At 67.0% G+C, this 57,215-nt stretch carries 48 protein-coding genes and 1 pseudogene (1 of these 49 running past the window's edge); 23 read left to right on the top strand and 26 right to left on the bottom strand.

What is annotated here, in order from left to right; all coding sequences use genetic code 11:
- Both Q0105_RS07590 and Q0105_RS07585 read right to left on the bottom strand, forming a co-directional pair.
- Nucleotides 1-383 carry the 5' portion of a TetR/AcrR family transcriptional regulator gene (locus Q0105_RS07590; RefSeq protein WP_298210384.1) on the bottom strand. 232 nt of this gene lie to the left of the window's left edge, so the window shows 383 of its 615 coding nt (coding positions 1-383); the start codon lies at nt 381-383; its stop codon lies off the left edge, out of view.
- 69 nt (nt 384-452) lie between these two features.
- A complete protein-coding gene (locus Q0105_RS07585) occupies nt 453-1,364 on the bottom strand; it encodes a LysR family transcriptional regulator ArgP (RefSeq protein ID WP_298210382.1) in 912 nt (303 codons plus the stop codon).
- Nucleotides 1,365-1,486: 122 nt separating this feature from the next.
- Here Q0105_RS07585 and Q0105_RS07580 point away from each other — a divergent pair, with 122 nt between their 5' ends.
- Complete coding sequence (locus Q0105_RS07580) at nt 1,487-2,827, top strand: D-amino acid dehydrogenase (RefSeq protein ID WP_298210380.1); 1,341 nt, start codon at nt 1,487-1,489, stop codon at nt 2,825-2,827.
- A gap of 24 nt (nt 2,828-2,851) precedes the next feature.
- Here Q0105_RS07580 and Q0105_RS07575 read toward each other — a convergent pair whose 3' ends face one another.
- Complete coding sequence (locus Q0105_RS07575; RefSeq protein WP_298210378.1) at nt 2,852-3,514, bottom strand: hypothetical protein; 663 nt, start codon at nt 3,512-3,514, stop codon at nt 2,852-2,854.
- Nucleotides 3,515-3,607: 93 nt separating this feature from the next.
- Here Q0105_RS07575 and Q0105_RS07570 point away from each other — a divergent pair, with 93 nt between their 5' ends.
- Both Q0105_RS07570 and Q0105_RS07565 read left to right on the top strand, forming a co-directional pair.
- Nucleotides 3,608-4,261 (top strand): TetR/AcrR family transcriptional regulator, encoded by a 654-nt coding sequence (locus tag Q0105_RS07570; protein ID WP_298210376.1) that lies wholly within the window; start codon nt 3,608-3,610, stop codon nt 4,259-4,261.
- Nucleotides 4,258-4,833 (top strand): NAD(P)H-dependent oxidoreductase, encoded by a 576-nt coding sequence (locus tag Q0105_RS07565; RefSeq protein WP_298210374.1) that lies wholly within the window; start codon nt 4,258-4,260, stop codon nt 4,831-4,833. The genes Q0105_RS07570 and Q0105_RS07565 overlap by 4 nt, the downstream gene beginning before the upstream one ends.
- A gap of 5 nt (nt 4,834-4,838) precedes the next feature.
- On the opposite strand, the gene Q0105_RS07560 is transcribed toward Q0105_RS07565, so the two are convergent.
- Nucleotides 4,839-5,597 (bottom strand): YdcF family protein, encoded by a 759-nt coding sequence (locus Q0105_RS07560; protein ID WP_298210373.1) that lies wholly within the window; start codon nt 5,595-5,597, stop codon nt 4,839-4,841.
- 36 nt (nt 5,598-5,633) lie between these two features.
- Nucleotides 5,634-6,422, bottom strand: a complete 789-nt coding sequence (locus tag Q0105_RS07555; protein WP_298210372.1) for an alpha/beta hydrolase — start codon at nt 6,420-6,422, stop codon at nt 5,634-5,636.
- Nucleotides 6,423-6,522: 100 nt separating this feature from the next.
- On the opposite strand from Q0105_RS07555, the gene Q0105_RS07550 reads away from it, so the two are divergent.
- Complete coding sequence (locus Q0105_RS07550; protein ID WP_298210371.1) at nt 6,523-7,044, top strand: flavin reductase family protein; 522 nt, start codon at nt 6,523-6,525, stop codon at nt 7,042-7,044.
- A 40-nt stretch (nt 7,045-7,084) separates the two neighbouring features.
- Here the strand turns inward: Q0105_RS07550 and Q0105_RS07545 are convergent, their stop codons facing one another.
- From Q0105_RS07545 to Q0105_RS07535, 3 genes are all read right to left on the bottom strand, one after another.
- Nucleotides 7,085-7,429 carry a hypothetical protein gene (locus Q0105_RS07545; protein WP_298210370.1) on the bottom strand — a complete coding sequence of 115 codons (345 nt, stop codon included), beginning with the start codon at nt 7,427-7,429 and terminating at the stop codon, nt 7,085-7,087.
- A gap of 70 nt (nt 7,430-7,499) precedes the next feature.
- Nucleotides 7,500-7,709 carry a helix-hairpin-helix domain-containing protein gene (locus tag Q0105_RS07540; RefSeq protein ID WP_298210368.1) on the bottom strand — a complete coding sequence of 70 codons (210 nt, stop codon included), beginning with the start codon at nt 7,707-7,709 and terminating at the stop codon, nt 7,500-7,502.
- A gap of 255 nt (nt 7,710-7,964) precedes the next feature.
- Nucleotides 7,965-9,374, bottom strand: coding sequence for a DUF4832 domain-containing protein (locus Q0105_RS07535; protein WP_298210366.1), 1,410 nt, complete (start codon nt 9,372-9,374; stop codon nt 7,965-7,967).
- 293 nt (nt 9,375-9,667) lie between these two features.
- Between Q0105_RS07535 and Q0105_RS07530 the strand changes: the two genes are divergently transcribed.
- Nucleotides 9,668-10,120, top strand: a complete 453-nt coding sequence (locus tag Q0105_RS07530) for an SH3 domain-containing protein (protein WP_298210364.1) — start codon at nt 9,668-9,670, stop codon at nt 10,118-10,120.
- A gap of 42 nt (nt 10,121-10,162) precedes the next feature.
- Here Q0105_RS07530 and minE read toward each other — a convergent pair whose 3' ends face one another.
- The 4 genes from minE to Q0105_RS07510 form a co-directional block, all read right to left on the bottom strand.
- Nucleotides 10,163-10,429, bottom strand: coding sequence for a cell division topological specificity factor MinE (gene minE / locus Q0105_RS07525; RefSeq protein WP_298210362.1), 267 nt, complete (start codon nt 10,427-10,429; stop codon nt 10,163-10,165).
- Between the two features lie 3 nt (nt 10,430-10,432).
- Nucleotides 10,433-11,251 (bottom strand): septum site-determining protein MinD, encoded by an 819-nt coding sequence (gene minD / locus Q0105_RS07520; protein WP_298210360.1) that lies wholly within the window; start codon nt 11,249-11,251, stop codon nt 10,433-10,435.
- Between the two features lie 44 nt (nt 11,252-11,295).
- A complete protein-coding gene (minC, locus tag Q0105_RS07515) occupies nt 11,296-12,051 on the bottom strand; it encodes a septum site-determining protein MinC (RefSeq protein ID WP_298210358.1) in 756 nt (251 codons plus the stop codon).
- A 96-nt stretch (nt 12,052-12,147) separates the two neighbouring features.
- Nucleotides 12,148-12,903 carry a Crp/Fnr family transcriptional regulator gene (locus Q0105_RS07510; protein WP_298210356.1) on the bottom strand — a complete coding sequence of 252 codons (756 nt, stop codon included), beginning with the start codon at nt 12,901-12,903 and terminating at the stop codon, nt 12,148-12,150.
- 72 nt (nt 12,904-12,975) lie between these two features.
- Here Q0105_RS07510 and Q0105_RS07505 point away from each other — a divergent pair, with 72 nt between their 5' ends.
- The 10 genes from Q0105_RS07505 (at nt 12,976) to Q0105_RS07460 (ending at nt 26,720) form a co-directional block, all read left to right on the top strand.
- Entirely contained in the window at nt 12,976-15,111 is a 2,136-nt protein-coding gene (locus Q0105_RS07505; RefSeq protein WP_298210354.1) for a TonB-dependent receptor, read from the top strand.
- A 13-nt stretch (nt 15,112-15,124) separates the two neighbouring features.
- On the top strand, nt 15,125-16,261 hold the full coding sequence (locus Q0105_RS07500; RefSeq protein ID WP_298210351.1) for an ABC transporter substrate-binding protein: 1,137 nt from the start codon (nt 15,125-15,127) through the stop codon (nt 16,259-16,261).
- Nucleotides 16,240-16,689 (top strand): cupin domain-containing protein, encoded by a 450-nt coding sequence (locus Q0105_RS07495; RefSeq protein ID WP_298210350.1) that lies wholly within the window; start codon nt 16,240-16,242, stop codon nt 16,687-16,689. Before Q0105_RS07500 ends, Q0105_RS07495 begins: the two co-directional genes overlap by 22 nt.
- Complete coding sequence (locus Q0105_RS07490; protein WP_298210347.1) at nt 16,686-18,650, top strand: TonB-dependent receptor; 1,965 nt, start codon at nt 16,686-16,688, stop codon at nt 18,648-18,650. The genes Q0105_RS07495 and Q0105_RS07490 overlap by 4 nt, the downstream gene beginning before the upstream one ends.
- Nucleotides 18,651-18,794: 144 nt before the next feature.
- Nucleotides 18,795-22,874, top strand: coding sequence for a cobaltochelatase subunit CobN (gene cobN / locus Q0105_RS07485; RefSeq protein WP_366145916.1), 4,080 nt, complete (start codon nt 18,795-18,797; stop codon nt 22,872-22,874).
- Nucleotides 22,875-22,945: 71 nt separating this feature from the next.
- Nucleotides 22,946-23,482: a MotA/TolQ/ExbB proton channel family protein gene (locus Q0105_RS07480; protein WP_298210345.1), complete on the top strand. Its 537-nt coding sequence runs from the start codon at nt 22,946-22,948 to the stop codon at nt 23,480-23,482.
- Nucleotides 23,479-23,832, top strand: a complete 354-nt coding sequence (locus Q0105_RS07475) for a DUF2149 domain-containing protein (protein WP_298210344.1) — start codon at nt 23,479-23,481, stop codon at nt 23,830-23,832. The genes Q0105_RS07480 and Q0105_RS07475 overlap by 4 nt, the downstream gene beginning before the upstream one ends.
- Nucleotides 23,832-24,617, top strand: coding sequence for an ABC transporter permease subunit (locus Q0105_RS07470; protein ID WP_298210342.1), 786 nt, complete (start codon nt 23,832-23,834; stop codon nt 24,615-24,617). The genes Q0105_RS07475 and Q0105_RS07470 overlap by 1 nt, the downstream gene beginning before the upstream one ends.
- A gap of 31 nt (nt 24,618-24,648) precedes the next feature.
- On the top strand, nt 24,649-25,494 hold the full coding sequence (locus Q0105_RS07465; protein WP_298210341.1) for an ATP-binding cassette domain-containing protein: 846 nt from the start codon (nt 24,649-24,651) through the stop codon (nt 25,492-25,494).
- Nucleotides 25,488-26,720: an NnrS family protein gene (locus Q0105_RS07460; RefSeq protein WP_298210339.1), complete on the top strand. Its 1,233-nt coding sequence runs from the start codon at nt 25,488-25,490 to the stop codon at nt 26,718-26,720. The genes Q0105_RS07465 and Q0105_RS07460 overlap by 7 nt, the downstream gene beginning before the upstream one ends.
- Before the next feature lie 184 nt (nt 26,721-26,904).
- Here the strand turns inward: Q0105_RS07460 and Q0105_RS07455 are convergent, their stop codons facing one another.
- From Q0105_RS07455 to Q0105_RS07405, 11 genes are all read right to left on the bottom strand, one after another.
- Nucleotides 26,905-28,182, bottom strand: coding sequence for a serine hydrolase (locus tag Q0105_RS07455; RefSeq protein ID WP_298210443.1), 1,278 nt, complete (start codon nt 28,180-28,182; stop codon nt 26,905-26,907).
- A 92-nt stretch (nt 28,183-28,274) separates the two neighbouring features.
- On the bottom strand, nt 28,275-29,702 hold the full coding sequence (locus tag Q0105_RS07450) for an FAD-binding oxidoreductase (protein ID WP_298210337.1): 1,428 nt from the start codon (nt 29,700-29,702) through the stop codon (nt 28,275-28,277).
- A 27-nt stretch (nt 29,703-29,729) separates the two neighbouring features.
- On the bottom strand, nt 29,730-30,704 hold the full coding sequence (locus Q0105_RS07445; protein WP_298210335.1) for a D-glycerate dehydrogenase: 975 nt from the start codon (nt 30,702-30,704) through the stop codon (nt 29,730-29,732).
- Between the two features lie 19 nt (nt 30,705-30,723).
- The gene (locus Q0105_RS07440; RefSeq protein ID WP_298210333.1) at nt 30,724-31,884 is read right to left on the bottom strand and encodes an L-lactate dehydrogenase; all 1,161 of its coding nucleotides are present in this window, start codon (nt 31,882-31,884) and stop codon (nt 30,724-30,726) included.
- Between the two features lie 17 nt (nt 31,885-31,901).
- Nucleotides 31,902-33,791, bottom strand: a complete 1,890-nt coding sequence (gene ilvD, locus Q0105_RS07435; protein WP_298210331.1) for a dihydroxy-acid dehydratase — start codon at nt 33,789-33,791, stop codon at nt 31,902-31,904.
- A gap of 4 nt (nt 33,792-33,795) precedes the next feature.
- Nucleotides 33,796-34,770 (bottom strand): tripartite tricarboxylate transporter substrate binding protein, encoded by a 975-nt coding sequence (locus Q0105_RS07430; RefSeq protein WP_298210328.1) that lies wholly within the window; start codon nt 34,768-34,770, stop codon nt 33,796-33,798.
- 40 nt (nt 34,771-34,810) lie between these two features.
- Nucleotides 34,811-35,065, bottom strand: coding sequence for a hypothetical protein (locus Q0105_RS07425; protein ID WP_298210326.1), 255 nt, complete (start codon nt 35,063-35,065; stop codon nt 34,811-34,813).
- Between the two features lie 9 nt (nt 35,066-35,074).
- Nucleotides 35,075-36,679 carry a GMC family oxidoreductase N-terminal domain-containing protein gene (locus tag Q0105_RS07420; RefSeq protein WP_298210324.1) on the bottom strand — a complete coding sequence of 535 codons (1,605 nt, stop codon included), beginning with the start codon at nt 36,677-36,679 and terminating at the stop codon, nt 35,075-35,077.
- 60 nt (nt 36,680-36,739) lie between these two features.
- On the bottom strand, nt 36,740-37,231 hold the full coding sequence (locus Q0105_RS07415; protein ID WP_298210322.1) for an alpha-hydroxy-acid oxidizing protein: 492 nt from the start codon (nt 37,229-37,231) through the stop codon (nt 36,740-36,742).
- Between the two features lie 12 nt (nt 37,232-37,243).
- Complete coding sequence (locus Q0105_RS07410; RefSeq protein WP_298210320.1) at nt 37,244-38,710, bottom strand: coniferyl aldehyde dehydrogenase; 1,467 nt, start codon at nt 38,708-38,710, stop codon at nt 37,244-37,246.
- Nucleotides 38,711-38,758: 48 nt separating this feature from the next.
- Entirely contained in the window at nt 38,759-42,268 is a 3,510-nt protein-coding gene (locus Q0105_RS07405; protein ID WP_298210318.1) for an indolepyruvate ferredoxin oxidoreductase family protein, read from the bottom strand.
- 168 nt (nt 42,269-42,436) lie between these two features.
- Here Q0105_RS07405 and Q0105_RS07400 point away from each other — a divergent pair, with 168 nt between their 5' ends.
- Entirely contained in the window at nt 42,437-43,390 is a 954-nt protein-coding gene (locus tag Q0105_RS07400; protein WP_298210316.1) for a LysR family transcriptional regulator, read from the top strand.
- Nucleotides 43,391-43,442: 52 nt separating this feature from the next.
- Nucleotides 43,443-44,369 (top strand): DMT family transporter, encoded by a 927-nt coding sequence (locus tag Q0105_RS07395; RefSeq protein ID WP_298210313.1) that lies wholly within the window; start codon nt 43,443-43,445, stop codon nt 44,367-44,369.
- Between the two features lie 222 nt (nt 44,370-44,591).
- On the opposite strand, the gene pssA is transcribed toward Q0105_RS07395, so the two are convergent.
- Together pssA and Q0105_RS07385 are read right to left on the bottom strand one after the other, a co-directional pair.
- Nucleotides 44,592-45,218, bottom strand: coding sequence for a CDP-diacylglycerol--serine O-phosphatidyltransferase (gene pssA / locus Q0105_RS07390; RefSeq protein ID WP_298210311.1), 627 nt, complete (start codon nt 45,216-45,218; stop codon nt 44,592-44,594).
- Nucleotides 45,219-45,280: 62 nt separating this feature from the next.
- The gene (locus Q0105_RS07385; protein ID WP_298210440.1) at nt 45,281-46,198 is read right to left on the bottom strand and encodes a LysR family transcriptional regulator; all 918 of its coding nucleotides are present in this window, start codon (nt 46,196-46,198) and stop codon (nt 45,281-45,283) included.
- 116 nt (nt 46,199-46,314) lie between these two features.
- Between Q0105_RS07385 and Q0105_RS07380 the strand changes: the two genes are divergently transcribed.
- Nucleotides 46,315-48,306 (top strand): AMP-binding protein, encoded by a 1,992-nt coding sequence (locus tag Q0105_RS07380; protein ID WP_298210309.1) that lies wholly within the window; start codon nt 46,315-46,317, stop codon nt 48,304-48,306.
- A gap of 9 nt (nt 48,307-48,315) precedes the next feature.
- Here the strand turns inward: Q0105_RS07380 and Q0105_RS07375 are convergent, their stop codons facing one another.
- Nucleotides 48,316-50,406, bottom strand: a complete 2,091-nt coding sequence (locus tag Q0105_RS07375; protein WP_298210306.1) for an acetoacetate--CoA ligase — start codon at nt 50,404-50,406, stop codon at nt 48,316-48,318.
- A gap of 499 nt (nt 50,407-50,905) precedes the next feature.
- On the opposite strand from Q0105_RS07375, the gene Q0105_RS07370 reads away from it, so the two are divergent.
- The 5 genes and pseudogenes from Q0105_RS07370 to Q0105_RS07350 form a co-directional block, all read left to right on the top strand.
- The gene (locus Q0105_RS07370) at nt 50,906-52,453 is read left to right on the top strand and encodes a BCCT family transporter (RefSeq protein ID WP_298210303.1); all 1,548 of its coding nucleotides are present in this window, start codon (nt 50,906-50,908) and stop codon (nt 52,451-52,453) included.
- An 81-nt stretch (nt 52,454-52,534) separates the two neighbouring features.
- Entirely contained in the window at nt 52,535-52,978 is a 444-nt protein-coding gene (locus Q0105_RS07365; protein WP_298210301.1) for a hypothetical protein, read from the top strand.
- 617 nt (nt 52,979-53,595) lie between these two features.
- A complete protein-coding gene (locus tag Q0105_RS07360; protein WP_298210299.1) occupies nt 53,596-55,305 on the top strand; it encodes a hypothetical protein in 1,710 nt (569 codons plus the stop codon).
- A gap of 207 nt (nt 55,306-55,512) precedes the next feature.
- Nucleotides 55,513-56,799: a 5-demethoxyubiquinol-8 5-hydroxylase UbiM gene (gene ubiM, locus Q0105_RS07355; RefSeq protein WP_298210297.1), complete on the top strand. Its 1,287-nt coding sequence runs from the start codon at nt 55,513-55,515 to the stop codon at nt 56,797-56,799.
- 199 nt (nt 56,800-56,998) lie between these two features.
- A pseudogene (locus tag Q0105_RS07350) lies at nt 56,999-57,215 on the top strand (hypothetical protein); the annotation flags it as partial.

Genomic DNA, 57,215 nt, shown 5'->3' with positions numbered 1-57,215 from the left:
TCCTGGTTCGTCATCAGCACCCCGCGCAACGTGGAGTTGCGGCTTGGGAGCAGCGGCATTTCGTTGGCCAGCAGGCGCTCCAGCGACCAATGCAACAGTGCGCGGAGTTTGTCCAGCGGCGGCATCTCGGCAGGCAGGCCCGCCAGATAGGCCTGCACCCGCCCCAGCACCTGCACCATGGCCGCACTGCACAGCTCTTCCTTGCTGCAAAAGTGCTTGTACAGGCTGGCCTTCGCGATGCCTACGTCGTTGGCGACATCGTCCATGGTCATGGTGTCAAAGGGCTTTTCGCCCAGCAGAACACAGGCAGAGCGGAGGATGGCTTCCTCGCGCGCCTGGTGCATCTGCTCCTTGAACGAAACTTTGGTTGGCTGCGTTTGCATGGGGTCTATTTTATACATTGCAGTAAAAAAATAAATACCCTGGTTGCAATAAAACCAAAGGGTTTACACTCAGGGCACCAGTGCCTGGGCGGCGGCGCCGGTCAAGGCGGCCGACAAGGCATCGAGCAGTTCGGACTCCAGGTTCCAGCAATGCCAATACAGCTGGATCGGCAGAGAGCGGCCCGGCGCAAGGTCCACCATGCTGCCATCGGCGATGGGGCCGCGCGCGAGCGACTCGGGCACCACGCCCACCGCCCAGCCTGCGGCCACGGCACGCATCTGCGCCTCGGAGCCCGGCACAAACAAGTGATTGAGCGCCACGCGCTTGAGCCCGAACGCCCGCGCCACGAACTCGGCCGCCATATCGTCCTTGCGGTTGAACGACAGAAACGACACATCACGGAAATTGTGGGGCGTGAGCCCCTGCGGCAGGTGCTTGTTTGCATAGCCCGTCGACGCCACGGCCACGTAATGCATGGCACCAAGCGGCACCATCTTGCAGCCGCGCAGCGCCTGCTTGAGCGTGGTCACGCAGCCCAGCACCTGGCCCGAGCGCAGCCACTCCTGCGTGAAATCCTGGTCGTCCACGATGATTTCGAGCGGCACGCGCTCACGCACCAGGTCGTGCAGCGCGCCCATGGCCCAGGTGGCAATGCTGTCGGCGTTGATGGCGATCGAAATGCGCTCGTCCTCGCGCGTGCCGCCGGGTGCGCTGGGCGCAAGCTCTTGCAGGTCACGCTCCAGGTCGGCGCGCAGCAAACGCATCTGCTTGGTGTGCTTGAGCAGCAATTGCCCGGCCGACGTGGGCCGCAGGGGCCGGCTGCGCACGATGAGCACGGAGCCCACCTGCGCTTCCAGCGCGCGCAGGCGCTGCGATACGGCTGACTGCGTCACGCTCAGGCGCTGCGCGGCGCGCTCAAAGCCCCCTTCCTCAACGATGGCGGCAAGGCATTCCAGGGCGGCGGGGTCATAGGCACTCATGGGCGGAAGTCTCCAACAAAAACGAGAGGCTGGGTAGCAGCATTTATTAGGTATTCTGATGTTTTTGGAGTAAGTTTAATTTTGCTTTTAGTGGAACGCAATGTCGCGCACACTGCGCCCTCATGAAAACCATCATTTTGGGCGCCGGCATTATCGGCATCAGCACGGCGTGGCACCTGCTGGAGCGCGGTCACGAGGTCATCGTGGTCGACCGTCAGCCCGATGCGGCGCTCGAAACCAGCTTTGCCAATGCGGCGCAGATCTCGGTGAGCTACTGCGAGCCCTGGGCCAACCGCGAGGCGCCGTGGAAGGCGCTCAAGTGGATGTTCGACAAAGAGGCCCCGCTGCTGTTTCGCCCACAGATGGACTGGCAGCAATGGCGCTGGGGCCTGCAGTTTCTGGCGCAATGCAACGACGCGGCTTTCGAGCGCAATGTGCAGCAGATCGTGGCGTTGGGTGCCTACAGCCATGCCGCGCACAAGGACCTGGTCCGCGCCACGGGCATCGAATACAACCGGCTCGAACGCGGCATCGCCCACTTCTACACCGACCAAAAATCGTTTGACGCCGCAGGCCATGCGGTCGAACTCATGCGCAAACACGGCGTGCAGCGCCGCCTGGTCAGCCGCGAGGAGCTGCTCCAGATCGAACCGGCCTTCAAGGCCTACGGCGACCACATCACCGGCGGCACCTACACCAGCACCGACGAGAGCGGCGATGCACGCGTGTTCACCCAAGAGCTGGCCCGCCGCTGCGCAGAGCACGGCGCGCAGTTCCTCTACGGCCACGACGTGCTGCGCCTCAATCAGATCGGGAATGCTATCGATTCAGTAGCTGTTTGCGCACGCCAATCAAGCGCTAGCGGCAAAAAAGACTTCATTTTGAAAGGTGACGCCATCGTTGTGGCTTGCGGCTCTTACAGTGCGCCGCTTCTGCGCAGCGTGGGTGTGGACTTGCCGATTTACCCTGGCAAGGGCTACAGCGCCACTTTTCCATTACTCCGGCCCGAGGCCGCGCCCCAGGTTTCGACCATCGACGACGGCCGCAAGATCGCCATGAGCCGCCTGGGCAACGTGCTGCGCGTGGCAGGCACCATCGAGCTCGGTGGCTACGACCTGTCGCTCGACAACGCCGTGGCCAAGGCCCGCTGCCACATGCTGTCGCGCCGCATCGAGGAAATCCTGCCCGGCGTGTGCGACACCCGCACACCCGAGCAGGGCGGCGATCCGCAATACTGGACCGGCCTGCGCCCCGCCACGCCCACCAACATCCCCTTCATCGGCCAGACCCGCGTGGGCAAGCTGTGGGTCAACGCGGGCCATGGCACCTTGGGTTGGACGCATGGCGCGGGCTCGGGCAAGGCACTGGCGGAACTCATCAGCGGCCAGGTGCCGGCGATGAACTTCGGGTTCTACGGTGTGAAGCACGGCGAGCGCGCGCTGACGGCAGCCAGAGCTGCCTGAGGAAGCGCCCTGCAGGGCTCCAAGCTACGCGCCCAGCCAGAGCTTCCCGCCCTGAAACCCCTCGCCAGCCAGCATGCCCACCAGCGTGGCTGCCAGCAACACCCCCACCAGCACGGAGCCCCGCAGCGCCGGGGCGCGTAGCCGCTCGGGCAGGTTCCAGTACAACGCGCAGCCTCCATGGGTGCACAAGGCCAGCACCGCCAAAAAATAGTACGGACCGAAAAACCACTGCCAGGGCGGCGTATGCAACCCCGCCGCCGCAAACTGCAGGTTGGTGTCCACCCCCTGCAAGCGCGCGAGCAGCACCGCCGCCACGTGGTTCAGCAAGAACAGCGACAGGTAAGCGCCCGACGCCGCCTGCACCCACGCCACGGCGCCCTGGCGCTGGCGCCGCCCACGCCACAGCAGCGTGAGCCCGCTGCCCGCCTGGAACATCACCACGGCCAGCAGCATGCCTTCGACCAGCGGCTGGCGGTACACGCCGCGCAGCGCCTGCAGCACCACCTGGTGCGCGGCGGCGCCCGCCAGGCCCACAAGATGGCTCAGCAGATGCATCGCCAAGAACAGGGCCAGCGCCATGGCACTGGCGCGGTGCAATACACGTAGAGCGGGCCGACCACGCCACATCCACACACCTGCAAGGCCGATGATGGCCGCGCCCAGAGCGGGCTGGATGGTTTCGTGCATGGTGTGGGGTCCTCCGGGTGGTGCGTTCAATGGAAGGCGGCAGAATAGGTCGGCCCGGCTCTTCCGCCTACTCGCATTGCACTCAGGTTTTCCATGTCCAAAGCCGCATCGCCTCCCCGCCGCACGCCCCGGCAGGAGCGCTCTCAGTTCACCGTCGATGCCATCTTCGAGGCCGTTGCCCGCATCGTGGCTACGCATGGCGAAGGCGCACTCACCACCAACCGCATCGCCGAACTGGCGGGTGTGTCCGTGGGCTCTCTGTACCAGTACTTTCCGAGCAAGGATGCGATCCTGCTGGCCATGCTGGACCAGCATTGCGACCGTGTGATGCTGGAGCTGGACGCCCTGCTCGCCCAGGCCCGCGCCGAGGGCTGGACGCCCGACCAGCAAGTGCGCCTGTACGTGCGCCACTACCTGCAGGCTTTTGGCGGCGGCCCACCGGAAGGACGCGCGCTCGCCCGCCTGTCGTGGAAGCTCGACTACCGCGCGTCCGTGCTGGTTTCGGTGCGCGGCACCAGCGAACGGCTGGCCCTGCATCTGGGGCAGATGGCACAGGCTCAGCAAATGCGCGTGCCCTCGGCCGCCCAACTCTTCGTGCTCACCCGTGCCTTCATGGGCGCGGTGCGCGCCGCCTCGCTGGAGCAGTCGCCGTTGCTGGACAGCCCTGAGTTCGAGGAAGCGCTCGTTGGACTGTGCCTGTCGTACCTGGGGCCTTCCGGTGTCTGCGACGCTACGATGGCGCCATGACCACGCCCAACGCACCACATTACCTTTTCCTCACCACCTCCACCCGCGAGCCGGGCCACACCGGCAATACCGAATGGCTGGCCCGCCAAGCCGCCGCTGCACTGCCTAAAGACACCCTGCAGACATGGCACCACCTGGCGCGCATGGACTTGCCGCCCTTCGTGGACCAACGCCACACCACGGGCACCTACGCGCCGCCCGAAGGCGACATGAAGACCTTGCTCGACGCCACGCTGGCGGCCACGCACATCGTCTTCGTGACACCGGTCTATTGGTACAGCATCCCCTCGCCGCTCAAGACCTATCTGGACCACTGGAGCGCCTGGATGCGTGTGCCCGGCCTGGCCTTCAAGGAGCCCATGGGCGCCAAGACGCTGGCGCTCATCACCACCAGTGGCGACCGCGCCAAGGCCCAGCCCATGATCGACTCGGTGGCGCTGTGCGCGCAGTTCCTGTCGATGACCTGGGGCGGGGCTCTTTGGGGCAAAGGCGGGCCACCGGGCGCCGTTCAGGGGGATACGCAGGCGCTGGCTGCGGCGAGTCGCTTTCTGCTCGCGTCCGCCGCAGCCTGAACGCTTCAACGGTCCAGCGACCAGCGCTGGGCCAGGATGCCCAGCCATTCGTGCAACGCCAGGCTGCTGTCGGCCAACGCAGAGGCACGCGGCAGCACCCGGTACAACCTGCGGGTCTGCCCGCCCTTGAAGCCCATGGGCGCGGGCAGCACCTGTAGCCCGGCGCGCTCGAAGGCTTCGGCGGCGCGCACCATGTGCCAGCCGTGCGTGACCAGCGCAATGCGCTCGATGCCCGCGGCCTTGAGCACTGCAGCAGACTTTTCGGCGTTGCTGCGAGTATCAAGCGACTCCTCCTCCGTCCAGCGCACCCGGCCCTTGAACTCGCGCTCGACCACGTCCTTCATCACCAGCGCCTCGGCGCGCGTGCCGCCTGTGGAGCCCCCTGTCGCCAGAATGGGTAGCCCTGTTTGCTGGTGCAGGTACACGGCATAACGCACCCGCTCGCGGGCGCCCCGGCTGAGCACGTCTACCCCGTATTCAGGGGCCACGGTGTCGGCCCCACCGCCCAGCACCACGATGGCCTGGGTTTTCGATGCAGGCAACTGCTTGGGAGCCACGGCCGGATAACGCTCCAGGCTGCGCACCAGCGCATCGGCCACCGGCGGCCACGACAGCGCCAGCACCGACAGCAGCGACAGCACCACCACGGCCATGCCCGTGCGCGGGTGGCGGCGCGCCATCCACAGGCCAACAAACGCCAGCAGGATGCTGGACACCGGCGGCATCAGCAGCGCGGAAAAGATTTTCTTGAGAGCAAACAGCATGGAGATGCAGCCAAGGCACTGAGGCCAGGCCCTGGCTCAGTGCAGCAAACGCCGCTGGGCCAGAAAGTCCAGCAGCGCACCGTCAAACCCCTCTGGGTCTTCCAGCTGCGGCCAGTGCCCGACGTGGGGCAACTGCAAGGTCACCGCGTCGGGCAGCACCTGGGCCAAGGCTTGCAGGGCCGCTGGTGGTGTGCAGCGGTCCTGGTCACCGCCCACCAGCAGCATGGGCATCGCCAGGTGCGCCAGGGCGGCGGCACTCCGGTCGAAGGTGGGCAAGGCCTCCAAAGCACGCCGGTAAGCACCCGGATACACCTGGGCCAACGCGTGGCTGGCCAGCCGCACGCCTTCGGGCAGCGCGCCCGTGCCGATGAACTGGGGCACCAGCGTCTGCGCCAGCTGCTCCAGGCTGCCGCCAGCCTCCAGCACCTGCAAGGCCCGCAGCCGTGGCACCACCCAGTCCTCCACGGCCTGCGCATCCAGCGGCGGGCCGCCCGCGCACAGCACCATGCGGCTCACCTGCGATGGCGCACGCACGGCCACCTCCAGTGCCACCATCGCGCCCATACCGTGTCCCACCAGCGTGACGGGGCCGCTCTGCAGGGCGTCGATCAAGGCCAGGCAACGCTGCGCCAGCGCCTTGAAGGTGTAGGGCTCCACCGGCGCGCTGCGGCCGTAGCCCGGCATGTCCCAGGCCACCGCGCGGTAACCAGCCGTGGCCAATGTCTCCACCTGGGGCGCGAACGTGAGATGGTCGCCATCTGCGTCATGCAGCATGAGCACGGTCGGGCCGGAGCCCAAGGCGGTGAAGGTAGGAAGGACGGCCATGCAGTGGTGAAGGGAGGTGTAAACCCCGCAACAGCATCGTTGCGGGTGCCGCCTGATAATAGTTGCATCCCTCCCTGTTGCCATTGCTGGCGCCGTCTTTGTGAACCGCTCGTCCCCCCGCCCTGCCCTCGCTCTGCCCCCGAGCTTCTCGACCCGCGAGTTTCGCAATGCGCTGGGCATGTTTGCCACGGGGGTAACCATCGTCACCGCCCACAACGCGGCGGGCGATCTGGTGGGGCTCACGGCCAGCTCGTTCAATTCGGTGTCGCTCGATCCCCCTCTGGTGCTGTGGAGCCTGTCGCACGGCGCCAGCTCCATGTCCGCCTTTGCCAACGGCTCGCACTACGCCATCCATGTGCTGGCCGCAGACCAAAAGGCCCTGGCTGAACGTTTTGCCACGCGCGGCATCGACCGCTGGGAGGGCCTGGAGCATCGCCCCGGCATCAGCGGCGCCCCCCTGCTGGCCGGTGCCGCCGCCACGTTCGAGTGCTTCAACCGCAGCCAGTACAAAGAGGGTGACCACACCATTTTTGTGGGCGAGGTCGAGCGCTGCGAGCACCGCGCAGGGGCATCCCCCCTGCTGTACCACGGGGGCAAGTTCTACACCGAGCACCCGCTCTGAGTACCGCCGCCAGCGGCGCCTTCACCGTACAAAGGCAGGGTCAGCGGATGCGCTCAAAGAAAGCGAGCTGGGCTGAGCCTTCCTGGATCTTTTCCAGGTAAGGCAGGCAGGCGGGGGCAAACGGCCCCGTGCCCCATTTGCCACACAACTCGGCCGCGCGGGCCTGGCTGGTGGCGAAAATGACATCCACGTACACACCCTCTGCGCCCCGGAGCACGGCATGGCCCAGAAAACCTGGCTCTGCGGCATACAGGCTTTGCACCATGGTCTCCACGGCAGGGATCAGCTCGGCTTCGGTCACGCCTGGGGCCAGGCGGAAAGTGGAAAACTCCATACCTCCAAATTGGGTGATGGCAGGCAGTGCGGCGAGTTGGTTGGTCTTCATGCGGTGGGTTCGAAAAAACAAAAGGAACCTTGACCGTACCCACCCCCTGCTGCCACCGTGGCGTCAGCAGCTACGCCCGATGGCTTTGCGCCAGCGCCACGATGGCGCCCACAGCACCGCGCGCCTGAGGGCTGTTGTGCCAGCAGGTGGAGCGCATCATCTCCGAGATAGCTTTGGTCACGGCGGCCACGTCCGCGTCCGCCAACTCGGCCAGCGACGAGAACCCTATCTGCTCCAGGCGCGTGACGACGGTGGCCCCCACGCCATGCAGGGCCAACATTTGCTCTTTCTCTGCCGCAGGAAATCCCATATCACTCCACAGTGGGCATAACAACGATGGCGACTGTATTCGCTTGCACAAGCGCCATCCGTTTCACAAGACTTTGGCTTCCCGCCATGCGGCGAAGCTTACCGCTGCGCTACTGACACCGTGGTGTCGGTAACGCAGCCACCTTGGCGCACATCATTTGCTATGCTTTTAGAAGCAACAAGGCATTGAAGAACAAGCGGCAGAGGCACTTTTTACTAAAACCCCCTACTGAATCTGCACGGCGCTCCCCAGCGCCAGTTGGCCTTGCACGGGCAGCCACTGCACGCCGCTGGCGGCCTGGTCGGCGTTGGCAAAACGCAGCGCGTAGGCGGGTTTGTCCGCCAGGGCGGAGGCCTCGTCGGGGGCCGCCAGGCGCACCTGGTAGCTGCCAGCAGGCAGGCTGGCGGGCAAGGCCACGCTGCCGCTGAGTTGCAGGGTTTGGCCGGGCAAGGCCTGGCGCAGGTCGGTGCCGGCCAGGGGCAGGGGCGTGGCCTGCTGGTTGGCGTCCACCAGGTACAGCACCAGGGAGCGCACATTCAGCGGCTGCGCCCAGCCCTGGTTGGCCAGCGCCAGCGACCAATCCAGCGTGCCGCCCACGGGGGCCGCGCTGCTGTGGGCCACAGTTTGCAGCTCCAGCCGGTAGCCCAGCTTTTTCGACACATCGGCCATACAGCCGCCCGCCTGCCACTGGGCGAAAAAGCCGTCGTAGTAATCGCGGTTGAGATAGCTCATGCGGTAGGCCGCGCCTTCGGCCAGGATGTCCTGGCAGCGCATGCGGGCCTGGGCCACCTCAGGGGGGTAGCAGGTCTCGCCGCCCGCGCCGGTCAGCGCGCCCGCTTGTTGGGCATAGGTGCGCAGCGCGGCAGACTCTGCGGGATCTTCCGAAAAATAGGTGCCTACGTCGTCGGGGCTGGCCAGAAAACAGTCGTTGTGCAAGCCGATGCGTGTGATGGTGGCGGGGTCGGGGTACCAGCGCCTCAAATCAGCCGGATAGCGCACCTGCAGCGTGCGCTGGCTGGGCAAGGCAGCCAGCAGGGCATCGCGCACGGCGGCCTTGTTCACGTGGCTGGTGAGGTTGTTGGACGAGGTATGCCACTCGCCCCAGGCGCCAATAAAGCCGCCCTGCATCACGGCGATCACGTCGGCATTGGCCTGCAGCACGGGCGTGAGCTGGGTGATGTGGCGCTTGACGCGCGAAAGTGTTGCGTCGCGGGCGTTGAGGTAGTCGTTTTCCGTCTCGGGGTAGTTGTAGGCAAAGCGCAGCACGGCCTTGAGCCCCTGTTTGCGCAGGTTGGCAAAACCGGTGTTGAGTTTGTTGAGGTAGGTGGCGGGCAGATCGCGCGTGCGCCAGGCGCTCAGGTCGGCCGGGGTGTAGACCAGCCGTTGCCCGTCGTCCACCACATACTGCAGCGACGTGGCGGTGATGCGGGCCGGGTCGGTGGCAAAGCGGTAGAAGCCCCGCTCGGGATTGGGAAAGTCCTCGTCCGTGGGCTGCAGGCTGATCTGCACCATGGGTGCGGCGTTTTTAAGCGCGGCGCTGGTGGTGTCACCGCCTGGCGGGTCACCGCCCCCGCAGGACGCAAGCACGGAACACCACAAAGCCACCCCAACCCCACGCGCAGCGAGCTTTTTCATAGGCACCCCCTGGTTGTCCACCCCTGGTGCGCCACGGCGTGGCGCCCATGGTTCTGACTATGCCTGATATGTGTCCAAAATGTTTCTCACGGCAATGTAACGAACGGTGTCCGAAAGACCGCTGTCGATGTTTGGCGGGGGTAGCGTGCCCCTAAAAATCCATGCCGCCTACTGCGGTAAAGCGGTCATCTTTTGACAAGAAGCCTGTGGCTGAAAAAATACGGGGCTTTATGCTGCGGCGCACGACGACTCGTGCGCCGGGCTGTTTGCCACTGACTCAAGAATGGAGCCCAATGCCTGTCACCCGACGTATTCCCGCACTTCTCCTCGCACTCACCCTGGCTGCGTTCGCCAACGGCGCGCAGTCCCGGGAGATGGTGAGTGTCGCCAAGCCTGAGATCAACATGCGCTCAGGTGCCGGAACCCGTCATGGCGCGCTGTGGGCGCTGGGCAAGGGGTTTCCGCTGGAGGTCACGGGGCGCAGCGGCCAATGGCTCAAAGTGCGCGACTTCGAGAATGACACCGGCTGGGTCTTTCGCTCGCTGGTCAACAAAACACCCCATCACATCGTCAAGAGCCGCGTGGCCAACATCCGCAGCGCGCCCGGCACCCGCAGCCGCGTGCTGGGGCAGGCTGAGCACGGCGAGGTTCTGCGCACGCTGGACCGGCGCTCGGGCTGGGTGAAGGTTCAGCAGGACGACGGCCTCAAGGGCTGGGTGTCCAAGCGCCTGCTCTGGGGCTGGTAAGCCACCGGGGCCCGTCGGCCTCGGTGCGGGTGCGCGGCGGCCTCAGCGCGCCGCGTCGGGCAGCTCGATCTTGACTTCGAGCACTTCCAGGTTGTCCTGGCGTTCCAGGTGCACCTTGAGGTCGTCGGGGTTGATCTTCACGTATTTGGAGATCACGGCCACCAGTTCGCGCTGCAGCGCGGGCAGGTAGTCAGGCTCGGCAGCATTGCGGCCGTTGCGCTCATGCGCCAGGATGATCTGCAGCCGCTCCTTGGCCACGCTGGCGGTTTTTTTCTTCTCTCCGAGCAGGAAGGACAGGAAAGATGCCATGGCTTACTTGCTCCCGAACAGGCGTTTGAAGAAGCCGGGCTTTTCGGCATCGATGAAACGCAACGGCTTGTCGGTGGCGCCCAGGAAACGGTCGATCACATCCTTGTAGGCCTCGGACACATCCGTGTCCTTGGCGTGGATGGCGGGCGTGCCCTGGTTGGACGACTGCAGCACCACTTCCGACTCGGGAATCACACCGATCAGCTTGATGCGCAGGATGTCCTGGATGTCTTCCAGGCTCAGCATCTGGCCGTCCTGCACGCGGCTGGGGTTGTAGCGCGTGATGAGCAGGTGCTCCTTGATGGGCTCGCCACCGTCGATGGCGCGTTTGGTTTTGCTGCCCAGCATGCCCAGGATGCGGTCGGAATCGCGCACGGACGACACCTCAGGGTTGGTCACCAGCAGCGCCTCGTCGGCGAAGTGCATGGCCATGAGGGCGCCGCTCTCGATACCGGCAGGCGAATCGCACACGATGTACTCGAAGTCCATCGCCGCCAAGTCCTTGAGCACTTTTTCGACGCCCTCTTGCGTCAGGGCGTCCTTGTCGCGTGTCTGGCTGGCGGCCAGCACGAACAGGTTGTCGCACTGCTTGTCCTTGATGAGGGCCTGGTTCAGGTTGGCCTCGCCATGGATCACGTTGATGAGGTCATACACCACGCGGCGCTCACAGCCCATGATGAGGTCCAGGTTGCGCAGGCCGACGTCAAAGTCGATCACGGCGGTCTTGTGGCCGCGCAGGGCGAGGCCGGTGGCAAAGCTGGCACTGGTGGTGGTCTTGCCCACGCCACCTTTGCCGGAAGTCACGACGACGATTTTGGCCATGTGTTGCTGATTCTCTGTGGGGTTGATACGAATGGAAAATGGCGTCAGGCAAGCGGCTCGATGAGGAGCTTTTCGCCGTCAAGCCGCACCTGGGCCGGTTTACCGCGCACCTCGGCGGGCAACTCGGTCTCGGTGGTGCGGTAGATGCCTGCAATGGAGACCAGCTGCGGCTCCAGGCAGGTCGAAAAAATGCGGGCCTCGGTGTTGCCGCGCGCACCGGCAATGGCACGGCCGCGCAGCGGGGCATAGACGTGGATATTGCCGTCGGCAATCACCTCAGCGCCAAAGCTCACCACGGCCATCACCACCAGGTCGGCGCCGCGCGCATAGACCTGCTGGCCCGAGCGCAGGGGTTTGTCCACCACCACGGCGCCAGGGCCGGGCATGGGCACTTCGCGCACTACTTCGACCTCGACCTCGCGGATCACTTCGCGCACTTCAGGAGCCTGCGCTTCAGCGCGGGCGGGCGGCGCATCGGGCGCGGCGGTCAGGCCGGCGGCACGCGCGGCATCCATCTGGGCGGGGCTGCCGCCGCGCACGGCCACGGGCAGGGTGTTGTGGCGGCGCAGTTCGGCAGCGATGGCGGCAAAGTCGATGGCCGCCTCGGCCTCGCGCACGGCGGCCAGGTCGATCAGCACCGGATCGTTGTCGAAAAAACCGGGGGCATCGGCCACGCGCTCGGCCAGGTCAGCGCCAAACTGCGCGGCGTCGGTGGTCTTGAGCACCACGGCCACCACGGGCAGCGAAGCGCTTTTGAGGTCAAAGCTGGTGCGGGCCTGGGCCGCCGTCGTAAGGGCCATGAATCGGGAGCAATGGAAAGGAGCGCGGGAACCTGTCCCGGAAGGCGCAAAGTGTACCGTGGGCCTGTGTAAGAACGTGTTTTAGGCCCTACACGGTCAGAACGCGCGCGCAGCGGGCGCGGCCAGCGTGCGCAAAGGTGTGATGTCCTGCAGGCTCCACAGGCGGCGCCCGCCGCTGATCCAGCCCTTGGCCTGCCATTCGGCCAGGATGCGGTTGAGCGTTTCCGCGCGAATGCCCAGGTGCGCTGCAAGGTGGCGCTGGCTGGTGGGCAGTTCGATGTCCTGCTCCTCTCCCAGCCGTTCGGCCAGCGTCACCAGATAGGCCGCCACGCGCTGCTGGGCGCTGCTGCTGGTGAGCCAGTCCACCTGGTTCACCCGCTTGTACAGGCGCAGGCTGAGCGACTCCAGCAGCCGCAGGGCCAGTACGGGGTGGCGCTCGCAGGCTTCGCGTACCGCCCTGCGGGAAAAGCGCCAGACCTCCGTATCGCCCTGCACGCGCGCCGTCATCGGATACAGGCCATGGGGCATGAACATGGCCGCCTCGGCCACCATCTCGCCCGCCTCGAAGCAATGCAGCATGCGCTCGTCGCCCGAGGCGTCGTAGCGCAGCACCTCGATAGAGCCCCGCACCACAAGCATGCAGTGGCGCGCCTCGTCCCCTTCATAAAACAAGGTGTCGCCGCCCCCGTACCTGCGGTACACGGCGTCGGCCGCCAGGGTGGCCAGCACCTCGCGCGGCAATCCGGCCAGCAGGTGCGCGGCCGCCAGCAGGTCTTCCACCGCCGCCGCCGCGCGCGGGCCAGGAGATCGCACAACCCTCCGTTCGATCGATACGGCGTTGATAAAAGTCATTTTCAATTCCTCTTTCAGCAGGCATTCTCCACTAATACGAATAAATCTCATTCATTTTCTTGTAAATTCGCCATGCCACCCCATTTCACCTTCCGTCGCACGGCTCTGGTTGCCGCACTGGCTGGCGCCTTTGTGTCGCTGCCCGCCTCCGCCCAATCCACCAGCCCGCAGGCCGCCGAGTTGCCCGCCGTGACGGTGCGCGCAGACACCACCACCAATGCCTCGCCAGTGCGGTCCTCGGTAGCGGCGGAGCGCCAGCGCCTGGCCCGCGTGCCGGGCGGCACCAACCTGGTCGAGCCCCAGAAGGAAACCCGCCTGGCCACGCTGCGCGACGCGCTCGACTACCAGCCGGGCATCGTGATCCAGGACTTCTTTGGCGGCACCGACCAGCCGCGCCTGTCGATCCGCGGCTCGGGCATCCAGAGCAACCCGGTGAACCGGGGCGTGCTGCTGCTACAGGACGGCCTGCCGCTCAATGAGGCCGACGGCTCTTTCATCATCGGCCTGATCGAGCCGCGCAACGCTGCGCTGGTGAGCGCCCGGCGCGGCGCCAACACGCTCACGCCGGGGGCGACCACGCTGGGCGGCGAGCTGGACTTCCAGTCACTCACGGGGTTGGACGAGCGTGGCCGCGTACGCGCCGAGGCAGGCAGCTTTGGCCGCGAGGGGCTGCAGGCCGCCGTGGGCTCACGCGGCGAGCAATGGGACGCGCGCCTGAGCGCAAGCCGCGACCGCCTTGACGGCTACCGCCACCATTCCGCCTCCAGCCGCGACGCGGTGCACGCCAACATCGGGTTCATGGGCGATGGCGGTTTTGAAAACCGCACCTTCGTGAGTTGGACAGACCTGGCATTCCAGATCCCCACCGTGGTGCCCAAAGACCGCATCTCCTCCAACCCGCGCGGCGTGCTGGGCGACGGCAACACGCCCCAGGACCAGCTCCTGAACGTCTACAAGCGCGACCCGCGCCGCGAGGCCACGCAACTGCGCCTGGCCAACCGCTCGCGTTGGGGCAGCGAGGCCCTGCGCCAGGAAGTGGGCGTGTACTGGCAAGACACGGACGACATGTTCAACAACCAGACCAGCCACACGGTCAGCAGCACCCGCACCACCGGCGCGCAGTGGCAGGCCAGCGGCCGCCCGGCGGGCGAGGCCGGGCCGCTGGGCTGGCGCACGGCCTTGTCGTGGTCGCGCAGCAACATGGACCGCGACCTGTACGCCAACAACCCCGCCAACGGCACGCGCCTTCAGCGTTTTGGCGCCTACGACCTCACCGCAGACAACCTGCAGGCCCTGGCCGCCGCCGACTGGCGCATGGCGCCAGAGTGGACGCTGGTCGGCCACCTGCAGTGGAGTCGCCAGTCGCGCGATGCGGCCAGCCGCACCGGCGGCGCTGGGCTGGACCAGCAATGGACCTTTGCCACGCCCAAGGTGGGCGTGAACTGGAACCCCACGCCCACCACACGCTGGTGGGCCAACCTGAGCCGCAGCCAGGAGGCGCCGACGTTCTGGGAAGTCCTGAGCGCCACCGTGGCCCCCAACAACCCGGCCACGGCCCGCAGTGAACTGATCCGCCTGCGCATGCAGCGCGCCACCACGGCCGAGCTGGGCGGCGCGGGCCGCTGGGGCGATGGCACGGGTGCGGTGCATTGGACCGCTGCGGTCTACCGCAGCCAGGTGGCCGACGAACTCATCAGCACCACCGACGCCGACGGCATCAAGGTGGGCACTTACAACTACGCGGGCGGCACACGCCACCAGGGCGTGGAAGCGGGCCTGTCGGGCACCCTGCCCCTGGCCATGGGTGCGCTCGACTGGCGCGGTTCGTGGACGTACAGCGATTTCCGCTTCAAGGGCGGCGAATACGCGGGCAAGCAGATCGCGGGCGTGCCACGCCACCTCATCAACGCCGAAGTACTGTGGCGCGTGGGGGCCTGGCGCTTTGGGCCCAACCTGCGCTGGCTGCCCACCAGCACGCCCACCGACCACGCCAACACCGCAGGCGCCGAGCAGGACGCCTATGCGCTGCTGGGCATGAAGCTCGAATGGCGCAACGGCCCCTGGGCCGCCTACCTGCAGGCCGAGAACGTGACCGACCGCCGCTACGCCAGCAGCTACGCCATCCGCAACCGCGCCACGGCCGCACAGCCGGGCTACCTGCCGGGCCTGGGCCGCAGCTTTGCGGCCGGTGTCAACTACCAGTTCTGAGGGGAGCGCCGCCATGACCTCCTCCTTGGGTAACCTGCGCCGCCGCCAGTGGCTGGCAGCAAGCGGCGCCCTGGCGCTGGCCGGGTCCACATGGGCCGCGCCGCCCGCTGCAGCAGCAGCTGCAGCCGCAGGCCGCCTGCCACGGATCGCGCTGGCCGGGCCGCCTGCCATCGTCTCCGCGCCGCTCATCCACATGGCCGAGACGAACGCGCTCGGCGGCATCACCGAGCACACCACCTTCACCCTGTGGCGCGACCCCGACCAGCTGCGCGTGATGGCCCTGGGCCACAAGGCCGACGTGCTGGCCATGCCGAGCAACGTGGCCGCCAACCTCTACAACCGGGGCGCGGGCGTGACGCTGCTGAACATCGCCACCTGGGGCGCGCTGTGGATCGTCACGCGCGATGCGCAGCGCAAGGCGCTTGCGGACTTCCGCGGCGAGGAGATCGCCGTGCCGTTTCGCGGCGACATGCCCGACCTGATGCTGCAGCTGCTGGCTGCCAAGCAGGGGCTGGACGTGCGGCGCGACCTGCGCGTGCGCTACGTGCCCACGCCCATGGAGGCGATGCAGTTGCTCATCACGCGCCGGGTATCCCACGCACTGCTGTCCGAGCCCGCGGTATCGATGGCGCTGCGCAAGACGCAGTCGTTTCCTGTGGGCCTCATCGCACCCGAGTTGCACCGGGGCGCCGATCTGCAGCAGGAATGGGGCCGCGTGTTCCAACGCCCACCCCGCCTGCCACAAGCGGGCATCGCGGCCGTGGGCGCGGTGCGTGGGCAGCCCGCCGTGCTGGCCGCCGTCAGCGAGGCCTACGCACGCTCGGTGGCGTGGTGCCGCGCCAATCCACAGGACTGCGGACGCCTGATGGCGGCACGCATTGACCTGCTCACGCCCGAGGCCGTGGCCGACGCCATCGCCACCAGCCAACTCGACGCCGTGCCCGCCCAAGCCGCGCGAAGCGACATCGCCTTTTTCTTCGAACAGCTCTACGCGCGCGACCCGGCTTTGCTGGGCGGCAAGCTGCCCGATGCCGGTTTCATCCACTCCCCCGCCCAGCCCCACGCCAGCCTTGCAGCGCCCGCGTCCAGCCACTGCGGTTCTTTCGCTTCTTTGCAAGGACATTCTTCATGCCACAACGCCATCGCCTGAACGCGCTGCTGCCCGCCCTGCTGGCCACGCTCGCCCTCTCCCCTGCCGCTGCCCTCGCCGCTGGGGGTGGAGAATTCGCACTCACCCCTGAGCAGATCACCTGGCAAGAAGGCAAGGCCGTTCAGAAGGCTGAGGTACACGCCGACCCCGCGTACCACGTGGTGACGCGGCGGGTGCGCATCCCCGCCAACACCGAGCTGCCGCCCCATGGGCATGAACGCGGCTACCGCCTGGCCACCGTGGTCAGCGGCACGCTGCTGCTGGGCTTTGGCGACCGCTTCGACGCCGCCGCGCTCAAGACACTGCCACCCGGCAGCGTGTTCTCGGAGCACGCCGGGCACAAGCACTTTGCCCGCACGCTGAAGGAACCCGTGGTTTTGCAGCTCACCGAAATCCAGCCTCCTGCGGCCCAGGAAAAGCGCCCATGAACCGATCCTCCATCCATCTCGCGCGCCTGAAGCCCCTGGCCCAGGCCGCCCTGCTGCTGTGCGCTGCGGGCAGCGCCGCCGCGCAAACCGCCACCCCACAGACCGCGACTGCGGGCACGCTGCCATCGGTCACCGTGACTGCCACACTGGCCGAGCACGAAACACGCACCGCGCCCGCCAGCGTCACCGTGATCGACCGCGAGGAGCTGGAGGCGCGCAACGCCTCCGACCTGCTCGACGCGGTGCGCGGCGCGCCCGGCCTCACGCTCTCGCCGCGCCAGGTCGGCGGGCGCAAAACCCTCGCGCTGCGCGGCCTGGAAGGCAAACACACGCTCACGCTGATCGACGGGCGGCGCATCAGCGCCTCGGACGACGTGGTGGGCCACTCCGACTACCAATACGGCTGGCTGCCCATGTCGGCCATTGAGCGCATCGAAATCATCCGGGGGCCTATGTCGGCGCTCTATGGCTCCGAGGCGCTGGGTGGTGTGGTCAACATGATCACGCGCCAGCCCAAAGACCGCTGGATCGGCTCGGTCGGCATCACGGGCAGCAACCCCACCAGTTCGAGCGAGGGCGAGCCCACGGGCAAGGCCTCGGTATTTGCCGCCGGACCGGTGGGTGAGCGCCTCACGCTGCGCGTGAACGGCGAGGTCTCGCACGCTGCCCCCGTGGCGGACCGCAAGGACCCACGCGTTTCCGAGATCGAGGGCCATCACTCGCAGGCCGGGGGCGTGAGCGCCCGCTTTGCCATCACGCCGCAACAGGCCCTGGAGGCGGGCTGGACGGGCAACAACGAGCGCCGCTTCTACGACACCACTTCCACCACCAAGGGGGCCTACCGCAGCACCTACGACATCGACCGCACACAGATCCATGCGGGCTGGGAGGGGCGCTTCGACCAGTGGCGCGGCCGCGTGCGCGCCTACCGCAGCGAGATCGACATCACCAACTCGGCCAGCAAGGGCGTCACGCCCACGCGGCCGCAGAACATGACGGACGATGTGCTCGACGGCCACGCCAGCTTCAAGCTCGGCGCCCACCAGCTCACCGTGGGCGGTGAGTGGCGCGATGAAACCCTGCGCAACGCGGGCCTGAAAAACGGCAGCGACTCGGCAACGCACAAGGCCTTGTTCGTGCAGGACGAGCTGGCACTGGGCCAGTCGCTCATGCTCACCGCAGGCCTACGCGCCGACAACCACCAGATCTTCGGCAGCGAAGTCAGCCCGCGCGCCTACCTGGTGTGGGAGGCCAGCCCGGCGCTCGTGGTCAAGGGCGGCTTCGGCCATGCGTTCAAGGCGCCCACGCTCAAGCAGATCTCGCCCAACTATGTGGGCTCCGAAGGGCCACACACCTTTGCGGGCAACGGCAACATCAAGCCCGAGTCGTCGAACTCGTTTGAAGTCGGCGCCGACTGGCAGGCCGCGCCCGGCTGGTCGCTGCGCGCCACGGCGTTCAACACCGAGGTGAAAGACCTCATCACCTACCGCCTGGTGCGCACCGAGGGCATACGCCGCTTCTACCAGTACGACAACATCAACGCAGCGCGCATCCGGGGCCTGGAGGCAGGCGTGGTGTGGGACATGGCGCGCCATTGGACCTGGAGCAACGACATCACGCTGCTGAACACACGCGACAAGACCACCGGCAAGCGCCTGGCCGACCGGCCTTCGAACAGCTTCACATCGCGCCTGGAGTGGAAGGACGCCACGGGCTGGAGCGCCCGCGTGTCGGCCGAGTTCATCGGCAGCCAGACGGCGACCGATGGCAAGGGCCTGCCTTCCTACGCGCTGTGGAGCGCCAGCGTGGGCAAGCAGATCGCGCTCAGCGGAGAGCGCAAGCTGATGCTGCGAGCCGGGCTGGACAACATCGGCAACGTGAACCTGGCGGAAAAGTCCGCCAGCTTCGGTTATGCCGAGCGCGCCCGGCGCCTGTTCGCCAGTGCGCGCATGGACTTCTGAGGGGCCAGCGCTCGGAAACCTGAACTGAACCACCCCCAGCCTCTTCTCTGGTGGGGACGCGCGGGCCGGGGTGTGGTGCAGGGCTTTGAAATGCTATTAAAACAATAGCTATTAGCGCTTTGTCAATAAGCGCAAGAGGCAGATTTGATTCAAATAACCATTGCACGCACCGTGTATTCGCTGCGCCGCTGGCTGGCCCTGTGCCTGCTGGCGTTTTTGCCTTGGGGCGCTGCGCAGGCGGCGTCGGTGCTGTTCATCGCCACCTCCAACGTGCCAGCGGGCAAGTTCCGCCAGCTCGCCGAGATCGCCCGCCCGCACGGCATCGAGGTGCAGATGCGCTACCTGAACAAGATCCCGGCCGACGCTGATGCCGGGCTGTTCCAGGGCCAGGACATGGTGTTCTTCGACACCTACCAGCAAGACAGCGTGCGCCAGCACCTGGCCCGCGCACTACCGGGCCTGCGCGCCCCGCACGCCTGGCTTTACGACGTGCGCCCGGCCTGGGGCGGCGGCCTGGCCGAGCCGATGGCGCGGCGCCTGGCCGACTACTACAGCAACGGCGGGCGGCAGAACTTCGAGGGCTTCTTCGCCACGCTCGCGGCCCATCTGCGGGGCCAACCCGCACAGGGCGTGCCCGACCCGGTGATCTTCCCCAAGACAGCCGTCTATCACCCCCGCGCACCGGGCCTGGTGTTCGCCGACCCGCTCGCCTACCTGCGCTGGGCGGGTGTCGACCCTGCCGACGCCAAGCGCCGCCCCGTGGTGGCGCTGGCCGTGCACCAGCAGTACATCGCCTCGATGCAAAGCGAGTACATCGACGACCTGATCGCGCGCATCGAAGCCAGCGGCGCCGTGGCGCTGACCTTCTATGGCCCGATGATGGACACTGGCGCACTCGACCGCATGCTGCGCCCGGGCGGCACGGCCCTGGCCGACGTGCTCATCAACACGCAGATCATGCTGCTGCCCGAGATGCGCCGCGCCGAGTTCGAGCGCCTGGGCATCCCCGTGCTGCAGGCCATGACCTACCGGCGCGGCGATGCCGCCCACTGGCAGGCCAACCCCCAGGGCGTGCCGCTGATGGACGTGCCCTTCTACCTCGCGCAGGCCGAATACGCGGGCGTGACCGACATCCAGGTGGCGTCGGCCGCAAGCGCGGGCGACGGCCCCATCGCCGCCATTCCCGCGCAGGCCAAGGCTGTGGTCGGCAAGGCGATGCGCCTTGTGGCACTGCAGCGCAAGGCGCCGGGCGACAAGCGCCTGTCGGTCTTCTTCTGGAACTATCCGCCGGGCGAGAAGAACCTCTCGGCCTCCTTCCTCAACGTGCCGCGCAGCCTGCAGACCACGCTGGCTGCGCTGGCGGCCCAGGGCTACGACACCGAGGTGCCGTCCGAGCCCGAGCTCATCGGCAAGCTGCAGCGCCTGCTCGCGCCCGCCTACCGCGCGGGTGAGCTCGAACCCCTGCTGCGCGACGGCCTGGCCGCCACCGTACCCCTGGCGCGCTACCGCGCCTGGCTGGCCCAGCAGCCCGCTGGCGTGCAGGCCGCGCTGCGCGAGCGCTGGGGCGAGCCCGAGGCATCGTCGATGGTCTTGGGCCAAGGGAACCAAGCCGTGTTCGTGGTACCGCGCCTCATGCTCGGCAAGATCGCCATCCTGCCGCAGCCGCCACGCGGCGAGAAGTGGGAACCCAAAGAAAAAGCGCTCTACCACTCCAGCAGCGCCTGGCCCTCGCACTACTACCTGGCCGCCTACCTGTGGGCGCGCGAGCAGCAAGCCAGCGATGCGCTGGTGCACTTCGGCACCCATGGCAGCCAGGAATGGCTGCCCGGCAAGGAGCGCGGCCTTTCGGTGTTTGACCCCGGCATGCTCGCCGTGGGCGACCTGCCCGTGGCCTACCCCTACATCGCCGACAACATCGGCGAAGCCCAGCAAGCCAAGCGCCGGGGCCGCGCCGTCATCGTCAGCCACCAGACGCCGCCGTTCAAGCCCGCAGGGCTGCACCAGGTGCTCACGCGCATGCACGACCTGCTGCACGCCTGGCTGGCGCAGGACGAGGGCGTGGTGAAAGAAAAGCTCAAGGCCGACCTGCTGGCCGCCACCGCCAAGGAGCGCATCGCCCTCGACATGGGCTGGACGGGCGAGCGCGCACGCGCCGAATTCCCCGCCTTCGTCGATGTGCTGCACGCCCACCTGCACGAGCTGGCCGAAACCGCCCAGCCCCTGGGCCTGCACACCCTGGGCCGCGCACCCGAGGCCCAGCATCGCCTGGCCACCGTGCTGCTGATGCTGGGCCGCCCGTTCTGGGAGGCCGCCGCACTGCACGCAGGCACCCCCGCCGCCGACGTGGACGAAGCCCTGCTGGCCGACTACAGCCAACTGCCCACCACGGCGCCGTACCGCCTGCTGCAGCGCCATGTCGTGGAAGGGCAAAACACGCAGGGCCTGCCGCCCACGCTGCGCGAAGGCCTGGCCAAGGCCCGCGCCTGGCATGCCGCCATCGGCGCCGACAACGAACTGCCCGCGCTGCTGACCGTGCTGGCGGGCCGGCACCTTGCCACCTCCTACGGCGGCGACCCGATCAAGAACCCCGACGCCTACCCCACGGGTCGCAACCTCTACGGCTTCGACCCCTCGCGCGTGCCCACGCAGCAAGCCTGGGCGGCAGGCAAAGAGGCTGCCGAGCAGCTCATTGCCGAGCACCGCCGCCAGACCGGCAAGCAGCCCGCCAAGCTGGCCGTGTCGCTGTGGTCGGTGGAGACCATGCGCCACCAGGGCCTGCTCGAAGCGCAGGCCCTGTGGCTGCTGGGCGTGGAGCCCGTGTGGGACGAGGGCGGCCGCGTCACGGGCGTGAAGCTCGTGCCGCGCAGCACGCTGGGGCGCGAGCGCGTGGACGTGGTGCTCTCGGCCACGGGCCTGTACCGCGACCACTTCCCCAACACCATGAAGATCCTTGCCCAGGCCGCGCAACTGGCCGCGCAGGCCCAGGGGCCGGGCGACGAGGCCAACCCCGTGGCCGCACACACCCGCGCCATCGCCGCGCGCCTGCGTGCCCAGGGCATGCCCGAGAAGGCTGCGCAGGCGGCGGCGGAAACACGCATCTACTCGTCCGAATCGGGCAAATACGGCACCGGCCTGGACGACGCCACGCTCGCCACCGACACCTGGAAGGGCAAGGCCGAGGGCGACCGCAAGCTCGCGCAGCTCTATCTCTCGCGCATGCAGTTCGCCTACGGCGCCGATGAATCGACCTGGGGCAGCCTGCAGGGCAGCGGCTTCAAGGGCAAGGACGGCCAGCCGATCAACCTCTACGCCGAGCACCTGCGCGGCACCGAAGGCGCGGTGCTCTCGCGCAGCTCCAACACCTACGGCATGCTCACCACCGACGACCCGTTCCAATACCTGGGCGGCATCGGGCTGGCCGTGCGGCACCTCGACGGCAAGGCGCCGCAGCTCTACATCAGCAACCTGCGCGCGACCGGCAATGGGGGCAGCGGGCGCGTGGAAGGCGCGGCGCAGTTCCTCGCCAAGGAGCTGGCCACGCGGCAGTTCCACCCCGGCTACATCAAGGGCCTGATGGACGAGGGCTACGCCGGCACGCTGCAGGTGCTGGACGCCACCAACAACTTCTGGGGCTGGACGGCGGTGGCGCGCGAGATCGTGCGCGACGACCAGTGGCAGGAGATGGTGGACGTGTACGTGCGCGACAAGCACCAGCTCGGCCTGAAACGCTGGTTCGAGGCGCACAACCCACACGCGCTGGCGCAGAACATCGAGCGCATGCTGGAGGCCGCGCGCCAGGGCTACTGGCAGGCCGACGCTGCCACCGTGGCCGAGCTCAAAGACCGCTGGCGCGACCTGGCCCAGCGCTTTGACGTGCGCACCGACAACACCGCCTTCCAGCGCTACGTGGGCGCGGGGCAGAGCGCTGCGGGCTTCGGCCTGGCGCCGGGGCAAGCGCCCGCTGGCGCGCCGGCCGCGGCACCTGCGCCCCCAGCCACCGAAGCCGCCCCCGCAGCGCCGCCCCCGCCGCCGCCTCCACCCCCCATCAGCGGCATGCGGCTGGACAAGGTGGCCGAGCAGCCCGACGCGCCTGCACTGCCCCCGCTGCAGACCCTGCTGGTGGCACTGGTGCTGGGCGCTGCCATGCTTGGTGGCGGCTGGTGGCAGCGCAGGCGTGGATTCAAACAAAAACAGCTTTTCCGCAATACAGATAAGCGCTGGTAGCTAGCAAACAAATAGCAAACACAGCGCCATCCTTTTGCACCCCATGTTCCCCCCAACCCAGGAGTTTTCGTGTGAGCCATTTGCTTGAGTCCCTGATGTACCAGGCCAGCCAGGTCTTTCTGCTGCCCACCCTGTTGGCCATCACGGCACTGTTTTTGTATGCCTTTGTGCTGCTGGGCATGTTTGCCGTGCAATGGCGGCAACGCCAGGCCAGCAAAAAAGAGGCGTCCATGCGCGGCCACAGCCTGCTGCAATGGGCGCAGCGCCACCCCGACGCCAGTGCCGACGAGCTGGATGTGAAAGCCCACCAATTGCTGGAGCTGCCGCGCATCGCCACCCGCGTGGCGCCTATGCTGGGGCTGATCGCCACCATGATCCCCATGGGGCCCGCGCTCAAGGGCCTGTCCAGCGGCAACCTGGGCCAGGTGTCGGACAACCTGGCCGTGGCCTTTGCTGCGGTGATCCTGGCGCTGATCGCGGCGGCCATCACCTTCTGGGTGGTCTCCGTGCAGCGGCGCTGGCTGGCCGAGGAACTGGTGTGGCTGCAACGCCATGGCGTGCGCACCCCGGCGGCGGGCCACATGGCCGAAGCCGGGAGCGAGGCATGAAGTTCCTCGACGAAACCGAGGCCGACGACCCCATCTTGTCGGTGGTCAACCTCATCGACGTGTTTTTGGTGATCATTGCAGCTTTGCTCATCACCGTGGCCAAGAATCCGCTGCTCAGCCCCTTCTCCAAGCAGGACGTCACCGTGATCACCGACGCGGGCAAGCCCACGATGGAGGTCATCCAAAAGCGTGGCGAGAAGATCGAGAAATACAAGGCCAGCGGCGAGATCGGTGAAGGCGACGGCGAGAAGGCCGGGGTGGCCTATCGCATGAAGGACGGCTCCATGGTTTACGTCCCCGAAACCGGTGCCGCTGCCGATCCCGCAGCAGCCCCGCAGGGCCCGCGCTGATGGTGTGGCGGCTGCTGCGCGGCGTGCCCGCCTACCTGTGGAGCGGCTGGGGCGCACTGGCCAGTCTGCTGCTGTTTGTGGCGCTGTGGGACATTGGCGCGGGCGTGTACGGCCCGCTGATCCTGCCCGATCCACTCACCACCTTTGCCACGCTGTGGCGGCTGTGGGAGTCCGGCGCGGCCTGGCCCGAGCTGGCCACCACCGCGCGCCGCGCCTTGCTGGGCCTACTGCTCGCGGCGGGCGTGGGCAGCGCGCTGGGCCTGCTGGCAGGCCTGTCGATGACCGCCTCGATGATGGCGCGCCCCTGGGTCACGCTGATGCTGGGCATGCCACCCATCGCCTGGCTGGTGCTGGCCATGTTGTGGTTCGGCGCAGGTGACGGCACGCCCGTGTTCACCGTGTTCGTGGCGTGCCTGCCGGTAGTCTTCATCGGCGCACTGCAGGGCACGCGCACGCTCGACCACCACCTGAAGGACATGGCCCGCGCCTACCGCCTGCCCTGGCGCATGCGCTTGTTTGATTTGTACCTGCCACACGTGGCGGCCTACCTGTTTCCGGCCTGGATCACGGCACTGGGCTCGTCGTGGAAGGTGGCGGTGATGGCCGAACTGCTGGCCACCAGCGACGGCGTGGGCGCGGCCCTGGCGGTGACGCGATCGCACCTGGACACCAGCGCATCGCTGGCCTGGATCTGCGCCGTGGTCGGCAGCCTGCTGGTGCTGGAGTACGCGCTGCTGGAGCCCCTCAAGCGCGAGCTGGAGCGATGGCGGGGCGCAGGAACCTAGCGCTCTCGGCATTCAGAAAAACACAAACCCCATGACGACCCCCACCCCACCCGCCCTGCAGATACGCGGGCTGCACCATGCCTTCGGCCCCACCACCGTGCTGGCCGGTATCGACCTTAACCTGCCCGCAGGCCGCACCGTGGCCCTGGTAGGGCCGTCCGGTTGCGGCAAGACCACGCTGCTGCACCTGTGCGCCGGGCTGCTCGCGCCGCAACAGGGCCATATCCAGCATAGTTTCGCGCAGCCTGCGGTGATGTTCCAGCAGCCCCGGCTGCTGCCGTGGATGGGCACGCTGGACAACATCGCGCTGGGCCTGAAGGCGCTGGGCGTGCACCGCGCTGCCCGTCACCAGCGCGCCACCGAGGCAGCGCTGGCGATGGGGCTGTCCGCCACCGCGCTCCGGCAGTTTCCGGCCGAACTGTCGGGCGGCATGCAAAGCCGCGCGGCCCTGGCGCGTGCGCTGGTGCTGGTGCCCGACCTGCTGCTCATGGACGAGCCCTTCAGCGCCCTCGACGTGGGCCTGCGCAGCCAACTGCACCAGTTGCTGCTGGCACGCCAGGCCGCGCTGGGCATGGCCGTGCTGCTCATCACACACGACCTGATGGAGGCCGTGCGTCTGGCCGACACGGTGCTCGTCATGGCCGCCGCGCCGGGGCGCATCGTGGCGCACTACACCCCGCCGCTGGCCGCGCTGGCCCGCGACGACGCCCTGGTGTACCGCTGCACGGCCGAGCTGCAGCAGCACCCCGCCGTGCGCGCGGCGTTTGGCCTGCCCGAACCCCATGGCAACACGCCCTCCGTAGCGCCAGCCTCCGTGCTGGGCGGCTGGCAGCCGGTGGCGCAGGCCCCGGCAACACAAGAGGCCGATGCATGCTGAAGCGCCCACCATCTTCTTCACGCGGCCTTCCCTGGCAGGCCGCGCACCCGGTGTGGATGTGTGGCATGCGCCCTTTCTTCTTGCTGGCCATGGGCTCGGCCCTGGGCCTGGTGCTGTGGTGGCTGCTGGTGCTGGGCGCGGGCCTGCCGCCGCCGCCCGTGGCGGGTGGCCCCATGGTGTGGCATGTGCACGAGCTGGTGTTTGGCTTCGCGCTGGCGGCGGTGGCGGGCTTTGCGCTCACCGCCATCCCCGAGTTCACCGGTGCACCCGGCGCCACGCGTGGCCAGTTGCGCGCCCTGGTGGCGCTGTGGCTGCTGGGGCGCGTGGGCTTCTGGGGCTCGGGCCTGGCCGGTGCACCCGCGCTGGTGCTGGCAGCGTTGGCGCACCTGGGCCTGCTGCTCGGGCTGGCCGCCGTGCTGGCACGGCCCCTGTGGGCACCGGCGGGGCGGCGCCACGCGGCATTCTGGTGGGCGCTGCTGGCGCTGGCTGTGGCCGTGGCGGGCTTTTATGCCGACGCGCTGCGCGGCCTGCCGAGCCTGCGCTGGCTGCACCTGGCCTTGGGGCTGTTGATGCTGCTGATCGTGGTGGCGATGAGCCGCATTTCCATGCGCATCGTGAACCGCGCCATTGAGCAGGTCACACCCAGTGCGCCACCTTATCTTGCACGGCCACCCCGGCGGCACCTGGCCACGCTGTGCATCGCGCTGTACACCGCCGCCGAGTTTCTGCAGCCCGGCACGCAGTTGGCCGGGTGGCTGGCGCTGGCGGCCAGCGCCTCGGTGTTCCACCTGATGAGCGACTGGCATGTGGGCCGCGCGCTGCTGCGGCGCACACCGCTGATGCTGTATGCGGTGTATGCCTGCATGGCGCTGGGCTACGGCGCGCTGGGCCTGGCCCATCTGGGCGCGGGCGGTGCACCGGGCGCCGGGCGGCACCTGCTGACCATGGGCGCGGTGGGGCTGAACATCTTTGCGGTGATCTTCATCGCCGGGCGCGCCCACTGCGGCCTGCCACCCGACACCAGCCGCTGGATTCCGCTGGCCGCCGCCGTGCTGCTGTTGGCCACGGCGGTGCGCGCGGGCGCCGCCTGGTGGGGCGGCGGCCCGGCGTGGCTGATGGCGGCAGGCCTGGGCTGGTGCGCGGCGTTCGCGGTGCTGCTGTGGCGCATCGGCCCAGCGCTGTGGCGCGCCCGGGCCGATGGCCGAGAGGGGTGCGAAGGGCCTTGATACAGAGAGCACCTTAAGAACGTGTTGAGGATCTTTTCGGGGCCACGTCCAGTGCTGCAAACAGCGACGTTGTCCCATGGCGTTTGTAGTCGTGCAGTCGTGCGTGTGCGTGCTCGGCTTGCCAAACGTCAGCGGCAACCCCGGCTGGTCTGCTTGAACGAGCTACCTCCAAACTTGTCTACGGTCAGTCGGCCTTCATCAGATGCTTGGCCAGTGCGTGGTAGGCCGGCAGCGAAGTGGGGTCGATATTGGCATTGGCGGCCAGTGGGTGGGATGCAAAGCGTGCAATCACCATCTCGGCTTTCGGGTCGATGTAGAGGGCCTGCCCGTGGATGCCACGGGCCGAGTAGGCACCGTGCTCGTTGTGTGACACCCACCACATGTCGCGGTAGGTCCAACCGGGCAGTGTGGTGTAGCCCGCCTTGGCAAACTCGGCCTTGCCGCCACCGCCTCGGATGTCATCCACCACTGCTTTCGGCACAATCTGCTGGCCGTTGTACCGGCCATCCAGGCGCATCATCTCGCCAAAACGGGCCATGTCGCGCGCAGTCAGGTTGAAGCCGCCACCGGCGAATTCGTTGCCGCCCGTGTCAACCATCAGGTATGCCTCGCGCTCCACACCCAGCTTGCTCCAGATCCGTTCGCTCAGGGCCTGACCGACGGTCTGTCCGGTGGCGCGGCGGATCAGCCAGCCCATCAGCTCGGAGTTGGGTGTCTTGTAGGTGAATGCTTCTCCGTGTTCGCCCTCCTTGACCAGGGTCTGCAGATATTCGTAGAAGTTCTGGGGGCCAGCGTAGCCAGGGGGGCGCGGGAACATGCTGCCGGCGCGGGCGTACGCCCAGACATCGGCCTTGGGGTCGGCGTAGTTTTCGGAGTATTTGAAGCCGGTTGTCATGTCCAGCACCTGGCGCACAGTGGCATCGCCAAAAGCAGAGTCCTTCAACTCGGGGATGTAGCGGCTGACCGTGGCCTTGGGATCCAGCTTGCCTTCTTCGACAAGCATGGCGCCCAGCGTGCCAAAGAACGACTTGGTGACCGAGTTGGAGATGTGCTGCGTGGCAGCGGTGTTCACGCCAAAGTACTTCTCGTAAACGATCCTTCCCTTGTGCAGCACCACGATGGAATCGGTGTAGTTCGCATCCACCGACTGTGCCCAGGTCATGGGCGTAGTCTGGCCCAGGGGCGTGAAGCTCACACCATCAAGGTCCGTGCGTTCGGCATGTGGCAACGCGGCCACCGGGCCCTCGCCACGCGCCACGTTGGTGCTGGGAATGATCTGGCGCATGTTCGCAAACGACCACCGAATCTGTGGGAAGCGGAAGTGCGAGAGATCGGCCAGCTTGACCATCTTGTCCGGTGGCGGTGGCGAGCCCACCATCCAACCCATCTTCACCGGGTCGGAGTCGGCCGGCGAGAGCGGCTTGGGAGGCGTCTGGGCTTGTGCCACCAACGCCGTGGCCATAAGGGCCGCTGCGGCAATGCCGCGCACAGAAAAGCTGGGGTTCATGTTGTCTCCCTTTTAGGGTTGTAGAAATTTGCAATCACGCGCTGGGTTTATGGTGAAAGGTGGGGTTCCATCGTCATGCCAGTCGGCTCCAGCACCTTGCCGGGGTTAAGCAAGCCTTGGGGGTCCATCAGCGCCTTCAGGCGGCGCATCTGCTCGAGCACCGGCGCGGGCAGGTGGGTGGCGAGCGCCGCACGCTTTTCCATGCCGATGCCGTGTTCGGCTGAGATCGAACCGCACCGCGCCACGACTGCGCGGTACACCACTTCGGCAATGGCTTTGGATTCGCGCAGCGTGTTGACGCCGGTGTTGACGACGATGTGCAGGTTGTTGTCGGCCACATGGCCGAACACCACTAGGCGCGCGTCTGGCCAACGACTGGTCAGCGTGGCGCGCAGTTCATCGACCACGCCCGCCATTTGCCCAATGGCCACGCTCACGTCAAAGGCCACAGGCGGAAACATGTGGCGTGCCAGGCGGGGAATGTCATTGCGCAGCGCCCACAGCGCCTGCCGATCGGCATCGCTTTGCGCAATCATGGCGTCGGCGATCAGGCCTTCTTCCAGCAAGGCGCCCAGCACGGTCTCGAAACGCGCGTGGTCATCCGCAGCATGACCGCCTTCACTTTCAATCAGAACATGACCGGCGGCCTCGATGCCGACTGGGCAACGGTGCGGTGAGTCCGCTGCCCCGCACATGGCGGTGACGAACTCGGGCCACATCAATTCGAAAGCCGACAGCGTGCCGCCCAGACCGCGCTCCAGACGCGTCAGCACTGCAGGCAGGCGCTCCAGGTCGGGCAAGGCCAGCCAGGCCGCGTCGTGCGACTCGAAGGCGCTGCGCAAGCGCACTACGGCACGGGTCACGATACCCAGCGTGCCTTCGCTGCCGATGAACAGTTGCTTGAGGTCGTAGCCGGCGTTGTTCTTCAGCACCTCAGCCATCAGGTCCAGCACCTGACCGTCGGCGGTGACCACCTCCAGTCCTAGCACCTGCTCGCGCATCATGCCAAAGCGCAACACGCGCTCGCCGCCAGCGTTGGTGGCGATCAGCCCGCCCACGGTGGCCGAGCCGCGCGCGCCCAGGTCCACGGCAAACAGCAGGCCTTGCGCGGCCGCCGCGTCCTGCAAGGTTTGCAGTACCACGCCGGCCTGCACTACGGCCAGGCGCGAATCGGCATCCAGGCGTTCGATCTGGCGCATGCGCTCCAGCGAGAGGTACCACTGCCCCTCCCCGGTGGTCTTGAGGGCATCGACCAAGCCGGTCGCTCCGCCCACTGGCACCAGGGCGCGGCCGGCCTGGCGCGCCAGCTTGACGATGAATACCACCTCCTCCGTGCTGGAAGGGCGCAACAGGGGCACGGCGGAGAAGGCTTCGCCGCGCAGATTGAGCGTGCGCTGGGCCGTTTCCGTGGGCGCCACCACGCAGGCCTCGCCGCAATGCCGCACGATGCGGTGTAAAAGCTCTGTGTCGGTCATGGCATGTTCCGTCAGTTCTCCGAGGGCTCAGGCCGCGCGTACGCGATCAGGTGGCACAGCGCCCGACAAGCCCGCCAGCAGGTTGTCCACCGCCTGCACGACCATGGCGTAGCGGGTGGCGCCGGTGGCGCTGCCCAGGTGCGGGCTGAGTACCAGGTTGGGCGCCTGTAGCAGCGCGTGCAGCACGGCGGGTTCGTTCTCCACCACGTCGAGCGCGGCCCCGGCAATGCGCCCTTCGGTCAGGGCCTGGGCGAGTGCCGCGTCGTCCACGACGCCGCCGCGCGCTGCATTGACCAGGATGGCGGTCTTCTTCATGCGGGCGAATGCGGTGGCATCAATCAGGTGGCGGGTGCCTGGCAGCAAGGGCACCTGCACCACCACGAAGTCTGACTGTGCCAGCAGGGCGTCCACAGACACGTGGGTCGCACCCAGCTTGGCTTCAACCTCGGGTTGTGCGCGCTTGGGCTGCGCATACAGCACCTTCATCTCAAACCCCGAGGCACGGCGTGCCACCTGGCTGCCGATGGCGCCCAGGCCGATGATGCCCAGCGTGCGGTGGTGCAGGTCCAGCCCCAGCAAGGGGGCGTGCGGCGAGGTCCAGCGGCCCGCGCGCACATAGGCATCGGCCTCCACCACCTTGCGTGCGGCCGCCAGCATAAGGGCAAACACATGGTCGGCGGTGGGCTCGTTCACGACGCCCGGTGTGTTGGTCACCGTGATACCCCGGTGTGCGCATGCGGCCAGGTCGATGTGGTCGGTGCCCACGCCAATGCTGGTCAGGTAGCGCAGCCTGGGCGCACCGGTCAGCAGTGTGGCGCCCACCGGCTGGAAGACACTCAGCACAACGGCATCGGCATCCAGCAGCGCCGTCTTCAGTTCGTTGGGTGACATCGCTGCTGTACCAGTTGGGCAAACCACTTCGGCCACAGCGGCAATGCGCGCCACCTGTTCCGGTGGCAATGGCAGGGCGATGACGACCTTGGGTTTTTTTTCGATGTGCATGGGGTTCTCCTTGTTGTTGTCAATCGGCCAGATGCTGGCGTCCCAAATCAGCGAGCTTGTCTACACCCATCAGGCCCAGCGACGTCGCCAGCTCGTGTTCCATCTGACCCAACCAGCGCGCCACACCAGCCTGGCCGCCGGCTGCATTGGCATAGACCCAGGGCCGACCCACCATCACGCCATCGGCTCCCAGGGCGCGGGCACGCAGGATGTCGTTGCCGCTGCGAATGCCGCCATCGACCAGCACGGTCAGGCCGCGGCCACCAATGGCGTCCACAATGCGCGGCAGGGCTTCAGCGGTGGATACCGCGCCGTCGAGCTGGCGCCCGCCATGGTTGGACACCACAATGCCCTGCACGCCGATGTCGGCGGCCAGGCCCGCGTCCTCCACCTCCAGGATGCCCTTGAGCAGGATCGGGCCGTTCCATTGGCTGCGCAGCCATTCAATGTCCTTCCAGGTGACGCTGGCGTCGAACTGCGCGTCCACCCAGGTCTTGAAATCGGCCAGTTTCGTGGCTTTGGGCAGGTAGGGCCGCAGGTTGCCAAACACCAGGGGGCCGCCGCGCAGCGCCACGTCCCAGGTCCAGCGCGGGTGCGCAAGCACCGAGCCCACGCGGCGCAGAGCTGCAGCGGCACCGCCGCCGCCGTCCATGCCGTGGCGGATGTCGGCGCGCCGACAGCCTACACGGGCCAGGTCCACGGTAAAGACCAGGGTGGTGCACCCTACCGCTTGCGCACGCTGCAGCAGTTCTCGCACGATGCCGCGGTCGCGCATCATGTAGAGCTGGTACCAGAACGGCGCGGTGGTGGCCGCGCGCACTTCTTCCATGGAGCAGATGGAGGGCGTGCACAGGGTGAAAGGCACACCAAACTCCTGCGCGGCCCGGGCGGCCTGTACCTCGCCGCGCTGGCGCAGTGCGCCACCTAGCCCCACGGGTGCCAGCGCCAGGGGGATGCGGGCGTCAACGTCAAAGAAACGGGTCGCGGTCTGGCAGGCGGACACATCGCGCAGAACATGCTGGCGCAGGTGCACGCGGCGCCAGGCCGCGATGTTGTCGCGCAGGGTTTGTTCGTCCAGGCTGCCGCCATCAACATAGCCGAACAGGAAATTGGGCAGGCGCCGTTGGGCTTGGGCGCGCCAATCGTCGAAGGACGCGGGGATGGGCGAAGGGCGGCTCATCATGCGCACTCCCTTTTTCAGCGCGGGGCCTGTAGGGCTTCGAGCTGCGCCAGCCGCTGCGGGTCGCGCCCACCGCCCTGGTCGGCCGAGCTGGCCAGGGCGCCAAAGCTGCGCAGCCAGAGCGACGCCGTGCGTGGCTTGGTCGGGCGCCAGGCCTTGTCGCCCAGCGAGCGCATGGTGGCCGCGCGGGCTTGCAAGGTGGCCTCGTCCACGCGCAGGTGCAGGCCGCGACCGGGGATGTCGAAGGTGATTTCGTCGCCGTCCTCGATCAAGGCGATGACCCCACCCGAAGCCGCCTCGGGCGAGACATGGCCCACTGCCAGGCCTTCGGTGGCACCGGAGAAGCGGCCGTCGGTCACCAGCGCGCACTGGGTGTGCAGCTTGCGCGCCACCAGCAGGCCGGTAGGCAGCAGCATTTCGCGCATGCCGGGGCCGCCGCGCGGGCCTTCATAGCGGATCACCACCACATGGCCGGCCTGCACCGTGCCGTCCTGGATGGCGGCGCAGGCGTCCTCCATCAGTTCGAAGCAGATGGCGCGGCCCGTGAAATGCTTCATGTTGTCAGGCACGGCGGCGGACTTGACGACGGCGCTATTGGGCGCCAGGTTGCCGTAGAGCACGGCCAGGCCGCCCACGGTGTCGAAGGCGTGCGCGGCGTCGTGGATGCAGCCATGGATGCCGTCCAGGTCGATGCTGGGAAAGCGCTTGCTTTGGCTGAAGGCGGTGGCGCTGCGCACGCCACCGGGGCCGGCGCGGTAGAAGGTCTGCGTGGCATCGGCTTCGGCATGGTCCTGGCAACGTGCCAGGTCCCAGTGCGCCAGCGCATCGCCCAGGCTGGTCGCATGCACGCAGGGCAGGCTCTTGTCGATCAGGCCAGCACGGTCGAGTTCGCCCAGCACCCGCATCACGCCGCCAGCGCGGTGCATGTCCTCAATGAACATCTCGTGGCGGGCTGGAGAGACCTTGCAGATCAGCGGCGTGGTGTCAGAAACGCGCGCGATGTCGTCGATGGTGAAGTCCACCTGCGCCTCGCGCGCGGCGGCCAGCAGGTGCAGGGTGGTATTGGTAGAGCCGCCAATGGCCATGGAAACGCGCATGCCATGCTCAAAGCCCTGTTTGGTGGCGATGGAGCGGGGTAGCACGCGCTCGTCGCCTTGCTCGTAATAGGCACGGGCCAGTTCCACGATGCGCCGCCCGGCGGCACGGAACAGGCCTTCGCGGTCCTTGTGCGTGGCCACCAATGTGCCGTTGCCCGGCAAGGCCAGGCCCATGCCTTCGGTGATGCAGTTCATCGAATTGGCCGTGCCCATGATGGCGCAGGATCCGCAGGTGGGGCACGCGGATTCCTGGATGCCGTGCAGGTCGGCCTCGGTGGATTTTGGGTCGCCCATCACCATCAGCGAGTCAATGGCGTCCACGCGCTTGACCACGCCGCGGTGGTTGAAGACGCCCGACTCCATGGGTCCGCCGGAGACGAAGATGGTGGGGATGTTCAGGCGCAGCGCGGCCATCAGCATGGCCGGGGTGATCTTGTCGCAGTTGGAAATGCAGACCAGCGCATCGGCCCGGTGCGCCTGCACCATGGTTTCCACGGCATCGGCAATCAGGTCGCGGCTGGGCAGGGAGTAGCGCATGCCTTCATGACCCATTGCGATGCCATCGTCCACGGCAATGGTGTTGAACTCGCGCCCGATACCGCCGGCTGCCGCGATTTCCTCGGCCACCACGTCGCCTAGGTTTTTGAGGTGCACATGCCCCGGCACGAACTGGGTGTAGGCATTGGCGATGGCGATGATGGGCTTGCCAAAATCTCCGTCGGCCACGCCGGTGGCGCGCCACAGGGCTCTGGCACCGGCCGCCATGCGGCCTTGGGTGACGGTGCAGGAACGGAGTGCATGCGTTGCCATGGTCTTATTCCGGCTGCAGATTGATGGCCTTGCCAATCGCCCGGTAGCGGGTGATTTCGGCAGAGTAGAACTTCTGGGCATCTGCCGCGCTCATGGGCGAGGACGGTATCGCGCCACTGGCAGCAAGTTCTTTGCGGACGTTGTCTTGGCGCAGGGCCTCATTCAAAGCGCTGCTCAAGCGCTCAACGGTGGCATCGGGGGTGTTCTTGGGAACCACCACGCCTGCCCAGACGTCGAACACAAAGTCTTGAACGAGTTTGGTTTCGTTCATGGTGGGCACGTTGGGAAAGCTCGGGTGGCGTGTCGGGCCGGTGTAGGCGATGGCCTTGAACTTGCCGGTCTGGATCATGCCGGCCACCGGGCCACCCAGAGGCATGAACACCATGTCGATCTGTCCACCGGCCAGGTCACTGAAGATCTGGGCCGCACCCTTGTAGGGAACGTGCAGCAGCTTCACACCGGTATCCCGGGCGAATCGCTCAGCGACCAGGTGATAGATGGTGCCGCGGCCAGTGGTGCCGTAGGACAGTTCCTTTCCTTCTGATTTCTTTGCCAAAGCAATCACCTCGGACAAATTGCTCACAGGCAGGTCTGGTCGTGTGACCAGCATCATGTAGGTGCTGGCGATTTGTCCGACCAGCCGGAAGTCCTCTGACACGTACTTGGTGCGCATGGCCATGGGCGTCTGTACGAGTTCAATGGGTGTAGCCACCATGATGGTCTGGCCGTCGGGTTTGGCGTCATGCACTTTCTGCGAGCCGATGGAGCCAGCGGCGCCGGAGACGTTGTCCACCACCAGCGGCGGGCCAAGCACCTTTTGCATGGTGGGCAACACGATTCGCCCGGTCACATCGGCTTGGCCTCCTGCAGGGTAGGCCACTACCACCGAGATGGGTTTGTCAGATTGAGCTTGCGCGGCTGCGACCAGCATCAAGCCAGCGGCGACCAGGATGCATCGCAGAGGATGAGAAAGTTTCATGGGTTGTCTCCTTGTGTGAAAAGCTGCTTTTCTTGTTTATTCATGCGGCCGAAGCCAACGCCGGCGATGTGGATGGCGTTGCAAGGCCCTGCAGGGTTGCGAGCAGTTGCTCCCGCTGGCGTGCAGCGGCGTCGGCCTGGCTGCGTGCCGGGTCCAGGCGGCTGACGGATTCGTCGCCCGCGGCCACGATGAGGTCACAGCCGATGAGCGTGCGCTGGGCCACGTCCTGCGGCGCCACCACGCAGGCCTCGCCGCAGTGCTGCACGATGCATTGCAGTAGTTGCGCCTCGTCCATGGCCTCTACTTAGCGCCCCGCCAGGATGAACTCGGCGCACTTCTCCGAGATGAGCACCGTTGGCGCCGTGGTGTTGCCGCCGGTGATGGCGGGCATGACCGACGCATCGGAGATGCGCAGGCCCTCCACCCCGTTGACCTTGAGGCTGCGCGCATCCACCACTGCCTTGGCGTCGGTGCCCATGCGGCAGCTGCCCACCGGGTGGTAGTTGGTGTCGGCGCGCGCACGGATCACCGCCTCCCAGTCGGCATCGGTATGGCAATCGGCGGTGAACAGATCCCGCTTGATGCGGGGCCCCAACTGTTTGGACTGCTTGACAATGCGGTCGATATGCTTGGCGCCCTTGACCATCTCGCGCACATCGTCGGGGTGGTCCAGGAAATTCGGGTCGATCAGTGGCGCATCGTCCCAGCGAGTACTCTGGAGCTTGACCGAACCCCGGCTCTTGGGGCGCAGGCCCAGGATGTGGCAGGACAGGCCGTGGCGCGGCTCCAGCGTACGCGCATGGTCGATGGCCAGTCCGACGACAAACTCGTACTGCACTTCCGGCCGCGGACTCTGCGGAGTCAGGCGCATGAAGCCATTGATCTCGGCAAAGTTCGACGTGAACGTACCGCGGCGCTCGACCTTGTAGCGGCCCCATTGTTTCCACAAACCGAACAGCCCCTTGGGCGACATGCCCAGCAGGCCGTCGGCGTCGGGGATGTGGTAGCCCAGGATGAAGTCCGGGTGGTCCGACAGCTGATAGCCCACCTCGGGCAGGTCGTGCACCATGGTGATGCCCAGCGGCTGCAGGTCGCTGGCACGGCCCACGCCCGAGAGCTGCAGCAACTGCGGTGTCTGCAGCGCACCGGCTGCCAGGATGACTTCCTTGGCAGCGCGGATGATGCGGGCTTGCCCTTTGTGCATCACCTCCACGCCCACTGCGCGTTTGCCTTCGAACACGATGCGCATCACCTGGGTGTTCAGGTGGATCATCAGGTTCTTGCGTTGGTCGCGGATCGGGTCGATGAAGGCGTTTGCGGCGGAACAGCGCTCGCCGTTCTTCTGCATCACCTGGGCGATGCTGTAGCCCTCCTGCTCAGCCCCGTTGGGGTCGGTTTCGCGCACGCCAGCGTCGCGCAGCATGTCCGTCAGGATCTGGTGGTAGCGGTTGTCGGTGCGCAGCGCCGCAACGTTGAGCTCGCCGCCCTGGCCGTGGAATTCGTCGCGGAAGACTTCGTTGTTCTCCGACTTGCGAAAGATCGGCAGCACGTCCTTGTAGCCCCAACCCGGGCAACCCAGGGCTTCCCATTCGTCGTAATCGCCGGGGTGGCCGCGCATGTAGACCAGCGCGTTGATCGCCGACGAGCCGCCCATCCCCTTGCCGCGCGGTTGAAAGCCGACCCGACCGTTCAGCCCCTTCTGGGGCACAGTGTCGAAGGACCAGTTGAAACCGTTCTTCTTCGGCACATTGGCGATCAGCAGCAGCGGCACGCGCACCGTCACGTGCTGGTTGTCACCGCCGGCCTCGATCAGGCACACGCGGGTGCGCCCGTCGGCCGAGAGACGGTTGGCGACCGGGCAGCCGCCCGGGCCGCCGCCGACAACGACGTAGTCGTGGATTTCACTCATGGTTTTGTCTCCTTATGGTTTATGGTGTGAGTGGGTGAAAAAAGGTTGTGCCGCGTCGTTTCAATCCGCCACGTGCTGGCGTCTTACGGTGGCCAGATCGGCCACGCCCAGCCAAGGCTTCGGTGATGCGCGGCAGCGCCACGTCCCAGGCCCAGCGCGGATGCGCAGCCACAGAGCCCAGGCGGCGCAGCGCCGCACCCGCACCACCACCGCCGTCCATGCCATGGCGCACGTCGGCCAGGTCCACGGTGAAGACCAGCGTGCTGCACCTCGCCACGCCTGCGCAGCACACCACCCAGCCCCACCGGAGCCAGGGGCCAGGGGCACGCGGGCGTCCACGCCGAAGAAGCGGATGCCGCTCTGGCAAGCCGACACATCGCGCAGCACATGCTGGCGCAGGTGCACCTGGCGCCAGGCGCTGACGTTGGCGCGCAAAGTGTGCTCGTCCAGGCTTCCGCCATCGACATAGCCGAACAGGAAGTTGGGCAGGCGCCGCTGCGCCAGGGTGCACCAGTCGTCAAACGCGGCGGGGATTGACACAGGCTGGCTCATGGTCGGTGGCCTTTAACGGTTGCGCCAGAACATGAAGTCCAGCATCTTGCTGGGCAGGCCCTTGTAGGGCGGCATCAGGAAGTCCAGCCCGCGCAGACGGCTTTGCTTGAACACCGGGCGCAGCTTGGAGAAGGTCAGGAAGCCCTCGTAGCCGTGGTAATGCCCCATGCCGCTGTGGCCCACTCCGCCAAACGGTAGGTCGTGCTGGGCGCCGTGGAGCAGGATGTCGTTCACGGTCACACCACCGGACAGGGTGTGGGTGAGGTAGTAGTCCTGCAACGCACGGTCGTAGGTGTAGAGGTAGAGCGCCAGCGGGCTGTGGTGTGCGCCGATGTAGTCCACCACATGTTCCTTGTTGCCGTAGGTCATGATCGGCAGCAGCGGGCCGAAGATCTCGCGCTGCATGATGAGCATGCCGTCGTGCACGTCCAGCACTGCCACCGGCGGCATGATGCGCCGTGCCGGATCGCCCTTTTGTCCGGGGCACAGGGGCACGATGCGCGCGCCCTTGGCCTTGGCGTCGGCCAGGGTTTCCTGCAGCCGGTCGTACTGGCGCTGGTCGATGATGGCGGTGTAGTCGCCGTTGGTGATGTCGGGGTAACGCTGCGCCACGATGCGCTGGGCGTGCGCGACGAAGCCGTCCACGCTGGCCGCGGGCAGGAATAGGTAGTCCACGTTGGTGCAGATCTGTCCGGCGTTGAGCATCTTTGCCCACAGGATGCGATCGGCAGCCTTCTCCAGCGGGAAATCGGGCGCGACCACGCAGGGCGACTTGCCGCCCAGTTCCAGCGTTACCGGCGTGAGGTTGGCCGCGCAGTTGGCCATGACGGCCTTGCCGGTCTGCGGCGAGCCGGTGAAGAACAGGTGGTCGAACGGCAGCTGGGTGAACTGCGGGCCCACGGACTGGCCAGCGCCACCGTCTTCAAAGATGGCCAGCTTGTCGTGCGCAAAGTAGCGCGGTGCCAGGGTCTTGAGCAGGCGTGCCAGGTTCTGCGAGTTTTCCGACATCTTGACCATGGCGCGGTTGCCGGCGGCAAAGGCGCTTATCAGCGGCTGGAAGGTCATGGCCACAGGGAAGTTCCAGGGCACGACGATGCCTACCACGCCCACCGGCTGGGGGAAGGTGTAGGCGCTGGCCAGCGGGTATTGCGTCATGTCCACGCCGCGCTTGCGCTTCTTCATCCAGCCGCGCAGGTCGTGAATGGCCGACAGCGCCGATTCCTGGCCCTGCAGCATTTCGGCGAACAGGGACTCGAAGCGGCTGCGGCAACCGTAGTCCTGGTTGATGGCTTCGACCAGGGCTTCGCGGTTTTCCAGCAGCAGGCGGTGGATGGCGCGCAGATCATCGCGGCGCTCGGCCAGGCTGGACATGCGGTTTTTTTTGTAGGCGGCGCGCTGCGCCAGGAAGGTCTGGCGCATGTCCGCGGGGATGTGCTCGGCCAGGTGGATATGGGTGTCGGTTCGTGTAGGCATCACCATGGGATGGTCCGTGGGGTGTGGTGTTTATGGGTTTGGGGGTGTATCGCTTCAGGCCACGCGGGCCACGGCGGCGGGTGCCTGCAACTCTTCCAGCAACTGCTGGCGCTGCGTGGCGGCGGTCTGGGCCTGGGCCTGCTTCACATGGCCATAACCACGGATGCCCTGGGGCAGGGACGCCAGCTTCACCGCCGCAGGCAGACGCTCGGCCGTGAGCCGGGCCAGCAGGCCGTCGATGTCGGCCTCGTACTGGGCCAGCAGGCTCTGGTCGAGGCGGCGCTCGGCGTTGTTGCGGAATGGGTCCATCCAGCTGCCGCGCAGGCCCTTGAAGCGCGCCATCCAACCCATGGCGGACAACATCCAGGGGCCGATTTCGGCCTTGCGCAGGGCACCGGTGTCGGCGTCCTTCTTGGCAAAGGGCCAGGCGCCCAGGTGGAAGTGCAGCGTGTATTCGCCCTCAAAGTCGCGTGCCAGCGCCGCCTTGAAGTCGGGGTGGCTGTACAGGCGCGCCACTTCCCACTCGTCCTTGACGGCCAGCAGGCGGTGGTAGTTGTGGGCCACGGCACGCGCCAGGGCGTCGCCGCTACCCAGTTTGGCCTCGGTGGCACGCACCTTGTCCACGAAGGCGCGGTAGCGTTGGGCCAGAGCCTCGCCGGTGTGGGCCACCAGGTGTTCGCTGCGGTGGCGCAGGGTGTCTTCCAGACTGCGCTTGGTGCGCGGCACGAAGGTGATGACGTTGCTCGGTTGACGTTCTTTCACCCAGCGCTCCACGGCGGCCAGGTCGTGCGCGGCGCGGCGGCCCCACAGGAAGGCGCCCTTGTTCATAGCCACGGCCACGCCATTGAGTTCTATGGCACGCTCGATGGAGGAGAGCTTCAGCGGAATCTGCCCGCGCTGCCAGGCCGCACCCAGCATGAACATGTTGGAAGCAATCGGGTCGCCCAGCAAGGCGGTGGCCAGGCGCTGGCCTTCGAGCAGCAGGGCGCGTTCGCCCAGCAGATCGCTCAGGCGCTGCGTCAGCACGGCACCATTGGCCTGCCAGTCGGGGTTGCGGGCAAAGTCGGCCGTGGGAATCATGTCGGTGCAGGCCACGGCCTGGCTGTGCGCGGGGTTCAGGCGGCTGACCGAATCGTCACCAGCGGCCACGATCAGATCGCAGCCGATCAGAGTGTGGGCCTCGCCCGCACCGATGCGGGTGGCGTGCAGCATCTTGGGGTCGGGTGCAAAGCGCACATGGGAGTGCACGGCGCCGTATTTCTGCGACAGGCCGGTCACGTCCAGGTTGGAGCTGTAGGCGCCCTCCAGATGGGCGGCCATGGCCAAGGTCTGGCCGATGGTGACCACGCCCGTGCCGCCAATGCCCCCCACCAGCACGCTGTGCAACGCGGTCAGGGCCGGCACAGCGGGTTCGGGCAGTGGAGCGGTCCATTCGGGCTTGGCCGGTGCCGCGTCCGCCTTGGTCGACTTGCGCAAGGCGCCACCGTGCACCGTAACAAAGCTGGGGCAGAAGCCGTCGACGCAGGTGTAGTCCTTGTTGCAGCTGGCTTGATTGATGCGACGCTTGCGGCCCAGCTCGGTTTCCAGCGGTTCGATGGACATGCAGCCAGAGGCCTGGCCGCAGTCGCCACAGCCCTCGCACACGGCAGGGTTGATGAAGCTGCGCTTGGCCGGGTCGGCCCACTTGCCGCGCTTGCGCAGGCGCCGACGCTCGGTGGCACAGGGCTGGTCGTACAGGATGACGGAGACACCGGGAAACTCGCGGAACTCGCGCATCACGGCGTCCATGCGGTCGCGGTGGTGCACCAGCACGCCTTCGGGCAGCGTCACACCCTGGTAGCGCTCGGGCTCGTCGGTGACCACGGCCATCTTTTTCACGCCTTCACCGGCCAGGCTGGTGAGGATCATGGCCGGGCTCTGCCCGCTCTCGCAAGGCTGGCCGCCAGTCATGGAGTTGAAGCCGTTGTAGAGCAGCTTGTAGGTGATGGGCACGCCCACCGCCACGGCCTGACGCACGGCCAAGTAGCCCGAGTGCGAGAAAGTGCCGTCGCCGAGGTTGGCGAACACATGCTTTTCATTTGTGAACGGCTGCTGGCCTAGCCAGTGCATGCCTTCGCCGCCCATCTGCGACGGTGCACTGGTGGTCTTGGGGTTCACCAGCATGGCCATGGTGTGGCAGCCAATGCCGGCCAGCGCGCGGCTGCCTTCGGGCAGGCGCGTGGAGCGGCTGTGCGGGCAGCCGGAGCAAAAGCCCGGAACGCGCTGGGGCAGGCCTGGCGTGGGGCCTTTGGTCGCGCTTGGCGCCCCACTGGCAGCGGCCAGGGCGCAGCCGGGTTGCACCTGCTGCATGACGCTGGCCAGCACCTGGGCCACCAGGGCCGGGGAAATTTCGGCCGCGTTGGGGAAGGCACGTGGGCCGTGCGCGGGGTCGAAAACGGTGCCGCCCAGGTGCTTGCCCACGATCTGCGGCGCGGCCGGGCCGCCATAGAGCACGGCGCGCAACTGTTCTTCGACCAGCGGGCGCTTTTCCTCGACCACGATGATGGTGGACAGGCCTTCGGCAAATTCCTGCACCACCACCGGGTCCAGCGGCCAGATCATGCCGAGCTTGAGCAGGCGGATGCCAGCAGCCTCCGCCCCTTCGATGCCCTGGATGCCCATGTTGGTCAGGGCCTGAAGCACGTCCTGCCAGCTCTTTCCGGCCGATACGATGCCGACCTTGGCGCCGGGCGCGGCGGCGGTGATGCGGTTGAGGCCGTTGGCGCGCGCATAGGCCACGGCGGCGGCGATCTTGTGGTGGTAGAGGCGATCTTCCTGCGCCATCGGCATGTCAAAACCGCGGATGTGGAAGCCGCTGCCGAACATGTCTTTGGGTACGCTGGGCGGCTCGGGCAGGGTGATGGATGGCGAGTCGGGCGCGACGTAGACCGAACCACCGCCTTCGACTACGTCCGTGACCAATTTGAGGCCGACCCAGCAGCCCGAGTAGCGGCTCATGGCGATGCCGTGCAGGCCGTAGTCCAGTACCTCCTGGGTGTCGCTGGGGTAAAGAACGGGCATGCCCACGGCGATGAACACCGGGTCAGAGAAGTTGGCCACGGTAGAGCTCTTGGCACCATGATCGTCACCGGCCAGGCAGACCACCCCTCCCTTGGGCGAGGTGCCGGCCAGGTTGGCGTGGCGCAGGGCGTCGGTCGAGCGGTCCACACCTGGGCCCTTGCCGTACCAGATGCCGAACACGCCGTCGACCTGGGCGCCAGGGAAAGTGCCCACATACTGCGAGCCCCAGATGGCCGTGGCCGCCAGATCTTCGTTGAGGCCGGGGCGGAACACCACATTGGCCGCCTTGAGTGCCTTGTCGGCGGCCCACAACTCCATGTCGTAACGCCCCATGGGCGAGCCGCGGTAGCCGGAGATATAGCCGCCGGTGTTCCAGCCCGCGGCCGCGTCACGGGCCTTTTGTTGGAGTGGCAGACGCACCAGTGCCTGCATGCCTGTCAGGTAGACCCAGCCCTCCTGGGTGGTGTATCGGTCCTGCAGGGATGCCGTGTCGCGCGAAGCCATGTTGTTCTGCCTTGTCTCGTGGGGTTTTCAGGGCCGAGGGCCTGACCATCCTTGAACGGGCAGGGGCGGCCGAAAGCGAACAATAAAATTCACCCCGTTTTCTGTCTATTGCATTTGTTATCAATGCATGATGCAATTTGTGCATCGTCATCTTTCCCCGCTGCGGCCATGGCCTCCCACCTGACACTGAACCTGCGCCAGTTGCAGCACGTGGTGCTGTTGGCCGAAGAGTCCCATTTCGGACGCGCTGCCGAGCGCGCCTGTCTATCGCAGCCGGCCTTCAGCCGTAGCGTGGCGGCGCTTGAAGAAGCAATTGGCATGCGCTTGTTTGATCGCGGTCCGGGCTTTGTGCGGCTCACCTCATCCGGTGAGCAGGTTATGGCCCGGGCCCGGCGCCTGCTCTCAAGTTCTGCCGACTTGGCGCGTGAAATGGACCTGCTGCGCAGCGGTGACCTGGGCGACATCACCGTGGGATCCGGGCCTTTTTCCGGTCCCACGCTCATGGCCGGAGCCATTGCACAACTGCAGGCGGCGCATCCGTCGGTGGGGGTGCGCCTGGAAACGGGTTCTCCGTTGGCCCTGCAGTACATGCTGCTGGACGAGCAGCTGGACTTTTTCGTGGCCGACCTCAGCGAACTTGTGGGGCACCCCCTGTGCCGGGTCGAGCCCTTGGGCGCTGCGATTGGTGGCTTGTATGTGCGCGAGGCGCACCCGCTGGCTCAAAGTGAGCAAGTCACCCTCGCGGACGTCAGGCTCTACCCGTTGGCCAGTGTGCATCTACCCGCTCCGCTCAGCCGCAAGCTGGCCAAGATTTTTGGCAGTGACGAGTCCGGATTGGTGTCCCTAGCTATGGAGTGCGAAAGCGCCCTGGTGCTGCGAGAGTACACCTTGAAGAACGACGCCGTGGTCATCGCCCCGCTGAACGTGTTTGCGCTGGAAGTGGCGGCCCGGTGGCTGTACCGGCTCAAAGTCTCGGAGTTGGATAAACAAGGAGATCGCACTCCATTGCGTATGAATCTGGGTCTTATCTGGCAACGGGATCGAACTCCTTCGGCTGCGGCGAACATCTTGGCCGATGCTGTCCGCCAAGTATCTGCAGCTACGTTGATGCCAGAACGTTAGGGCATGCGCGCAGGTGACGCGCCGATCGCGCGGCCCCTTTGATAATCGCCCGATGTCTTCATCCGCCCGGAAAACCCAACTCGACTCCCTGGCCGTTGCCCTGCTGCTGGCCTGCTGCCTGTTCTGGGGCTTTCAGCAGGTGCTGGTGAAAGCCACCGTGGGCGAGGTGGCCCCGGTGTTCCAGGCGTTCTTGCGGTTTGTGCTGGCCACGGCGGCCGTGGCGGCCTGGTGCGTGTGGCGCGGTGTGCCGCTGTCCTCCCGGGCCGAGCCGGTGGGCGCGCTGCGCGGCGGGTTGCTGGCGGGGCTGTTGTTCGCGGGCGAGTTCGCGTGTATCTACCTGGGCCTGCAATACACCACGGCTTCGCGGCTCACGGTGTTTCTGTACACCGCACCGTTCTGGGTGGCGCTGCTGCTGCCGCGCTTCATCCCCGGCGAGCGCCTGCGGGGCGCGCAGTGGCTGGGCCTGACCGCTGCCTTTGTGGGCGTGGCGCTGGCGCTGGGCGATGGTTTTGTGGGCCAGGCCAACGCCGCCCTGCCCCAGGCTTGGCTGGGCGACCTGATGGGCGTGGCCGCTGGCCTGATGTGGGCACTGACCACGGTGGTCATCCGCGCCACGCCGCTGGCACGTGTGGCGCCCGCCAAGCAGTTGCTGTACCAGGTGGGCGTGAGCGCCATCGTGCTGCCCGTGCTCTCGCTGGCGCTGGGCGAAACCTGGACCCTGCAGCTAAGCCGCTTTGCCTGGGGCTCGCTGCTGGCGCAGGCGCTGGTGGGTGCGTTTGTGAGCTACCTGGCCTGGATGTGGATGCTGGCGCACTACCCGGCCACGAAGATCTCGGTGTTTGTGTTCCTCACGCCCGTGTTCGCGCTGCTGTTTGGCGCCTGGTGGCTGGGCGAGCCCGTCACCCCCGGCCTGGTGGCCGCGCTGGTGCTGGTGGCGGCGGGCATCGTGCTGGTGAACCGGCGGCCCGCTACGCCTTGAATGTGAATGGAAATGTCTGACTATGTACATACCTCAGACACCTCTCTCCCATCCGTTCGGGCTGAGCTTGTCGAAGCCAGGGCTTGCCGCGTGCGTGCAAGGCTTCGACAAGCTCAGCCCGAACGGGTCGTGGGTGTGAAGTCTGAGATCGGTTACCAATCAAGTGAAAATAGCCTCTAGCACTTACTCAATAAGCGCGAGCAGCTATTAAATTTATAGCATTTACAGTTTTGGAATCTTGATCCGGCTGATCATCAGCGAGCCCGACACCGCAAACAGCAGCACCAGCGGGTGCAGCGTGAAACCGCCGATCAGCACCTTGCCGAACCACAGGTTCTCGCGCACGGCGCCCATGCTGGCGGCCAGGGCGAGCAGGCCCACCAGCACGATGGAGGTGGGGATGGGCGTGCCCTCGAAATACTTCACCTTGCCGTCGTCGCCCGACAGCGTTTCGGCCGTGACGTTGTAGCGCGCCAGGCGCGAGACGCCGCAGGCCACGAAGTAGGCGAGCACGATGCGGTCGTACAGCCCTTGCATGCCGCAGCCGTAGGCGATGATGGCCGGGGCCACGCCGAACGAGATCACGTCGGCCAGCGAGTCGAGCTCGCGGCCCATGGCCGAGCTTTTCTGGCGCCAGCGGGCAATGCGGCCGTCGAGCACGTCGAAGATCAGCGCGGCCAGCACCAGGGCGCAGGCGAAGTAGATGTGGATCACGTCACTCGTCTCCAGGTACGACATGACCGAAAACAGGGCACCCACGCCGCAGAACGCGTTGCCCAGCGTGAACCAGTCCGCCAGATGGAACTCGCGGATCATCGAAAAACGCTTGGGGGGTTGGGGAGTGTTCATGGAAGGAGCGCTCCAGGGCGCGCAGTGCTAAGAGAAAGACAGAGAAAACGGAGCCAGTGCCATTATGGGCGCCCCGACAAACGCTCCACGCGGGCCTGGCTCACCTTGGCGAGAATGAAATCGATCAGCGTGCGCACCGAGCTGGTCTGGTAGCGGTTGGGCATGTACAGCAGAAACATCTGCGTGCCGAACACGCTCAGGCGGTAGTCGTCCAGCGCGGTCACCAGGCTGCCCTGGTCCACCAGGTCCTGCACCACGTAGTCGGGCACCAGGCCCACGCCCAGGCCCGCCACCACCGCATCCCGCAGAAACAGCATGTGCTCGGACAACAGCGTGGGCCGGGGCACCACCTCTTCACGCTGGCCGTTGCGGTAGGCGGCCACGCGCAATTGGCGGCCGATGAAGTCGGCGGTGATCAGCGGCACCGCAGAGAGCTCGCTCAACTGCCGGGGCATGCCGTGCGCCGCCGCATAGTCGCGCGATGCGCAGACCACGTAGCGCATGGGCGCCAGCAGGCGGGCCACCAGCGCGGGCGGGGGCTCGGTCATGATGCGGATGGCGACATCGACGTCCTCGCGCACCAGGTCGTCCACATGGTTTTCGAACATCACCTCCAAGAGGATGCCGGGGTACAGGCGCTTGAACTCGATCAGCCACCTGGTCACGACAACCTGGCCGTAGCCCGCAGGCATGCTCAGCCCCACGCGGCCCTGCAGGCTTTTGCCCAGCGTGGCGATGGTCTCCTGCGCGGCCAGCATTTCGTTGACGATGCTGCGGCCATGCGCGTACAGGCGCAGCCCCACCTCGGTAGGCTCCACACGCCGGGTGGTGCGGCGCACCAGTTGCACGCCCACCGCCTTTTCAAGCTGGGCCAGGTGGTAGCTCACGTTGGCGCGGCTCATCTTGAGCTTGCGCGCGGCCAGGCTGAGGTTGCCGGCGTCCAAGATCTCCACCAACACGCTCAGGGCCGAGAGGTCCAGGCGGTCCGCCTCGGAGGTTTTGTCAAAAATTTTCATACAGAGCGTCAATAATCTCTGTTATTGTCAATAATTATTAGCCACATAACAATGGCTGGCTCTGATTCTTCTTCGAGCCCATGGCTGCCCCCGCACTCAATCCACCCTTCGCCCGTTCGTCCACCATCCGCAGTCTGCAAGACATCGAGCGTCTGGAGCGGCAACCCCTGGCCCTGGCCCAGCCGGTGCAAAGCACCTACGAAATCTTTCGCAATGCAGCCCATGCGTTTCGCAACAAAACAGCGCTGACCTTTCTGCCCACGGCCGATCTCGACGACACCACCACCGAGCCGGTGCGCTGGTCCTACGCACAACTGCTCGCAGGCATCCACCAGACGGCGAACCTGTTGCACGCACTGGGCATGGGCCCCAGGGATGCGGTGGCCGTGCTGCTGCCCGGCTGCCTCGAATACCACCTGGCCCTGTGGGGCGGCGAGGCCGCAGGCATCGTGCAGCCGCTCAACCCCATGCTCTCCGACGAGAAGCTTGCGGCCATGATGAACCTGGCGCACACCAAGGTCCTGATCGCCTATGGCACCGGCTGCACCGACGACACCGGGGGCACCGAGAGTGGCGGCGGCCTGTGGGCCAAGGCCCTGCGCCTGCTCAGCCAGGTGCCCACACTCTCCACGGTGCTGCGCGTGGCCCCGCATGGCGAGGTGCCCGGCGCCGCAGGCGTGTTGCCCGAGGGCGTGGTGGACTTTGCGGCCCGCCTGCGCCAGCCCGCCGACCGGCTGGTGAGCGGGCGCCGCATCGCGGCCACCGACATCGCCGCGTACTTTCACACCGGCGGCACCACGGGTGCGCCCAAGCTTGCGCGCCACAGCCACGGCGCGCAGGTGTTCACCGCCTGGGCCAGCGTGCAGATGCAGGGCACGACGTCGCAGGACGTGTGGATCAACGGCTACCCGCTGTTCCACGTGGCGGGCGTGCTGCCCGGCTCGCTCGCGGCGTTGTCGGCAGGGGTGGAGACCATCATCCCCACCACCGACCTGTTCCGCAACCGCGCGGTCATCGACAACTACTGGCGGCTGGTGGAGCGCCACCGCTGCACCAGCCTGTCGGCCGTGCCCACGGTGCTGGCGGCGCTGGCCAGCGTGCCGCTGGATGGGGCGGACATTTCATCGCTGCGCCACTGCCGCACCGGCGCGGCCATCCTTGCGCCCGAGCTGGCCGCGCGCTTCGAGCGCCTGTTCGGCCTGCACTTGCACGAAAGCCTGGGCATGACGGAGATGGCCGGCATCTCCACCATCACCCCGCCCGGCGTGCGCGCACCCGTGGGCTGCGTGGGTTGGCGCATGCCTTACGCGCAACTGCGCATCGTGGCGCTGGATGCGCAGGGCGAGCTTTCCGACACCGACGCGCTGCCCGGCCAGCCGGGCATGGTGCTGTTCCAGTCGCCCAACCTGTTCTCGGGGTTTCTCGACACCGCCGACACCGCCCCGGCCTTCACGCCCGACGGCTGGCTGATCACCGGAGACCTGGGTTTTGTGGATGCCGAGGGCCGCCTGCACCTGAGCGGCCGCGCCAAGGACCTCATCATCCGCAGCGGCCACAACATCGACCCCCGCGTGATCGAAGACGCCCTGGGCGCCCACCCTGCCGTGCAACTGTGCGCCGCCGTGGGTGCGCCCGATGCCTACGCAGGCGAGCTGCCCGTGGCCTTTGCCACGCTGCTGCCAGGCACCACCGCGTCCGAAGCCGAGCTGATGGACTTCACCGCCGCCCGCGTGGACGAGCCCGTGGCCCGCCCCCGCTGGGTGCGGGTGCTGGACGCCCTGCCCATGACCAACGTGGGCAAGATCTACAAGCCCGCGCTGCGCCAGCAAGCCGCCTGCCACACGGTGGCCGCACGGGTGGCTGCGGCCCGCGCCGACCTGGGCACCACCTGCCACAGCGAGGTGCTGCCCGATGGCGACAACGGCGTGCGTGTGCTGCTCTCGGGCGCCGACAACCCGGCGCAGACCCAGGCGCTCCTGGCCCTCAAGGAACGCCTGGACGCAGTGCTGGCGCCCCTGCCCATCCGCACCACGGTGCAGGTGGTGGCGGTGATGGTGACGTCGGCCTCCTGACCGGGGCTGCTATGCGCCGCTGCCGGGCTGTTGCGCGGCCCGCTCGGCCCGCTCGGCCGCAAACGCCACATACCAGTCCAGGCACCCCGGATTGGCCATGGCGTCTTTGTTGACCACCTTGTCGATGGGCTGGCCCAAAAGCAGTTTTTTGATGGGCAGCTCCTGCTTCTTGCCGCTCAAAGTGCGCGGCACCTCGGCCACCGCAAAAATGTCGTCGGGCACAAAACGCGGGCTGAGCGCCGTGCGCACCGCGCCGTTGATGCGTGCGCGCAGGGCGTCATCCAGCGCGCTGCCGGGGCGCAGCACCACAAACAGCGGCATGTAGCTTTCACGGCCGAGGTATTCCAGGTCCACCACCAAACTGTCGAGCACCTCGGGCAGGGATTCGACCGCGCTGTAGATCTCGCTCGTGCCCATGCGCAGGCCGTGGCGGTTGATGGTGGCGTCGCTGCGGCCATAGATGGTGCAGCCGCCGTTGGCGCCGATCTTGAGCCAGTCGCCATGGCGCCACACCGCGCCCATGCTGACGGGGCCATCGCCACCACCGGGCTGGCGGCCGTGGCCTGCGGGGTACATGTCGAAGTAGCTCGACAGGTAACGCGAGCCGTCCTTGTCGCCCCACAGGTACAAAGGCATCGACGGAATCGGCTGCGCGCAGACCAGCTCGCCCACTTCGTCGGTCACCGGCAGGCCCTCGGCGTTCCACGATTCCACGGCGGCGCCCAGCATGCGGCACTGCATCTCGCCGGGCACCTGCTGCATCTCGCGGTTGCCGCCGATGAAGGCACCACAAAAATCCGTGCCGCCGGAGATGTTGTTCCACCAGATATCCGATGTGCCCAGCGCCTCGAACTGCGCCGTGCCCCACTCCTGCACCTCGGGCGACAGCGGCGAGCCGGTGGTGCCCAGCGCACGGACGCGGCTGAGGTCGCCATAGTCGCTGAGCGTGATGCCCGCCTTCATGCAGTTGGCGAAGAAGGCTGCGCCCGCGCCAAAAAAGGTCACGCCCGTCTCGGCGGCAAAGCGCCAGAGCACGCCCCAGTCGGGCTTGTCCTTGCTGCCGCCGGGGTTGCCGTCGAAGATCACGCAGGTGGTGCCCGAGAGCAGTCCGCTCATCTGCGCGTTCCACATCACCCAGCCGGTGGAGCTGTACCAGTGGTAGCGCTCACCCAGGCTGTTGGCCTCGTAGCTGCAGCCGATGTCGTTGTGCAGCACCTTGAGCTGCAGCGCCACCAGCACCGTGCCGCCATGGCCGTGCACGATGGGTTTGGGCAGGCCGGTGGTGCCGCTGGAATAGACGATCCACAGCGGGTGGTCGAACGGCAGCCACATCGGCTCGAAGGCCGCAGTTTCAGCATCATTTCGGCCGGTAGCGCTTGTCCAATTTACCCAACCTGCTATCGAAACAGAAGCATCCAGATTGCCCAGCAGCACCGCGTGCCGCACGCTGGGCAGGGCGTCGCGCAGCTCGGCCAGCACGGGGCGGCGGTCGTGGTCGCGCCCGCCATAGGTCACGCCGTCCACGCCGATGAGCACGGTGGGCTCGATCTGGCGAAAGCGGTCGAGCACCGCGTGGGTGCCCATGTCGGGCGCGCAGATGCTCCACACGCCGCCAATGCTCACCGTGGCCAAAAAGGCGATCATGGCCTCGGGCACGTTGGGCAGGTAGGCGGCCACACGGTCGCCGGGCTGAACCCCTTGCGCCTTGAGGTGCAGCGCCAGCGATGCGACCTGGCGGCGCAGCTCGGGCCAACTCAGTTCCCGGTGCTGGCCCTTTTCATTGCGGCTGATGATGGCGGGCATGCCTGCGGCGTGCGCGGCATCGACATGGCGCAGCGCCTGGCGCGCGTAGTTGACCTGCGCGCCGGGAAACCACTGCGCGCCCGGCATGGTGTTTTTGCCCAGCACGGCGGTGTGCGGCGTGGGGGATTGGATGTCGAAGTAATCCCACACGCTTTGCCAGAACACATCGAGCTCGGTGGTGGACCAGCGCCACAGCGCGTCGTAGCTGTCGAACTGCAGTCCGCGCGCATCGCGCAGCCAGTTCTGGTACAGCCGGATCTGGGGGATGAAAGGCGGGGATTTTTGTGGTGTCTCCATAGCAACACAGCGTACCAGCGCACCCGCGCGCTGACCATGCCGGGCCGTCCCCGAATTGACAGCACCCCTGCGCTTGACTGCGGTATTGCACGGCGCCCACGGCGCGCATTGCCTAAAATTACGCCCTCCCCGCTCTGTGCACGCCCTGCACGGAGCCATTCCCCCGCCTTGCCGCGCCTTCGCTGCGCGCATCGGCACCGGGCCACGCCCATGCATGGAGCGCCACGCGCGCGCCGTGCAGGTGCACACACCGTGTGCAAAAAAAAGCGCGGCCCGCCTTCCGTGATGTGCAGGCGGATACGGCGGCCCTGGTCCCGCCCGCTCCGGCCCCTTTTGCCCTTTTCCACACAGGCTGTCTGTCGGCCTGTGTTGCACCGCTTTGTTTTCTGCGGGCTTTGTCGGCCCGTGGGCGCTTCTTTTTTGGACGCGCTGGCACTGCGGTGCAGCGGGCACGGTGGGTGCGCACATCGCCTTTTCCGATTGTCCAGAAAGGTGACCTATGGAACTTCTTATCTCGGCGGGCCTGATCCTCGCCATCGTGCTCTGGGGCGTGATTGCGCCGGATGCCCTGGGCGCCGTGTTCGACACGGCGCTCGCAGCCATCACGCGCAACTTCGGCTGGTTCTACCTGTGGGTGGTGCTGGGGCTGGTGGTGATGGCAGTCTTGCTGGCGCTCAGCCGCTACGGCGACCTGAAGCTGGGCCAGGAGGACGATGAGCCCGAGTTCTCCATCGGCGCCTGGTTTGCCATGCTGTTCGCGGCGGGCATGGGCATCGGCCTGGTGTTCTGGGGCGTGGCCGAGCCCATCTCGCACTACGGCGCACCGCCGCCCGGCATTGCCGCAAACACACCCGAGGCGGCCAACGCCGCCATGCGCTACAGCTTCTTTCACTGGGGGCTGCACCCCTGGGCGGTGTACAGCATCGTGGCGCTGGCGATCGCGTTCTTCCAGTTCCGCCGGGGTGGCTCGGCCCTGGCCAGCACGGTGGTGCAGTCGCTGCCCTGGGCACCGCTCCAGCGCATCGGCCCGGCCGTCAATATTTTGGCCGTGATCGCCACCGCCTTTGGCGTGGCGGCCTCGCTGGGCATGGGCGCGCTGCAGATCAACAGCGGGCTGCACGCCGCGATGGGTGTGCCGGTGAGCGAAGCCTGGCAGGTGGGCATCATCGTGGTGACCACGGTGCTGTTTCTCATCTCGGCGGTGTCGGGCCTGGGGCGCGGCATCAAGTGGTTGTCCACCTTCAACCTCGTCGTGGCGGCGCTGCTGGCGCTGGCCGTGTTCGTGCTCGGGCCCACCGTGGCCATCATCGACACCTTCACCAACACGCTGGGCAGCTACCTCAGCGACTTCGTGCGCATGAGCCTGCGCATGACCCCGTTCCGCGACAGCGGCTGGGTGGGCGGCTGGACGGTGTTCTATTGGGCCTGGTGGGTGAGCTGGTCGCCGTTTGTGGGCCTGTTCATCGCACGCGTTTCGCGCGGGCGCACCATCCGTGAATTCATCCTGGGCACGGTGCTCGCGCCCACGCTGGCCGCATTCGTGTGGTTCTCGGTGTTCGGCGGCGCGGCGCTGCACCTGCAGATCATGCAGGGCGTGCCCCTGGCCGACGCGGTCAACGCCGATGTCTCCACCGCCCTGTTCGCCATGTTCAACGCCCTGCCCTGGGGCGCGGTGATGTCGGTGGTGGCCACCGTGCTGGTGCTGGTGTTCTTCGTCACCTCGGGCGATTCGGCCACGCTGGTGCTGGGCATGATGAGCACTGGCGGGCAAGAGAACCCTTCCGCGCGCATCAAGATCGTGTGGGGCGTGCTGATCTCGGGCATCGCCATCAGCCTGCTGCTGGCCGGTGGCGTGAAGGCGGTGCAGACCGCCACCATCGTCTTCGCGCTGCCGTTCGCCGCCGTCATCTTGCTGATGGCCATAGCACTGTGGCGCGGCGTGAAAGCCGACTGGGAAGCCGAAGACCGCCGCGACCGCGCCCTGCGCCGCCGCATGCGCGAGATGGTGGAGCCGCCCGCCGCCACGGCGCCGCAACAGCGGCCGTAGGGGCAGGGGCCGGGGGCGGTGCGTCTATCATCCGCACCGTTCCCTCCGCGCAATCGCTGCGCTTTTCACACACGCCCTCCGATGCCCATGCACCTGCTCACGTCCGCCTGGCCCGCCCTGGTGCTGCTGTTGCCCGCGCTGGTGCTGGTATCGGCCATCGTCTTCCTGGCCAAGGGCAACCGCCGGGCGGTGGCGCACCTGCTGGCCCTGGCGGCCTGCTTTTTGATCGGCGCGCTGCTCATGGAGTTTTTCACCTTCATGGCGGCGCTGATGGCCCGCTCGGGCAGCCAGCAGGCTGCGCCCGTGGTGGGCACCGGCACGCGCCAGTTGCTCACCACCATGGCCAGCCCACGCTCCATCGCCGCCCCACCGCTGTCACTGGCCGCCGCAGCGGCCTACGGCATCCTGGTGTCCTACCTGTGGCTGATGATCACCTGGGGGCTGCACCTGCGCGGCAAGCAGCAAACCGCAGGCCCTGCCCGCAAGAAACCCGCCAAAAGCACACGCAAGACCGCCAAGGACTGAGCGGCAGATGCTTTAGAGGTTTTTTGGCCTCTAGCGCTTGATGAATAAGCGCAAGCAGCTATCAAAATAGAAGCGCCTGAATGGTCCAGCCGCACTGCGTGCCGTGCTGCTACACACCCACTAAATAGTTACAAGGACTAACAAATTTAGGGGGTGCCCCTATCGCGCACGGCATCCGGCGCACCCAGAATCCGCGGCCAGAGAGGGGGTTGCACACCTGCGGCAGCCTCATAAACGCCCCGGCGCACAGCCGGGCGCCACAAACCCCAGACCTGAAGGATCTGCGCTCGATGCTGCCCCATATCCACCGCTTGCCTGCGCCCGCGCCCAACCCTCAACGACGCATGGCCCAGGCCATGGCAGCTTGGGCCCTGGCCGCAGGGCTGGCCGCTTGCGGCGGATCGGACGACCCTGCCACCCCATCGACCAACCGGCCGCCCCCTTTTTCTCAGGTGCCCACGGAACCTGCGCCTAGCCCGACTCCGACTCCGACGCCCACGCCCACGCCCACGCCCACGCCCACGCCAACTCCGACCCCAACGCCCACTCCAACACCGACACCAACTCCAGGACCAGTCAGCCCCACCACCTTGAATGTGCGGGTCCAAGGGCTTGGCTTGGGTGCCACCCTCAAGCTGGGGCATGGTTCGGCCGCGCTCGATGCCACGCTCAATCAGCCCTATGCGTTCGCGCCACAAGTGGCCGCAGGTGCTGCGCTGGATTTGCGGGTGCTGGCGCAGCCCGTGGGCCAATCGTGTGCCGTGTCCGCAGGGGCACCCGCCACGGTGCCCGCAGACGGTGCGCCCGTATTTGTCCATTGCACCCATACCCCGGCGGCGCGCATCACCATGCCCGAGACGCTGCCCAACGCAGCGCTGGCCGTGTCTTTCGGAATGCGCGACATCGCCTACCCAGGCATTGCCTACGAGAGCCGGCCTGGTGTTGTGGGGGGGCTTTTTCCGTATGAATACCGCATCAAGAGCTTCACCCTGGGCGGCGTTGCGCAAAACATGGCCGACGTATCGCTGGACTGGCGGCGGGGCACGGTACGTTTCACGCCTGCCAGAGAGGGCACCTATGTCCTGACGCTGGAGATACGCGACAGTGGCGCGGCGCAAAAAACGCTGGAGCAAAGCTTCACGATCCAGTCTGCCGCCTCGCGCTTCCTCTTCGTTGCAACCGATGGTGCCGACACCGCAGGGCGCGGCACCGTGGCCGCACCCTACAAAACGCTGGCCTATGCGCTGGCCAATTCAGCCGCCAACCAGGCCATCGTTCTGCGCAAGGGCACGTATCTTCCCGGCGCCATCAGGGTCAACGACAGCAAGGCCAAACAGTTTCTTGCCTATCCGGATGAAGTGGTGACGCTGACCCTGGGCAGCGGCAGCCGCATCTCCGTCAACAGCGACCTGGCTCCGGCAGCACGCATCGAAGGTGTCGACATCACAGGCGTCAAGCAATGGGGCATCGTCAGCGATCCCAGCAAGGCCGGGCTGGTGGTCCGCAATGTGCGGTTTCTGGATGGCGAGGCAACCGACAACCGCGAGAACCCTGCGTTCATCCACGGCTGGGGCGACACCGGCGCGGCCTGGCGGCACAAGCTCCTGCTGCAGGACAACGACTTCGGCACCTATGTGGGCGATGGCTACGCCACCACCCTGTTCGATGCCGGCGAATCGCTGATAGAGAACAACCAGCTGAACCTGGGCCAGACCTTTGGTGGCTTTCACGACAAGGACAACTCGCAGTACAACACCTATCGCGAGAACTACATCAGCTTCTCGGACGCCCATCGCAATGCCATGGGCATACAGGTGTCCGCGCAAGGCAACTCGACCAACCTGCACATTCACCACAACCTGCTCATCAACACCGGCATCCACCTGGGTGTGCAGTGTTTTCAGACGACCTGCTACATGCGCGACCACGACGTGCATCACAACACCGTCGTCAAGCAACGCATCGGCATGAATTGGGGGCCGTTCAACCCCACCAGCTTTGGCACACGCATCAGCCACAACATCATCAGCAACGACAGCCTGCCCCCCTACGGCGGCCTGTCCTGCCAAAGCCGGCCGGCCAATCTGGCCACCCAGCTTTCTGCGGCGGCCAACCTCATAGAAAGCACCCACACGCTGGCGTTCAAGGACAGCCAGTGCTCGGCCAACGACATGACCTGGGCGGTGTGGCAGGGAACCTATGGCTTTGATACACCCGCCTCCGGCAGCACCGTCGGGGCCAGCAGCGCACTCACCGGCAGCGGCCCCACCACCGGCCTGCCCGCAGGGGACACCCGGCGCACGCGCCGGGGGCACCAATACCCCTGAGATGAGAACGTGTTGACGATTCATGTGGCATTTTTTGCCCCCTGGCGCTTGATGGACAAGCGCCAGCAGCTACCAATTTAATAGCACCCGATCGACAACGGATTGACGCAGGGCAATACCCGCCCTGGCACCTCCGTCCACAATGGCGCGCAGCCTGCCCCGCCCTGGGGCGGGCGCTCTGGATTCAGCGCTCCGTTCTCTACTGCTATGACCACCCACCACAGCGACGTGCTCATCGTCGGCGCAGGCCCGGCGGGCCTGTCGCTGTCCATCTCCCTGGCGCAGGCCGGTTTCACCGCCACGGTGGTCGAGCAGCAACCCGAAAGCACCCTGGCCCAGCCCGCGCCCGACGGCCGCGAGATCGCCCTCACCCACCCCAGCCGCGCCACGCTGCAGCGGCTGGGCAGTTGGGCCCACCTGGCCGCCCATGAGCTGGGCACCATCGACGAGGCCCAGGTGCACGACGGCCCCCTGGGCCAACGTAGCGCCCTGCAGTTGAACACCGGCAGCGGCGGCGGCAGCAACACACCGGCAGGCACCAACGCCCTGGGCTTCATCGTGCCCAACCATGCGCTGCGCCGCACGGCCTACGCGGTGGCCGCGCGCACCGAGGGCGTGCGCATCCTCACCGGCACCCAGGTCACGCGCGTGGCCGCACTGCCCGGCCATGCCGAGCTGGACTACCAGCCCACCGGCGATGCCGCTGCCCCCCAGCGCCTGAGCGCCCCCTTGCTGGTGGCCGCCGACAGCCGCTTCTCGGCCACACGCCGCCAACTGGGCCTGGGCGCGCAGATGACCGACTTCGGCCGCACCGTCATCGTCTGCCGCATGCGCCACGCCACGCCACACGGCAACGTGGCGCATGAATGTTTTGGCTACGAACGCACGCTGGCCGTGTTGCCCCTGCCCGACGCGCCCGAAGACGGGAGCCCCCTGTGCTCCGTGGTGGTCACGGCCAGCGCCGACGATGCCGCCGCGCTGATGGCGCTGGCCCCCGAGGCCTTTGCCGCCCAGGTGCAAGCGCAGTTCGACAACCGGCTGGGCGCCATGGAGCTCGACGGCGAGCGCCACGCTTACCCCCTGGTCGCCGTGTATGCCCAGCGCTTTGCAGGCCACCGCTGCGCCTTGCTGGGCGACGCCGCCGTGGGCATGCACCCCGTCACCGCCCACGGCTACAACCTGGGCCTGGCCGGGGTAGAACGCCTGACCGCCGCGCTGGTGGCCGCCCGCCAGCGCGGGCAAGACATCGGCAGCGCCGACGCCCTGGCCCCCTACGCCCGCGAACACCACCGCCACGCCTGGCCCATCTACCAGGGCACCAACGCCATCGTGCGCCTGTACACCGACGCCCGCCCCGTGCCCCGCCTGCTGCGGCAACTGGTGCTGCAGGGCGCCCGCCGCCTGCCCCCGCTACAGGCCGCCATCGTGGGGCAACTCACCGGCAAAGCCCCGGCGTGGGCGCGATTCATGGCGGGGCCTGGCGCGCTGCGCTGACGAAAATCCTCAGCACGCATTACTATTAATTTAATAGCTATTAGCGCTTGTTAAATAAGCGCTAGAGCCACTTTTTACCCCTCTTCTGCACCGCCACCCGCTCTCGCTCTTGTCATCAGTTTTGGGGACATACAAACCCGCGCGAATCCGGTACGTTCAGTCTTGCTCATCCCGCAAGACAACTACAAGGAACCGCCGCATGGTCACCCAGACCACTCCTACCCTCCGCCCCCTGGCCCACGCCTGGCTGCTGGCCACCGCCCTCGTGCTGGCAGCCTGCGGTGGCGGTAGTGGTGGTGACGCCCCACCCCCTCCCAACACCCCCACCTTCCGCGTAGGCGGCTTGCTCGCGGGCCTGGGTGTGGGCAAGACGGTGGTCATCGCCGATGCCAGCGGCCCCAGTGCCGCTGTGTCGG

It is taken from the genome of Acidovorax sp. (assembly GCF_027492855.1).
Lineage (GTDB): Bacteria > Pseudomonadota > Gammaproteobacteria > Burkholderiales > Burkholderiaceae_C > Acidovorax.
Note: the sequence above shows the minus strand (reverse complement) of the source record. Positions and strands in the feature narration are given on the sequence as shown.

What these genes read in the sequence shown, in the direction of transcription:
- Q0105_RS07585 (WP_298210382.1), bottom strand. Translation starts at nt 1,364, where the DNA reads ATGAGTGCCTATGACCCCGCCGCCCTGGAATGCCTTGCCGCCATCGTT.
- Q0105_RS07580 (WP_298210380.1), top strand. Translation starts at nt 1,487, where the DNA reads ATGAAAACCATCATTTTGGGCGCCGGCATTATCGGCATCAGCACGGCG.
- Q0105_RS07575 (WP_298210378.1), bottom strand. Translation starts at nt 3,514, where the DNA reads ATGCACGAAACCATCCAGCCCGCTCTGGGCGCGGCCATCATCGGCCTT.
- Q0105_RS07570 (WP_298210376.1), top strand. Translation starts at nt 3,608, where the DNA reads ATGTCCAAAGCCGCATCGCCTCCCCGCCGCACGCCCCGGCAGGAGCGC.
- Q0105_RS07565 (WP_298210374.1), top strand. Translation starts at nt 4,258, where the DNA reads ATGACCACGCCCAACGCACCACATTACCTTTTCCTCACCACCTCCACC.
- Q0105_RS07560 (WP_298210373.1), bottom strand. Translation starts at nt 5,597, where the DNA reads ATGCTGTTTGCTCTCAAGAAAATCTTTTCCGCGCTGCTGATGCCGCCG.
- Q0105_RS07555 (WP_298210372.1), bottom strand. Translation starts at nt 6,422, where the DNA reads ATGGCCGTCCTTCCTACCTTCACCGCCTTGGGCTCCGGCCCGACCGTG.
- Q0105_RS07545 (WP_298210370.1), bottom strand. Translation starts at nt 7,429, where the DNA reads ATGAAGACCAACCAACTCGCCGCACTGCCTGCCATCACCCAATTTGGA.
- Q0105_RS07540 (WP_298210368.1), bottom strand. Translation starts at nt 7,709, where the DNA reads ATGTTGGCCCTGCATGGCGTGGGGGCCACCGTCGTCACGCGCCTGGAG.
- Q0105_RS07535 (WP_298210366.1), bottom strand. Translation starts at nt 9,374, where the DNA reads ATGAAAAAGCTCGCTGCGCGTGGGGTTGGGGTGGCTTTGTGGTGTTCC.
- Q0105_RS07530 (WP_298210364.1), top strand. Translation starts at nt 9,668, where the DNA reads ATGCCTGTCACCCGACGTATTCCCGCACTTCTCCTCGCACTCACCCTG.
- minE (WP_298210362.1), bottom strand. Translation starts at nt 10,429, where the DNA reads ATGGCATCTTTCCTGTCCTTCCTGCTCGGAGAGAAGAAAAAAACCGCC.
- minD (WP_298210360.1), bottom strand. Translation starts at nt 11,251, where the DNA reads ATGGCCAAAATCGTCGTCGTGACTTCCGGCAAAGGTGGCGTGGGCAAG.
- minC (WP_298210358.1), bottom strand. Translation starts at nt 12,051, where the DNA reads ATGGCCCTTACGACGGCGGCCCAGGCCCGCACCAGCTTTGACCTCAAA.
- Q0105_RS07510 (WP_298210356.1), bottom strand. Translation starts at nt 12,903, where the DNA reads ATGACTTTTATCAACGCCGTATCGATCGAACGGAGGGTTGTGCGATCT.
- Q0105_RS07505 (WP_298210354.1), top strand. Translation starts at nt 12,976, where the DNA reads ATGCCACCCCATTTCACCTTCCGTCGCACGGCTCTGGTTGCCGCACTG.
- Q0105_RS07500 (WP_298210351.1), top strand. Translation starts at nt 15,125, where the DNA reads ATGACCTCCTCCTTGGGTAACCTGCGCCGCCGCCAGTGGCTGGCAGCA.
- Q0105_RS07495 (WP_298210350.1), top strand. Translation starts at nt 16,240, where the DNA reads ATGCCACAACGCCATCGCCTGAACGCGCTGCTGCCCGCCCTGCTGGCC.
- Q0105_RS07490 (WP_298210347.1), top strand. Translation starts at nt 16,686, where the DNA reads ATGAACCGATCCTCCATCCATCTCGCGCGCCTGAAGCCCCTGGCCCAG.
- Q0105_RS07475 (WP_298210344.1), top strand. Translation starts at nt 23,479, where the DNA reads ATGAAGTTCCTCGACGAAACCGAGGCCGACGACCCCATCTTGTCGGTG.
- Q0105_RS07470 (WP_298210342.1), top strand. Translation starts at nt 23,832, where the DNA reads ATGGTGTGGCGGCTGCTGCGCGGCGTGCCCGCCTACCTGTGGAGCGGC.
- Q0105_RS07465 (WP_298210341.1), top strand. Translation starts at nt 24,649, where the DNA reads ATGACGACCCCCACCCCACCCGCCCTGCAGATACGCGGGCTGCACCAT.
- Q0105_RS07460 (WP_298210339.1), top strand. Translation starts at nt 25,488, where the DNA reads ATGCTGAAGCGCCCACCATCTTCTTCACGCGGCCTTCCCTGGCAGGCC.
- Q0105_RS07455 (WP_298210443.1), bottom strand. Translation starts at nt 28,182, where the DNA reads ATGGCCACGGCGTTGGTGGCACAAGCCCAGACGCCTCCCAAGCCGCTC.
- Q0105_RS07450 (WP_298210337.1), bottom strand. Translation starts at nt 29,702, where the DNA reads ATGACCGACACAGAGCTTTTACACCGCATCGTGCGGCATTGCGGCGAG.
- Q0105_RS07445 (WP_298210335.1), bottom strand. Translation starts at nt 30,704, where the DNA reads ATGCACATCGAAAAAAAACCCAAGGTCGTCATCGCCCTGCCATTGCCA.
- Q0105_RS07440 (WP_298210333.1), bottom strand. Translation starts at nt 31,884, where the DNA reads ATGAGCCGCCCTTCGCCCATCCCCGCGTCCTTCGACGATTGGCGCGCC.
- ilvD (WP_298210331.1), bottom strand. Translation starts at nt 33,791, where the DNA reads ATGGCAACGCATGCACTCCGTTCCTGCACCGTCACCCAAGGCCGCATG.
- Q0105_RS07430 (WP_298210328.1), bottom strand. Translation starts at nt 34,770, where the DNA reads ATGAAACTTTCTCATCCTCTGCGATGCATCCTGGTCGCCGCTGGCTTG.
- Q0105_RS07425 (WP_298210326.1), bottom strand. Translation starts at nt 35,065, where the DNA reads ATGGACGAGGCGCAACTACTGCAATGCATCGTGCAGCACTGCGGCGAG.
- Q0105_RS07420 (WP_298210324.1), bottom strand. Translation starts at nt 36,679, where the DNA reads ATGAGTGAAATCCACGACTACGTCGTTGTCGGCGGCGGCCCGGGCGGC.
- Q0105_RS07415 (WP_298210322.1), bottom strand. Translation starts at nt 37,231, where the DNA reads ATGAGCCAGCCTGTGTCAATCCCCGCCGCGTTTGACGACTGGTGCACC.
- Q0105_RS07410 (WP_298210320.1), bottom strand. Translation starts at nt 38,710, where the DNA reads ATGGTGATGCCTACACGAACCGACACCCATATCCACCTGGCCGAGCAC.
- Q0105_RS07405 (WP_298210318.1), bottom strand. Translation starts at nt 42,268, where the DNA reads ATGGCTTCGCGCGACACGGCATCCCTGCAGGACCGATACACCACCCAG.
- Q0105_RS07400 (WP_298210316.1), top strand. Translation starts at nt 42,437, where the DNA reads ATGGCCTCCCACCTGACACTGAACCTGCGCCAGTTGCAGCACGTGGTG.
- Q0105_RS07395 (WP_298210313.1), top strand. Translation starts at nt 43,443, where the DNA reads ATGTCTTCATCCGCCCGGAAAACCCAACTCGACTCCCTGGCCGTTGCC.
- pssA (WP_298210311.1), bottom strand. Translation starts at nt 45,218, where the DNA reads ATGAACACTCCCCAACCCCCCAAGCGTTTTTCGATGATCCGCGAGTTC.
- Q0105_RS07380 (WP_298210309.1), top strand. Translation starts at nt 46,315, where the DNA reads ATGGCTGCCCCCGCACTCAATCCACCCTTCGCCCGTTCGTCCACCATC.
- Q0105_RS07375 (WP_298210306.1), bottom strand. Translation starts at nt 50,406, where the DNA reads ATGGAGACACCACAAAAATCCCCGCCTTTCATCCCCCAGATCCGGCTG.
- Q0105_RS07370 (WP_298210303.1), top strand. Translation starts at nt 50,906, where the DNA reads ATGGAACTTCTTATCTCGGCGGGCCTGATCCTCGCCATCGTGCTCTGG.
- Q0105_RS07365 (WP_298210301.1), top strand. Translation starts at nt 52,535, where the DNA reads ATGCCCATGCACCTGCTCACGTCCGCCTGGCCCGCCCTGGTGCTGCTG.
- ubiM (WP_298210297.1), top strand. Translation starts at nt 55,513, where the DNA reads ATGACCACCCACCACAGCGACGTGCTCATCGTCGGCGCAGGCCCGGCG.